Annotated in this window: 42 protein-coding genes, 1 tRNA gene and 1 rRNA gene (1 of these 44 only partly in view); 28 read left to right on the top strand and 16 right to left on the bottom strand. The window is 71.7% G+C overall.

What is annotated here, in order from left to right:
- The 3 genes from rrf to IE252_RS24750 form a co-directional block, all read left to right on the top strand.
- Positions 1–100 (top strand): 5S ribosomal RNA (gene rrf / locus IE252_RS24760); the annotation flags it as partial.
- A gap of 98 nt (positions 101–198) precedes the next feature.
- Complete coding sequence (locus IE252_RS24755; RefSeq protein WP_190091671.1) at positions 199–876, top strand: DegT/DnrJ/EryC1/StrS family aminotransferase; 678 nt, start codon at positions 199–201, stop codon at positions 874–876.
- Between the two features lie 112 nt (positions 877–988).
- Positions 989–1,061 (top strand) — tRNA-Thr (locus IE252_RS24750).
- Between the two features lie 111 nt (positions 1,062–1,172).
- Here the strand turns inward: IE252_RS24750 and IE252_RS24745 are convergent.
- Positions 1,173–3,872, bottom strand: a complete 2,700-nt coding sequence (locus IE252_RS24745; RefSeq protein WP_190091670.1) for a SpoIIE family protein phosphatase — start codon at positions 3,870–3,872, stop codon at positions 1,173–1,175.
- Positions 3,873–4,173: 301 nt separating this feature from the next.
- Here IE252_RS24745 and IE252_RS44530 point away from each other — a divergent pair, with 301 nt between their 5' ends.
- The 10 genes from IE252_RS44530 (at position 4,174) to IE252_RS24695 (ending at position 18,944) form a co-directional block, all read left to right on the top strand.
- Complete coding sequence (locus IE252_RS44530; protein WP_190091669.1) at positions 4,174–9,636, top strand: HAMP domain-containing protein; 5,463 nt, start codon at positions 4,174–4,176, stop codon at positions 9,634–9,636.
- 244 nt (positions 9,637–9,880) lie between these two features.
- On the top strand, positions 9,881–10,561 hold the full coding sequence (locus IE252_RS24735; protein ID WP_190091668.1) for a response regulator: 681 nt from the start codon (positions 9,881–9,883) through the stop codon (positions 10,559–10,561).
- A 173-nt stretch (positions 10,562–10,734) separates the two neighbouring features.
- The gene (locus tag IE252_RS24730; RefSeq protein ID WP_190091667.1) at positions 10,735–13,566 is read left to right on the top strand and encodes a DNA translocase FtsK; all 2,832 of its coding nucleotides are present in this window, start codon (positions 10,735–10,737) and stop codon (positions 13,564–13,566) included.
- Positions 13,567–13,822: 256 nt separating this feature from the next.
- Positions 13,823–14,686: a helix-turn-helix domain-containing protein gene (locus tag IE252_RS24725; RefSeq protein ID WP_190091666.1), complete on the top strand. Its 864-nt coding sequence runs from the start codon at positions 13,823–13,825 to the stop codon at positions 14,684–14,686.
- A 94-nt stretch (positions 14,687–14,780) separates the two neighbouring features.
- Entirely contained in the window at positions 14,781–16,256 is a 1,476-nt protein-coding gene (rimO, locus tag IE252_RS24720) for a 30S ribosomal protein S12 methylthiotransferase RimO (RefSeq protein ID WP_190091665.1), read from the top strand.
- Positions 16,253–16,942, top strand: a complete 690-nt coding sequence (gene pgsA, locus IE252_RS24715) for a CDP-diacylglycerol--glycerol-3-phosphate 3-phosphatidyltransferase (protein ID WP_190091664.1) — start codon at positions 16,253–16,255, stop codon at positions 16,940–16,942. Before rimO ends, pgsA begins: the two co-directional genes overlap by 4 nt.
- Positions 16,939–17,448 (top strand): CinA family protein, encoded by a 510-nt coding sequence (locus IE252_RS24710; RefSeq protein ID WP_190091663.1) that lies wholly within the window; start codon positions 16,939–16,941, stop codon positions 17,446–17,448. Before pgsA ends, IE252_RS24710 begins: the two co-directional genes overlap by 4 nt.
- Positions 17,449–17,557: 109 nt before the next feature.
- Positions 17,558–17,941 carry a helix-turn-helix domain-containing protein gene (locus IE252_RS24705; protein WP_067165033.1) on the top strand — a complete coding sequence of 128 codons (384 nt, stop codon included), beginning with the start codon at positions 17,558–17,560 and terminating at the stop codon, positions 17,939–17,941.
- A gap of 162 nt (positions 17,942–18,103) precedes the next feature.
- Entirely contained in the window at positions 18,104–18,574 is a 471-nt protein-coding gene (locus IE252_RS24700; RefSeq protein ID WP_190091662.1) for a Dps family protein, read from the top strand.
- 154 nt (positions 18,575–18,728) lie between these two features.
- Positions 18,729–18,944: a hypothetical protein gene (locus IE252_RS24695; RefSeq protein WP_190091689.1), complete on the top strand. Its 216-nt coding sequence runs from the start codon at positions 18,729–18,731 to the stop codon at positions 18,942–18,944.
- Here IE252_RS24695 and IE252_RS24690 read toward each other — a convergent pair.
- From IE252_RS24690 to IE252_RS24680, 3 genes are all read right to left on the bottom strand, one after another.
- Complete coding sequence (locus IE252_RS24690) at positions 18,892–19,656, bottom strand: SDR family NAD(P)-dependent oxidoreductase (protein ID WP_190091661.1); 765 nt, start codon at positions 19,654–19,656, stop codon at positions 18,892–18,894. The genes IE252_RS24695 and IE252_RS24690 overlap by 53 nt on opposite strands.
- A 32-nt stretch (positions 19,657–19,688) precedes the next feature.
- Positions 19,689–20,483 carry an Fpg/Nei family DNA glycosylase gene (locus IE252_RS24685; protein ID WP_190091660.1) on the bottom strand — a complete coding sequence of 265 codons (795 nt, stop codon included), beginning with the start codon at positions 20,481–20,483 and terminating at the stop codon, positions 19,689–19,691.
- Between the two features lie 177 nt (positions 20,484–20,660).
- Positions 20,661–25,310 (bottom strand): ATP-dependent helicase, encoded by a 4,650-nt coding sequence (locus tag IE252_RS24680; protein WP_190091659.1) that lies wholly within the window; start codon positions 25,308–25,310, stop codon positions 20,661–20,663.
- A 56-nt stretch (positions 25,311–25,366) separates the two neighbouring features.
- Between IE252_RS24680 and IE252_RS24675 the strand changes: the two genes are divergently transcribed.
- The 3 genes from IE252_RS24675 to IE252_RS24665 are packed head-to-tail and all read left to right on the top strand — an operon-like array spanning position 25,367 to position 27,391.
- Positions 25,367–26,221 (top strand): AraC family transcriptional regulator, encoded by an 855-nt coding sequence (locus tag IE252_RS24675; protein ID WP_229848769.1) that lies wholly within the window; start codon positions 25,367–25,369, stop codon positions 26,219–26,221.
- A 10-nt stretch (positions 26,222–26,231) separates the two neighbouring features.
- Positions 26,232–27,086, top strand: a complete 855-nt coding sequence (locus IE252_RS24670; RefSeq protein ID WP_373298602.1) for an AzlC family ABC transporter permease — start codon at positions 26,232–26,234, stop codon at positions 27,084–27,086.
- Positions 27,083–27,391, top strand: a complete 309-nt coding sequence (locus IE252_RS24665) for an AzlD domain-containing protein (RefSeq protein ID WP_190091657.1) — start codon at positions 27,083–27,085, stop codon at positions 27,389–27,391. Before IE252_RS24670 ends, IE252_RS24665 begins: the two co-directional genes overlap by 4 nt.
- 72 nt (positions 27,392–27,463) lie before the next feature.
- On the opposite strand, the gene IE252_RS24660 is transcribed toward IE252_RS24665, so the two are convergent.
- Positions 27,464–28,405, bottom strand: a complete 942-nt coding sequence (locus tag IE252_RS24660; RefSeq protein WP_190091656.1) for a hypothetical protein — start codon at positions 28,403–28,405, stop codon at positions 27,464–27,466.
- 79 nt (positions 28,406–28,484) lie between these two features.
- Here IE252_RS24660 and IE252_RS24655 point away from each other — a divergent pair, with 79 nt between their 5' ends.
- The 6 genes from IE252_RS24655 to IE252_RS24630 all read left to right on the top strand — a co-directional run bounded on the left by IE252_RS24655 (position 28,485) and on the right by IE252_RS24630 (position 35,769).
- The gene (locus IE252_RS24655) at positions 28,485–28,679 is read left to right on the top strand and encodes a DUF3046 domain-containing protein (protein ID WP_190091655.1); all 195 of its coding nucleotides are present in this window, start codon (positions 28,485–28,487) and stop codon (positions 28,677–28,679) included.
- A gap of 331 nt (positions 28,680–29,010) precedes the next feature.
- The gene (locus IE252_RS24650) at positions 29,011–30,162 is read left to right on the top strand and encodes an AI-2E family transporter (RefSeq protein WP_190091687.1); all 1,152 of its coding nucleotides are present in this window, start codon (positions 29,011–29,013) and stop codon (positions 30,160–30,162) included.
- A 229-nt stretch (positions 30,163–30,391) separates the two neighbouring features.
- Complete coding sequence (recA, locus tag IE252_RS24645; protein ID WP_190091654.1) at positions 30,392–31,513, top strand: recombinase RecA; 1,122 nt, start codon at positions 30,392–30,394, stop codon at positions 31,511–31,513.
- 3 nt (positions 31,514–31,516) lie between these two features.
- Entirely contained in the window at positions 31,517–32,173 is a 657-nt protein-coding gene (gene recX, locus IE252_RS24640; protein ID WP_190091653.1) for a recombination regulator RecX, read from the top strand.
- Positions 32,174–32,494: 321 nt separating this feature from the next.
- Positions 32,495–33,181 carry an ArsR/SmtB family transcription factor gene (locus tag IE252_RS24635; RefSeq protein ID WP_190091652.1) on the top strand — a complete coding sequence of 229 codons (687 nt, stop codon included), beginning with the start codon at positions 32,495–32,497 and terminating at the stop codon, positions 33,179–33,181.
- Positions 33,178–35,769, top strand: coding sequence for an ABC transporter permease (locus IE252_RS24630; RefSeq protein WP_190091651.1), 2,592 nt, complete (start codon positions 33,178–33,180; stop codon positions 35,767–35,769). The genes IE252_RS24635 and IE252_RS24630 overlap by 4 nt, the downstream gene beginning before the upstream one ends.
- 177 nt (positions 35,770–35,946) lie before the next feature.
- Here the strand turns inward: IE252_RS24630 and IE252_RS24625 are convergent, their stop codons facing one another.
- The 8 genes from IE252_RS24625 to IE252_RS24595 all read right to left on the bottom strand — a co-directional run bounded on the left by IE252_RS24625 (position 35,947) and on the right by IE252_RS24595 (position 42,373).
- Positions 35,947–36,354 (bottom strand): rhodanese-like domain-containing protein, encoded by a 408-nt coding sequence (locus IE252_RS24625; protein WP_190091686.1) that lies wholly within the window; start codon positions 36,352–36,354, stop codon positions 35,947–35,949.
- A complete protein-coding gene (locus IE252_RS24620; RefSeq protein ID WP_373298601.1) occupies positions 36,345–36,908 on the bottom strand; it encodes a cupin domain-containing protein in 564 nt (187 codons plus the stop codon). The genes IE252_RS24625 and IE252_RS24620 overlap by 10 nt, the downstream gene beginning before the upstream one ends.
- Positions 36,909–36,987: 79 nt before the next feature.
- Positions 36,988–37,059: a putative leader peptide gene (locus tag IE252_RS44310; protein ID WP_309544753.1), complete on the bottom strand. Its 72-nt coding sequence runs from the start codon at positions 37,057–37,059 to the stop codon at positions 36,988–36,990.
- A gap of 47 nt (positions 37,060–37,106) precedes the next feature.
- A complete protein-coding gene (locus IE252_RS24615) occupies positions 37,107–38,711 on the bottom strand; it encodes an FAD-dependent monooxygenase (RefSeq protein WP_190091649.1) in 1,605 nt (534 codons plus the stop codon).
- Positions 38,712–38,854: 143 nt separating this feature from the next.
- Entirely contained in the window at positions 38,855–39,769 is a 915-nt protein-coding gene (locus IE252_RS24610; RefSeq protein ID WP_190091648.1) for an amino acid ABC transporter permease, read from the bottom strand.
- A complete protein-coding gene (locus IE252_RS24605) occupies positions 39,766–40,413 on the bottom strand; it encodes an amino acid ABC transporter permease (RefSeq protein WP_190091647.1) in 648 nt (215 codons plus the stop codon). Before IE252_RS24605 ends, IE252_RS24610 begins: the two co-directional genes overlap by 4 nt.
- Positions 40,414–40,556: 143 nt before the next feature.
- On the bottom strand, positions 40,557–41,477 hold the full coding sequence (locus tag IE252_RS24600) for a glutamate ABC transporter substrate-binding protein (protein ID WP_190091646.1): 921 nt from the start codon (positions 41,475–41,477) through the stop codon (positions 40,557–40,559).
- A gap of 110 nt (positions 41,478–41,587) precedes the next feature.
- Positions 41,588–42,373 (bottom strand): amino acid ABC transporter ATP-binding protein, encoded by a 786-nt coding sequence (locus IE252_RS24595; RefSeq protein ID WP_190091645.1) that lies wholly within the window; start codon positions 42,371–42,373, stop codon positions 41,588–41,590.
- 252 nt (positions 42,374–42,625) lie between these two features.
- Here IE252_RS24595 and IE252_RS24590 point away from each other — a divergent pair, with 252 nt between their 5' ends.
- Positions 42,626–43,330 (top strand): response regulator transcription factor, encoded by a 705-nt coding sequence (locus tag IE252_RS24590; RefSeq protein ID WP_190091644.1) that lies wholly within the window; start codon positions 42,626–42,628, stop codon positions 43,328–43,330.
- Between the two features lie 15 nt (positions 43,331–43,345).
- Positions 43,346–44,746: a sensor histidine kinase gene (locus IE252_RS24585; protein ID WP_190091643.1), complete on the top strand. Its 1,401-nt coding sequence runs from the start codon at positions 43,346–43,348 to the stop codon at positions 44,744–44,746.
- Between the two features lie 27 nt (positions 44,747–44,773).
- Here IE252_RS24585 and IE252_RS24580 read toward each other — a convergent pair whose 3' ends face one another.
- A complete protein-coding gene (locus tag IE252_RS24580; protein WP_190091642.1) occupies positions 44,774–45,769 on the bottom strand; it encodes a TAXI family TRAP transporter solute-binding subunit in 996 nt (331 codons plus the stop codon).
- A gap of 98 nt (positions 45,770–45,867) precedes the next feature.
- Between IE252_RS24580 and miaB the strand changes: the two genes are divergently transcribed.
- The gene (gene miaB / locus IE252_RS24575) at positions 45,868–47,364 is read left to right on the top strand and encodes a tRNA (N6-isopentenyl adenosine(37)-C2)-methylthiotransferase MiaB (protein WP_190091641.1); all 1,497 of its coding nucleotides are present in this window, start codon (positions 45,868–45,870) and stop codon (positions 47,362–47,364) included.
- Between the two features lie 195 nt (positions 47,365–47,559).
- Positions 47,560–48,282 (top strand): class III extradiol dioxygenase subunit B-like domain-containing protein, encoded by a 723-nt coding sequence (locus tag IE252_RS24570; protein ID WP_190091640.1) that lies wholly within the window; start codon positions 47,560–47,562, stop codon positions 48,280–48,282.
- A 118-nt stretch (positions 48,283–48,400) separates the two neighbouring features.
- Here the strand turns inward: IE252_RS24570 and IE252_RS24565 are convergent, their stop codons facing one another.
- Both IE252_RS24565 and IE252_RS24560 read right to left on the bottom strand, forming a co-directional pair.
- Positions 48,401–48,640 carry an antitoxin gene (locus tag IE252_RS24565; protein ID WP_190091639.1) on the bottom strand — a complete coding sequence of 80 codons (240 nt, stop codon included), beginning with the start codon at positions 48,638–48,640 and terminating at the stop codon, positions 48,401–48,403.
- An 82-nt stretch (positions 48,641–48,722) separates the two neighbouring features.
- Positions 48,723–48,986, bottom strand: coding sequence for a hypothetical protein (locus IE252_RS24560; protein ID WP_190091638.1), 264 nt, complete (start codon positions 48,984–48,986; stop codon positions 48,723–48,725).
- A gap of 183 nt (positions 48,987–49,169) precedes the next feature.
- Here IE252_RS24560 and miaA point away from each other — a divergent pair, with 183 nt between their 5' ends.
- Together miaA and IE252_RS24550 are read left to right on the top strand one after the other, a co-directional pair.
- On the top strand, positions 49,170–50,108 hold the full coding sequence (gene miaA, locus IE252_RS24555) for a tRNA (adenosine(37)-N6)-dimethylallyltransferase MiaA (RefSeq protein WP_190091637.1): 939 nt from the start codon (positions 49,170–49,172) through the stop codon (positions 50,106–50,108).
- A 106-nt stretch (positions 50,109–50,214) separates the two neighbouring features.
- On the top strand, positions 50,215–50,237 hold the 5' portion of the coding sequence (locus tag IE252_RS24550) for a hypothetical protein (protein ID WP_373298598.1). 562 nt of this gene lie beyond the right edge of the window; only the first 23 of its 585 coding nucleotides appear in the window; the start codon lies at positions 50,215–50,217; its stop codon lies beyond the right edge, outside the window.

The following is a 50,237-nucleotide window of genomic DNA, read 5'->3' as shown; positions in this document are numbered from 1 at the left end:
TAGGGAAACGCCCGGTTACATTCCGAACCCGGAAGCTAAGCCTTTCAGCGCCGATGGTACTGCAGGGGGGACCCTGTGGGAGAGTAGGACACCGCCGAACAAATATTCAACGCGGGTTCCCGAGCTTCGGCTCGGGGACCCGCGTTTTTTTATGCCCGATCACCTGTTGTTCACGTCGTGCGAGCACCATGCCCAGCTATGGGGATCATCGGAAAGCTGGAGTCGGCCGGCTTCGCGGCCGGGGACGAAGTGATCGTGCCGGCGTACGACGACGGTGCGGTGGCCCGGGCCGTCGCCGCGGCCGGAGCCCTGCCGGTGTTCGCCGACATAGACCCGGACACGTACTGCCTGGGGGTCGGGAGCATCGAGGCCGTCGTGACCTCGCGGACCGTGGGGCTCGTCCTCGTCCACCGCTTCGGGCACCCGGCCGACGCCGGGCAGTTCAGGCAACTCGCCGACCGGCTCGGGCTGTTGCTGGTGGAGAAGGACGAGGACGACGGCGCGGGCGGCGACGTCGTGCAACGCCGGGAGCGGGCCGGGTACTTGGACCGGCGGCTCGTCGGCGTACGGACACCCGTACCGGCCGCCGGGCACGGGTACCAGCGCTATGTCGTACGGGTGCCCGGGAACGGGCGGCCCGACCGGGACGCGTTCGCGCGGCTGCTGCGGCGGCGCGGGGTCGAGTGCGAGGTGCCCGTGGTCACGCCCGTACACCGGACTCGGGAGTTCAGGCGGGTCGGGTGTGTGCTGCCGCAGACCGAGCGGGCCGTGGACGAGACGCTCGCGCTGCCCCGCCTCGACGGGCTTTCCGACGCGGGCGTACGGAAGTTGGTCTCGGTCTGCAACGCGCTCGGGGGGCTGCTTCAGCCCGCGTGACGGGGGCACTGGGAAGGGCGCCGGAGGAACGGGCGAGCGTGGTTCGGACCACCGTCTGATTCAGGGTATGCTTTATCTCGTTGGTGAAGGGGAAACCCCGAAACAACAACCGGCCCCTATAGCTCAGTCGGTAGAGCGTCTCCATGGTAAGGAGAAGGTCTGCGGTTCGATTCCGCATGGGGGCTCAGAAGCAAGATGAAAGGCCCCGCCCAATTGGGCGGGGCCTTTCGCGTTTCTACGGCCACCGGGCTTCCGGTGGTCTTCGGCCCCGTCGGGGCCCCGGACGCCCGGCCCGCTTACCGCCGGGGCTGTTCCGGGATGCGCATCGACAGGATCGCCATGTCGTCGGACGCGGGCTCGGCGGCGAAGCGTTCCACCGCGCGCAGGACGCGGGCCGCAACGGCGCCGGCGGTCAGGCCCGTACACGTGGCGAGGACGTCGGTCAGACCGTCGTCTCCCAGCATCCGGGTACCCTCGCGGCGCTCGGTGATGCCATCGGTCACACAGAGCAGGACGTCGCCCGGGTCCAGGGTGATCGCCTGCTCGTACAGCTCAAGGTCCTCCATGACGCCGAGCAGCGGCTGGGGTTCGGCGGCGGGTTCGACCGTGCCGTCCTGGCGCAGGCGCAGCGGGAGCGGATGGCCCGCGCACACGACCTTCAGCACCGCGCTGCCGTCCTCCTGCGGCCACAACTCGCCGTACAGGAGCGTCAGGAAGCGGCTGCGGGCGCCCTCGTCGAGGATCGCGGCGTTGAGCCGCTCCAGGACCGCGGGGCCGCCGAAGCCCTCGCGGGCCAGGAGGCGCAGGGCGTGGCGGGCCAGGCCGGTGACGGCCGCCGCCTCGGGGCCGGTGCCGCAGACGTCGCCGATGGCGAAGCCGTACGCGCCGTCGCGGATCGGGAAGAGGTCGTAGAAGTCGCCGCCGACCTCGTTGCCCTCGCCGGCCGCGCGGTAGATGACCTCGACCTCGACGCCGGGGATCTGCGGCAGGCCCGGCGGCAGGAGGCTGCGCTGGAGGGAGCGACTGATGGCCATGCGCTCCGAGTAGAGGCGGGCGTTGTCGAGGGCGAGCGCGGCCCGGCGCGAGAGGTCTTCGGCCAGCTCCAGGATCTCCTGGCGGAAGTGGTCGTCGGAGGGCTTGCCGAGGGTCAGCATGCCGATGACGCGGTTGCGGGCGACCAGGGGCAGGACGACCGTTTCGCCGCCGACCGCGGCGGCCGTGGACAAGGTGGTGCCGAGGCCGCTGCCCAGGTACGGGCTGGTGCCGCGGCCGAGGTCGCGCATGGAGGTGCGCAGCGCGGCCTGGTGGGCCGCCTCGCCGGGGGCGGTCCAGACGCGGGCGCCCGGGGTGGGGACCGGCTCCGGCGGGTCGATCTTGGAGAGGAGCGCCTTGAGGCCGTCGATGCGCTCCTCGTCCTCGTGGAGGACGTAGGACAGGTACGGATCCGAGGCCTGGTCCGCGATCGTGTAGACGGCGCACCAGGTGGCGAGGGTGGGGACGGTCATCTGTGCCATCAGGGCCAACGTCTGGTCCCGGTCCAGGGTTCCCGCGAGCAGGTCCGAGGCTTCCACGAGGAAGCTCAGCGATCCTCGGCGCAGCCGTTCGAGCTCGCCCAGGCGGGCCGACTCGACGGCGAGCGCGATGCGGTCGGCGGCGAACTGGAGGCGCAACGCTTCTTCGTTGGAGTAGCGCCCGGCCGATTCGGCGGCGACGCCGAGGGAGCCGGTGAGACGGCCCTCGACCTTGAGCGGGACGGTGACGACCGAGCGCATGCCGGAGCCGCCGAGGATCGGGACGGCGCCGGGGAGGGCCGCGACGTCCTCGTGGACGGCGGGCATCCTGGCCGAGCCGTAGCGGCCGGTGCCCGCTTCGACGGGCACGCGCGCGAAGCGCTGGCGGGCGGAGGGGAGGCCGGTGGTGGCCCGGACCTCCAGTTCGGTCTCGTCGTCGGTGGCCAGCAGCAGGAACGCGGCGTCGCCGTCGAGCATGTCGCGGGCGCGCTCCACGGTCCGCTGGAGCAGTCCGTCCAGGTCGTCGGGGGCGGGGGAGCCGATGAAGACCTCGAAGGGGTCGACGTTGCGGCTCTCGCCCATGGACGCCGGGTCGGCGGGGGCCCGCACGGGGGTCTGCAGGACGGCCCGCTCGTCGTCGCGGACCAGCAGGCAGACGGTGGACGGCTCGCCATTGGTGTCGCGTACCCGAAGATGTGACGCGTACACGGGCAGGACGCGGCCGTCGGCGCCGCGGATGCCGTAGCTGCCCTCCCAGCGCGAGAGTTGCAGGGCCTCGACGATTCCGGTGGAGGTGCCGGGGGTGTGCGGCCAGGCCGCGAAGTCGGTGAGCGGCTTGCCGGTGACCTTCTCGGCCGGGTAGCCGAACAGCTCCTCGGCGTCCTCGTTCCAGGCGCGGACGGCGCCGGTGCGGTCGATCTGGATGACCGCGACGCGGACCCGGCCGTCGGTGACGGGCAGCAGCTCCACGGGCAGGGCCGGTCCGGCCGAGCGGGTGCCCACCCGGCGGGCGGGGAGGTCGAGTTGGAACCAGACGTGCTTGCGGGTCGGGGTGTACTCGACGCCCCAGCGGGAGGCGATGGCGGCGCACAGCAGCAGGCCGCGGCCGTTCTCGCGGTCGGGGCTCGCGACCTCGGCGGGGGAGGCGTGGAGCGGAACCTCCCGTTCGGGGTAGTGGTCGGCGACCTCGACGCGGACACCGTCCTCGGAGCGCAGGCACAGTACGTCCGCGGCGGTGCCCGCGTGGACGACCGCGTTGGTGACGAGCTCACTGGTGAGGACGACGGCGTCGTCGACGACGTCCGCGTACCCCCAGCCCTGGAGGGTGTCGCGGACGAAGGCGCGGGCGGTCGCCACGGACCGCCCGACGGGTTCGAAGCTGGCTTCCGCCCGCGCGGTGATCACAGAACTCCTCGTACGCGTCTCGACGCCCGGTTTCCCCTGCCGGGGACCGGGAAGGTGCCCCCCGGGAATCAACACTCCCATGTGTGGCCCGCCCCCTCCGGTGTCCCGTGGTCGTCCTTGTGGCGCCCGCTGCACCCCGGGCTCAAGAGGAGCAGGGGGCGCTCCCGCCTTCGGACGGACCGGGGCGGTTGGACAGCCGGAAGCCAGGTTACTTACCTTCACTGTCCTAGCGGATGCCGGTCACCAGTGTTTCCGTCCTCCGAGGGCGGGGACGGTATGCGAAGCTGCCGAACTGTTATGGCCGGGTTCGGCCATGGTGAAACACTGGGAAGGCTTCGAAGAAAGCCCGACGAGGGCGGTCGACCCCTGCGGGAGGGACACGGTGGAGTCTGGCGTGGCGGCGCGTGGCAAGAGCACGCGCGCGAAGGGCGGACGGTCCCGCGGCAAGGGGACGACGGAGGTGGACACCGCTGCGCTGCAGCGGCTGCTCGCCGCACTGGCCTCGATGCGGGACGGCAACTTCCGCAAGCGGCTGACCGTCTCCGGGGACGGGGTGATGGCCGAGATCGCCGCCGTGTTCAACGAGGTCGCCGACCGCAATCTCCATCTGACCGGTGAGATCGCCCGGGTACGGCGGATGGTGGGGCGCGAGGGGAAGCTGACCGAGCGGCTGGAGAACGGGGCCTGTGAGGGCTCCTGGGCGGCCGCCATCGACGCCTCCAACGCCCTGGTGGACGATCTGGCCAGGCCGGTCTCCGAGGTCAGCAGGGTGCTGTCGGCGGTCGCCGAGGGCGATCTGGAACAGCGCATGGACCTGCGCTCGCACGGGGTGGACAACGCCGAGCGGCCGCTGCGCGGCGAGTTCCTCAAGGTGGGGCGGACCGTCAACAACCTGGTCGACCAGCTGTCGGCGTTCACCGACGAGGTGACGAGGGTCGCACTGGAGGTCGGTACCGAGGGCAAGCTCGGCGGCCAGGCACAGGTGCGTGGAATGTCCGGTTCGTGGAAGGACCTCACGGATTCGGTGAACACCATGGCGTACCGGCTGACCGCCCAGGTACGTGACATCGCTCTCGTGACGACGGCGGTCGCCAAGGGCGATCTGTCGCGCAAGGTGACCGTGCACGTCGCCGGCGAGATGCTCCAGCTGAAGAACACCGTCAACACGATGGTCGACCAGCTCTCCTCGTTCTCCTCCGAGGTGACGAGGGTCGCGCGCGAGGTGGGCACCGAGGGCGAGCTGGGCGGTCAGGCGCAGGTGCCCGGTGTGGCGGGTGTGTGGAAGGACCTGACGGATTCCGTCAATCTGATGGCGGGCAACCTCACCGCCCAGGTGCGCGGGATCGCCCAGGTGACGACGGCGGTCGCCAACGGCGACCTGTCGCAGAAGGTGACCGTCAACGCGCGCGGAGAGGTCGCCCAGCTCGCCGAGACCATCAACCAGATGACCGAGACGCTGCGGACGTTCGCCGACGAGGTGACCCGGGTCGCCAACGAGGTCGGCGCCGAGGGCCTGCTGGGCGGGCAGGCGCAGGTGCCGGGAGCGGCGGGCACGTGGAAGGACCTGACCGACTCGGTCAACACGGTCTTCCGCAATCTGACCACGCAGGTACGCGACATCGCGCAGGTGACCACGGCGGTCGCCAACGGCGACATGACCCAGAAGGTCACGGTCGACGTCGCGGGCGAGATGCTGGAGCTGAAGAACACCGTCAACACGATGGTGGACCAGCTCCAGTCGTTCGGTTCCGAGGTGACCCGGGTGGCCCGGGAGGTCGGTGTCGAGGGGCGCCTGGGCGGGCAGGCCGAGGTGCCGGGCGCGGCCGGCACCTGGAAGGACCTGACGGACTCCGTCAACAACGCGTTCCGCAACCTCACCGGTCAGGTGCGCAACATCGCTCAGGTGACGACGGCGGTCGCCAACGGCGACCTGTCGCAGAAGGTCACGGTGGACGTCTCCGGCGAGATGCTGGAGCTGAAGAACACCGTCAACACGATGGTCGATCAGCTGGCGTCGTTCTCCGCCCAGTTGACGCGGATGGCGCAGGACGTGGGCACGGAGGGCCGGCTCGGCGGCCAGGCGCGGGTGGACGGCGTCCTGGGCACCTGGAAGGAACTCACGGACTCCGTCAACTTCATGGCGGGCAACCTCACCTCGCAGGTGCGCCAGATCGCCCAGGTGACCACGGCGGTGGCGCGCGGCGACCTGTCGCAGAAGATCGACGTGGACGCGCGCGGCGAGATCCTGGAGCTGAAGAACACCATCAACAACATGGTCGACCAGCTGTCCGGCTTCGCCGAGCAGGTCACCAGGGTCGCGCGCGAGGTGGGCACCGACGGCCGCCTCGGCGGTCAGGCGCAGGTGCCGGGCGTGGCCGGGGTGTGGCGCGATCTGACCGACTCGGTGAACGGCATGGCCGGCAACCTCACCGCCCAGGTCCGCAACATCGCCCAGGTCGCCACGGCGGTGGCGCGCGGCGACCTGTCGCAGAAGATCGACGTGGACGCGCGCGGCGAGATCCAGGAGCTCAAGAACGTCCTGAACACGATGGTCGACCAGCTCTCGAACTTCGCGGAGCAGGTGACCCGGGTGGCCCGCGAGGTGGGCACCGAGGGCATCCTGGGCGGCCAGGCCGAGGTGCAGGGCGTCTCGGGCACCTGGAAGGACCTCACCCAGTCCGTCAACTTCATGGCCAACAACCTGACGTTCCAGGTGCGCAACATCGCCGAGGTGACGACGGCGGTCGCCAAGGGCGACCTCTCGAAGAAGATCACCGTCGACGCCAAGGGCGAGATCCTGGAGCTGGTGACGACCGTCAACACGATGGTCGACCAGCTCTCCAACTTCGCCGACGAGGTGACCCGGGTCGCGCGCGAGGTGGGCACCGAGGGCATCCTCGGCGGCCAGGCCCGGGTGCGCGGGGTCACCGGCATCTGGAAGGACCTCAGCGACAACGTCAACCTGATGGCCGCGAACCTCACCTACCAGGTGCGCAACATCGCCCGGGTCTCCACGGCCGTCGCCAACGGCGACCTCACCAAGAAGGTGACCGTCGAGGCGCGCGGCGAGGTCGCGGACCTCGCCGACACCGTCAACACCATGGTGACGACCCTGTCGTCCTTCGCCGACCAGGTCACCCGGGTCGCGCGCGAGGTGGGCACCGACGGCATCCTCGGCGGCCAGGCCCGCGTCCCCGGCGTCTCCGGTACGTGGAAGGACCTCACCGAGTCGGTGAACTCCATGGCCGACAACCTCACCGGCCAGGTGCGCCAGATCGCCACCGTCACCACCGCCATCGCCAAGGGCGACCTCACCAAGAAGATCGACATCGATGCGCGCGGCGAGATCCAGGAGCTGAAGAACACCATCAACACGATGGTCGACCAGCTCTCCTCGTTCGCCGTGGAGGTCACCCGGGTCGCCCGCGAGGTGGGCACCGAGGGCCAGCTCGGCGGCCACGCGCGCGTACGCGACGTCGACGGCACCTGGCGCGACCTCACCGAGTCCGTGAACGAGATGGCCGGGAACCTGACCCGGCAGGTGCGCGCCATCGCGGCCGTCGCCACCGCGGTGACCCGCGGCGACCTCAACCTGAAGATCGACGTGGACGCGGCGGGCGAGATCCAGGCCCTCCAGGACAACATCAACACGATGATCGCCAACCTGCGCGACACCACGGTCGCCAACAAGGAGCAGGACTGGCTCAAGGGCAACCTCGCCCGCATCTCCGGCCTGATGCAGGGCCGCCGCGACCTGGACGACGTCGCCTCCCTGATCATGACCGAGCTGACACCGGTGGTCTCGGCCCAGCACGGCGCGTTCTTCCTCGCGCTGCCGACCGGCGGCTCCACCGAGGTCGGCGGGGACGAGGACAGCCCGTACGAGCTGAAGATGCGCGGGAGTTACGGGTACTCGGCGGGCTCGATGCCCACCTCGTTCCGGCCCGGCGAGACGCTGATCGGCACGGCGGCGGAGGAGAAGCGCACGATCCTGGTGGAGAACGTGCCGCCGGGCTATCTGAAGATCTCCTCCGGTCTCGGGGAGGCGCCGCCCGCGCACGTGATCGTGCTGCCGGTGCTCTTCGAGGGCAAGGTCCTCGGGGTGATCGAGCTGGCGTCGTTCCAGCCGTTCACCCACATCCAGAAGGACTTCCTCAACCAGATCGCGGAGATGATCGCGACCAGCGTCAACACGATCAGCGTCAACTCCAAGACCGAGGTGCTGCTCAAGCAGTCGCAGGAGCTCACCGAGCAGCTGCGCGAGCGGTCGGCGGAGCTGGAGAACCGGCAGAAGGCCCTGCAGGAGTCCAACGCGGAGCTGGAGGAGAAGGCCGAGCTGCTCGCCCAGCAGAACCGTGACATCGAGGTGAAGAACACCGAGATCGAGGAGGCCCGCCAGGTCCTGGAGGAGCGCGCCGAACAGCTCGCGGTCTCCATGCGCTACAAGTCCGAGTTCCTGGCGAACATGTCGCACGAGCTGCGCACGCCCCTCAACTCGCTGCTGATCCTCGCCAAGTTGCTCGCCGACAACGCGGAGGGCAACCTCTCGCCGAAGCAGGTCGAGTTCGCCGAAACGATCCATGGTGCGGGTTCGGACCTGCTCCAGCTCATCAACGACATCCTCGACCTGTCCAAGGTCGAGGCGGGCAAGATGGACGTCAGCCCGACCCGGATCGCCCTGGTGCAGCTCGTCGACTACGTGGAGGCGACGTTCCGCCCGCTCACCGCGGAGAAGGGGCTCGACTTCTCCGTACGGGTCTCGCCGGAGCTTCCGGCGACGCTGCACACCGATGAGCAGCGGCTGCTCCAGGTGCTGCGCAACCTGCTGTCGAACGCGGTGAAGTTCACCGACAGCGGCGCCGTCGAACTGGTCATCAGGCCCGCCCACGCCGACGTCCCGCACGCGATCCGCGAACAGCTCCTGGAGGCGGGCTCGCTGCGCGACGCGGACGCCGATCTGATCGCGTTCTCGGTCACCGACACCGGCATCGGCATCGCGGCCAGCAAGATGCGGGTCATCTTCGAGGCGTTCAAGCAGGCCGACGGCACGACCAGCCGCAAGTACGGCGGCACGGGCCTGGGCCTGTCCATCAGCCGCGAGATCGCCCGGCTGCTCGGCGGCGAGATCCACGCGGCGAGCGAGCCCGGCCGCGGCTCCACCTTCACGCTGTATCTGCCGCTGCACCCCAGCGAGTTGCCGCCGCAGGGCTACCCGCAGCTGCCGCCCGGCGGCGACGCGGCCGCCGAGGGGGCCCCGGCCGACGGCGCCCGGCAGGACCTCGTCCCGCACGAGACGGCGGCGCTCGCGCCGGGCGAGAGCCAGCCGGGAGCGGCCGGGCTGTTCCGGCGCCGCCGCAAGGCGCTCTCCGCGGAGCCCGCGCCGACGCTGCCCGGGCAGCCGGGGGAGGCGCAGCAGGAGTCCTGGGCCGCCCAGGAGCCGGAGCGCGCGCCCTCGCGCACCTTCCACTTCGGGGGCGAGAAGGTCCTGATCGTCGACGACGACGTACGGAACGTCTTCGCGCTCACCAGCGTCCTGGAGCAGCACGGCCTGTCGGTGCTGTACGCGGAGAACGGCCGCGAGGGGATCGAGGTCCTGGAACAGCACGAGGACACGGCCGTCGTGCTGATGGACATCATGATGCCGGAGATGGACGGGTACGCCACGACGTCGGCGATCCGCCGGATGCCGCAGTTCGCGGGGCTGCCCATCATCGCGCTCACCGCCAAGGCGATGAAGGGCGACCGGGAGAAGGCCATCGAGTCCGGCGCGTCCGACTACGTCACCAAGCCGGTCGATCCCGACCATCTGCTCTCGGTGATGGAGCAGTGGATGCGCGGGAAGTGATCGACGGGCGTGCGGTTCACCGCGAGTTGCTGACTGACTGTGGCCGAAGGCGTGTGAGACGGCGGTATTCGGGGAACCTTCTGGTCTCCCACTACGTTTCTGCTACGTGCACAGTGACATCGCGGTGACAGGGTGTGGCGACAGGCGGGGTGCGGCTACCATGACCGGCACAAGGACGGGCGGCGCAAGGGAGTCGTCCCCTGGGGCGGCGCCCGGTGCACTGCCGGGGCGAGGAGGACGGGCCATGGTGCAGAAGGCCAAGATCCTCCTGGTCGATGACCGGCCGGAGAATCTGCTGGCGCTGGAGGCCATCCTCTCTGCGCTCGATCAGACACTGGTGCGGGCATCGTCAGGGGAGGAAGCGCTCAAAGCACTGCTGACGGACGATTTCGCAGTCATCCTGCTGGACGTCCAGATGCCGGGCATGGACGGTTTCGAGACCGCCGCGCACATCAAGCGGCGGGAGCGGACCCGGGACATCCCGATCATCTTCCTCACGGCCATCAACCACGGCCCGCACCACACCTTCCGGGGGTACGCGGCGGGGGCCGTCGACTACATCTCGAAGCCCTTCGACCCCTGGGTGCTGCGCGCCAAGGTGTCGGTGTTCGTCGAGCTCTACATGAAGAACTGTCAGCTGCGCGAGCAGGCGGCGCTGCTGCGGCTCCAGCTGGAGGGCGGCGGTCAGACGGCCGGCGACCCCAAGGAGCCGGCGGGCCTGCTCGCCGAACTCTCCGCGCGGCTCGCGGCGGTCGAGGAACAGGCCGAGGCGCTCTCCAAACAGCTCGACGACGAGTCGGCGGACGCGGCCGCGGTGGCCACCGCCGCCCATCTGGAGCGCAAACTCACCGGTCTGCGGCGGGCTCTTGACGCCCTGGAGCCGGGCGCGGGCAGCGGCACGGCGCCTCTGCCCTCGCAGAACTGAGCGGCACTCACCGGCCACTGGGCGGCGCGGAACCGAGCGGCCCGGAGGGGCCTGGCGCTGATGACGCGTCAGCCCTCTTTGTGCGTACGTGAGTATCGTCTTTCGGTACGACACGAACGGGTGAAGCACCGGCCGTCGTGTCGACCGCCGCCCGCCCCGGTAACCTCAGCACCATGGCCTCACGTACGTCCGGCAAGGGTTCCCAGGGCACGGCGGGCACCGCGAAGCGCACCGGCCGTACCGCGGCTCCCGCCAAGAAGGCGGCCGCGCCCGCCAAGAAGGCGCCCGCGAAGAAGGCTGCCGCGCCCGCGAAGAAAGCTCCCGCCAAAAAGGCCCCCGCCAAAAAGGCCCCCGCCAAGAAGGCGGCGGCCGCCAAGCCCGCGCCCAAGCCGGCGCCTTCGCCCACCGGGGGCGTGTACCGGCTCGCGCGCGCCGTCTGGCTCGGCGCGGCCCACGGCGTCGGGGCGATGTTCCGCGGCATAGGGCGCGGTGCCAAGGGCCTGGACCCGGCCCACCGCAAGGACGGGCTCGCCCTGCTGCTGCTCGGTGTCGCACTGATCGTCGCCGCGGGCACCTGGTCGAATCTGCGCGGCCCGGTCGGCGACCTCGTCGAGATGCTGGTGACCGGCGCGTTCGGTCGGCTCGACCTGCTGGTGCCTTTGCTGCTCGGCGCGATCGCCATCCGCCTCATCCTCTACCCGGAGAAGCCCGAGGCCAACGGCCGGATCGTGATCGGCCTCTCCGCCCTGGTGCTCGGCGTGCTCGGCCAGGTCCACATCGCCTGCGGCTCGCCGGGCCGCGACGACGGCACCAGCGCGATGCAGGACGCGGGCGGCCTGATCGGCTGGGGCGCCTCCAAGCCGCTCGAATTCCTGATGGGCGACGTCCTGGCGGTGCCGATGCTGGTGCTGCTGACCGTCTTCGGGCTGCTCGTGGTCACCGCGACGCCCGTCAACGCCATCCCGCAGCGGCTGCGGGCTCTGGGCGCGCGCCTGGGCATCGTCGAGCCGCTGCCGGGGGAGCCGGGCGAGGACGAGTTCTACGACGACGACTGGCGCGATGAGGAGCCCGTGCCGCGCGCCCGGCGCACGCCGGGGCGCCGCGTCGTCCCGGTCGACGAGTACGCCCCGGACGAGGCCGAGCAGGCGGAGCTCTCGCAGCGCCGCAAGCCCCGGCGCGCTTCGGTGCAACCGGCGTTCGACCTGCCGATGGACCCGGTCGACGTGGCCGCCGCCGCGGCCGCCGCACTCGACGGCGCCGTACTGAACGGCCTGCCGCCGTCCCCGATCGTCGCCGACCTCACGCAGGGCGTCTCCGTCGAGCGCGAGCGCGGGAGCGGGAACACCACCCCGGTCCCCACGGCCCGCGGCGAGGCGGCGGCCAAGGCCGAGGCGCAGCCCGCCAAGGCCGACCTCGCCAAGCCGGCGCCCAAGGCGACCCCGGGCGCCCCCGCCGTCGTACCGGACCTCACCAAGGCGGCGCCGGAGCACTCCGAGATGCCCACGCGCGCCGAGCAGCTCCAGCTCGCGGGTGACATCACCTACGCGCTGCCCTCGCTCGACCTGCTGGAGCGGGGCGGCCCGGGCAAGACGCGCAGCGCCGCCAACGACGCCATAGTGGCCTCGCTGCAGAACGTCTTCACGGAGTTCAAGGTCGACGCGGCCGTCACCGGCTTCACCCGGGGCCCGACGGTCACCCGGTACGAGGTGGAGCTGGGCCCGGCCGTCAAGGTCGAGCGGATCACCGCGCTGACCAAGAACATCGCGTACGCGGTGGCCAGCCCGGACGTGCGGATCATCTCGCCGATCCCCGGCAAGTCGGCGGTCGGCATCGAGATCCCCAACACCGACCGCGAGATGGTCAACCTCGGCGACGTGCTGCGCCTGGCGGACGCGGCCGAGGACGACCATCCGATGCTCGTCGCGCTCGGCAAGGACGTCGAGGGCGGCTATGTGATGGCCAACCTGGCGAAGATGCCGCACGTCCTGGTGGCCGGTGCGACCGGCTCCGGCAAGTCGTCCTGCATCAACTGCCTGATCACCTCGGTCATGGTGCGGGCGACGCCGGAGGACGTACGGATGGTGCTCGTCGACCCCAAGCGGGTCGAACTCACCGCGTACGAGGGCATTCCGCATCTGATCACGCCGATCATCACCAACCCCAAGCGAGCCGCCGAGGCGCTCCAGTGGGTCGTGCGCGAGATGGACCTGCGCTACGACGACCTGGCGGCGTTCGGTTTCCGCCATATCGACGACTTCAACGAGGCGATCCGCAACGGCAAGGTCAAGCTGCCCGAGGGCAGCGAGCGGGAGCTCACCCCGTACCCGTATCTGCTGGTGATCGTCGACGAGCTCGCGGACCTGATGATGGTCGCGCCGCGTGACGTCGAGGACGCCATCGTGCGCATCACCCAGCTCGCCCGCGCCGCCGGCATCCATCTGGTGCTCGCCACCCAGCGGCCGTCCGTCGACGTCGTGACCGGTCTGATCAAGGCGAACGTGCCGTCCAGGCTCGCCTTCGCGACCTCCTCGCTCGCCGACAGCCGCGTCATCCTCGACCAGCCCGGCGCCGAGAAGCTCATCGGAAAGGGTGACGGACTGTTCCTGCCGATGGGCGCGAACAAGCCGACCCGCCTCCAGGGCGCGTTCGTCACCGAGGACGAGATCGGCGCGATCGTCCAGCACTGCAAGGACCAGATGGCGCCGGTCTTCCGCGAGGACGTCACCGTCGGCCAGAAGCAGAAGAAGGAGATCGACGAGGAGATCGGCGACGACCTCGACCTGCTCTGCCAGGCCGCCGAGCTGGTCGTCTCCACCCAGTTCGGCTCGACGTCCATGCTTCAGCGCAAGCTGCGGGTCGGCTTCGCCAAGGCGGGCCGGCTGATGGACCTGATGGAGTCGCGCGGGATCGTGGGCCCCAGCGAGGGCTCCAAGGCGCGTGACGTCCTGGTCAAGCCGGACGAACTCGACGGTGTGCTGGCGGTGATCCGCGGGGAGGCTCCCTGAAGGCCCGGGGCGGGCCCCAGGGGGTCGCTCCCGCGGCTGAATGGAGCACAGGGGCAGGGGCGTGGGGCAACCGTTTTCCCCGGCTGTACGTCCAGTTGAGGGAAGACCAGGAACATGTCCCCCTCCTGACCCGTTAGGAGGAAGGGAGGAGGCCATTCCGATGGCGTACAAACTCCACCCTCCCGGTTGCCCCACCCTTTCGTACCCCCCCTAGACTGAACACCCAGCAGGTGGCTCACGCTCGAAAGGCGCCCCCGTGTCCATCGGCAACTCCCCCGAAGACGACCGGCCTTCCCTCGGCGACGACGACCGGCCCTCCTTTGCTGACGACGACCGGCCGACGATCGGCCACGCCCTCAAGCAGGCCCGTATCGCGGCAGGACTGACCGTCGACGAGGTCAGTTCGATCACGCGGGTGCGCATCCCGATCGTGCACGGCCTGGAGGAGGACGACTTCTCCAAGTGCGGCGGCGATGTGTACGCGCGCGGGCACATCCGCACGGTCGCGCGTGCCGTGCGCCTCGATCCCGAACCGCTGGTGGCGCAGTACGACGCGGACCACGGCGGCCGCCCCGCGCCCACACCCGCCGCGCCCATGTTCGAGGCCGAGCGGATCAGGCCCGAGCGGCGCCGCCCGAACTGGACCGCGGCCATGGTCGCCGCGATCGTGGTGGTCGTCGGCTTCGTCGGCTTCACCATGTTCAGCGGCAGCGGCGACTCCAAGGGCAAGAGCGCCCAGGTCGCCGAGGGCCCGACCCAGACGCAGCAGCAGAGTCCCAGCCCCAAGCCTGCCCCGAGCCTGCCCGCCGCGCCCAAGCCGCCCGCCCCCTCCGACAGCGCCATCGCCGCGGCCCCGCAGGACAAGGTCACCGTCAAGCTCAGCGCCATCTCCGACAAGAGCTGGATCTCCGCCAAGGCGCACAACGGCCAGGTGCTCTACGACGGCCTCCTGGAGAAGGGCGAGTCCAAGACCTTCGTCGACGGCGAGAAGATCGATCTGATCCTCGGCAACGCCGGGGCGATCGAGCTCTACGTCAACGGCAAGAAGGTCGAGGACCAGTTCGGTGACGGCCAGGTCGAGCGGCTGACCTACACCAAGGGCGACCCGGTCGTCGGCTGACCGGCACCGCCCCGTCCCGGCCGCGCGAGGCCCCCGGTTCCTTGATCAACCCTCGGGGCGGGGACGCGGGCCGGGACAAAGTAGTCTTGAGTCCATGCCCGAACGCCGTACCGTCGCCCTTGTCACTCTCGGCTGCGCCCGTAACGAGGTGGACTCGGAGGAGCTTGCAGGCCGCTTGGCAGCGGACGGCTGGGAGCTCGTCGAGGACGCCACGGACGCCGATGTCGCCGTCGTCAACACCTGTGGGTTCGTCGAAGCCGCCAAGAAGGACTCCGTCGACGCCCTCCTCGAAGCCAACGATCTCAAGGACCACGGCCGCACCCAGGCCGTGGTCGCCGTCGGCTGCATGGCCGAGCGGTACGGCAAGGAGCTCGCCGACGCGCTCCCCGAGGCCGACGGCGTGCTCGGCTTCGACGACTACGCCGACATCTCCAACCGCCTCCAGACCATCCTCAACGGTGGCAGCGTGGAGGCGCACACCCCGCGCGACCGGCGCAAGCTGCTGCCGCTGAGCCCCGTCGAGCGCCAGGGCGCCGACGTGGCGCTGCCCGGCCACGCCCAGGAGGCGCCGGAGAGCGCCCCCGAGGACCTGCCCGAGGGCGTCGCGCCCGCCTCCGGCCCGCGCGCCCCGCTCCGCCGCCGTCTGGACACCAGCCCGGTCGCCTCGGTGAAGCTGGCCTCCGGCTGCGACCGCCGCTGCTCGTTCTGCGCCATCCCGTCCTTCCGCGGCTCCTTCATCTCGCGCCGCCCCTCGGACGTCCTGGGCGAGACGCGCTGGCTGGCCGAGCAGGGCGTCAAGGAGGTCATGCTGGTCTCCGAGAACAACACCTCGTACGGCAAGGACCTCGGCGACATCCGCCTCCTGGAGACGCTGCTGCCGGAGCTCGCGGCCGTCGACGGCATCGAGCGCGTACGCGTCAGCTACCTCCAGCCCGCCGAGATGCGGCCGGGCCTGATCGACGTGCTGACCTCGACCGACAAGGTCGTCCCGTACTTCGACCTGTCCTTCCAGCACTCCGCCCCCGGCGTGCTGCGGGCCATGCGGCGCTTCGGCGACACCGAGCGGTTCCTTGAGCTCCTGGAGACGATCCGCGCCAAGGCCCCGCTGGCCGGTGTGCGCTCCAACTTCATCGTCGGCTTCCCCGGTGAGACCGAGGCCGACTTCCAGGAGCTGGAACGCTTCCTCACCAGCGCCCGGCTCGACGCCATCGGCGTCTTCGGCTACTCCGACGAGGAGGGCACCGAGGCCGTCACGTACGAGAACAAGCTGGACGCCGAGGTGATCGCGGAGCGCCTGGAGCACCTGTCGCGGCTCGCCGAGGAGCTGACCGCCCAGCGCGCCGAGGAGCGCGTCGGCGACACCGTCCGGGTGCTGGTCGAGTCGGTCGACGACGAGGACGGCGTGCTGGGCCGCGCCGAGCACCAGGCGCCCGAGACCGATGGCCAAGTGCGGTTCACGGAGGGCGCCGGACTGACCCCGGGCCGTATCGTCGAGGCGAAGGTCGTCGCCGCCGAGGGCGTCGACCTGGTGGTGACCAGTCTCGACGTCCTTGAGGAGGCGGCCAGATGACCGGAGTCCCGGCATCCGCGGCGGGCGGTACCGGCCGGACGCCGGCGCCCGGCGGCAAGCTGGGCGCGGCGGCCGTCAACCAGGCCAGCCTCTGGAACATCGCCAACATCCTCACCATGGTCCGGCTCGTCCTCGTGCCGGGCTTCGTGGCGCTGATGCTGCAGGACGGCGGGTACGACCCGGCCTGGCGGGCCTGGGCGTGGGCGGCGTTCGCCGTCGCCATGATCACGGACATCTTCGACGGACATCTGGCCCGGACGTACAACCTGGTCACGGACTTCGGGAAGATCGCGGACCCGATCGCCGACAAGGCGATCATGGGCGCCGCGCTGGTCTGCCTCTCCTCGCTCGGCGATCTGCCGTGGTGGGTGACCGGGGTGATCCTCTTCCGGGAACTCGGGATCACGCTCATGCGTTTCTGGGTCATCAGGCACGGGGTGATTCCCGCCAGCAGGGGCGGGAAGCTGAAGACCCTGGCGCAGGGCACGGCAACGGGGATGTACGTGCTGGCGCTCACGGGTCCGCTGGCGACCCTGCGCTTCTGGGTGATGGCGGTCGCCGTGGTGCTGACGGTCGTCACCGGACTCGACTATGTGCGACAGGCGGTCGTACTGAGGCGCCAGGGGCTCGCCGCGCAGCGCGCCGAGCGCGCCGCCGAGGCCGCCGTGGAGGGACCGGGCCGGTGAGCGGGGCGGCCCGGATCGTCCGTCTGCTCACGGAGCGTGAGCAGACGCTTGCGGTGGCGGAGTCGCTGACCGGCGGTCTGGTGGCCGCCGAGGTGACGTCCGTGGCGGGCGCCTCACGCGTCTTCCGCGGCTCCGTGACGGCGTACGCGACGGAGCTGAAGCGGGACGTGCTGGGCGTGGAAGCGACCCTTCTGGCCGAGCGCGGAGCGGTCGATCCCGAGGTAGCGCGGCAGATGGCGGCGGGTGTACGGAAGGTTCTGGGCGCCGACTGGGGCATCGCCACCACCGGCGTCGCGGGGCCCGCGGCCCAGGACGGCCAACCCGTCGGGACGGTCTATGTCGCCGTCGAGGGACCGGACGGGAACGGGAAAACCGCCGCTTTGAGGTTGAACGGCGACAGGGCGGAAATCCGTAGAGAGAGTGTACGGAGCGTGCTCGAACTGCTCTCCGGTGAACTCGGCGAAGATGCGCGGGCACAGGATACGGAACAGAACGGGGGGAATTGATGTTTGCAGCCCTGAGTGAACACGACATCGCTCCCCGCACGGCCGCAGCGCGAGGCGGTACGGTGGGGCGTGAAGGATGCGGCTACGCGGTCCGAGGAGGGAGCCACCGATGATTCTGCTCCGTCGCCTGCTGGGTGACGTGCTGCGTCGGCAGCGCCAGCGCCAGGGCCGTACTCTGCGCGAAGTCTCCTCGTCCGCCCGAGTCTCACTCGGCTATCTCTCCGAGGTGGAGCGGGGGCAGAAGGAGGCTTCCTCCGAGCTGCTCTCCGCGATCTGCGACGCGCTTGACGTACGGATGTCCGAGCTCATGCGGGAAGTGAGCGACGAGCTGGCACTTGCCGAGCTCGCTGCCTCGGCGGCGGCGAGCGACCCGGTGCCTGCACCGGTGCGTCCGATGCTCAATTCGATCTCCGTGACGTCGGTGACCGGTGTCCCGACCGAGCGAGTGACGATCAAGGCGCCCGCGGAAGCGGTGGACGTCGTCGCGGCCTGACCCTGTCGGGCTCTGTCTGTGAGTGGCCCTGGCCGGTCTGTTGACCGACCGGGGCTTCTCTTTTCCCCGTAATGCCCCATTTATGGCTTCTGTGTAAAGGTGGGGGAGTGCGAGCGGGGAGATTCCGCGCGCACGAAGGCGTACACGGAACGGAGTGCATGCATGTCTGTCGTGAAGAGCTCGCTGTCCGAGGCCGACCTGAAGGTGGTGGGCGACGCGCTGCAGGGCGCGCTCGTCGACCTCGTGGACCTGTCGCTGGTCGCCAAGCAGGTGCACTGGAACGTCGTCGGGCCGCGCTTCAGGTCCGTCCACCTCCAGCTCGACGAGGTGGTCGACACGGCCAGGCTGCACTCCGACACGGTGGCCGAGCGGGCCGCGGCGCTCGGCGTCACCCCGGACGGCCGGGCGGCGACCGTGGCGTCGACGAGCGCGATCGGCAAGGTGCCCACCGGCTGGATCAAGGACGGTGACGCGGTACGGATCCTGGTCGACGCACTGGGCGCGGTGATCGCCGGGATGCGCGAGCGGATCGAGGCGACCGGCGACCCGGACCCGATCAGCCAGGACGTGCTCATCGGGCTGACGGGGGACCTGGAGAAGCACGCGTGGATGTTCCAGGCGGAGACGGCCTGAGGGTCTGGGGCCTGGGGTCTGAGGGCTTCCCGGTGTGAGGCGGGGGTGCGAGGTGGGGCGTGTGGGGTTGTGTGCGCGCCCGGACTGCATCCGGTGCGCCCTCCCGGTGAACGAGAGGGCGGTCTAGCGTCGGCCCGAGGAGGCGGCCATGGCAGTGGCGGTGCGTTGGGTGCCGGCGCTCGTGGTGGGGGCGCTGTGGTGGTGGGCGGTGCTGCGCCTGCTGACGGCACCCGACGAGGCCGGAGTCATCGAGGGCGCGGTGGCCGCGGGCGGCTGGGGTCTGAGTCTGCTGCCGGTGCACGTCGCGAGCCCCGCGGTCACCACGGCATCGCGACGCCGCCGTTCGGACGCAGGATCTGGCCCGTCGTGAACGACGACGCGTCCGAGGCGAGGTAGAGCACGGTGTGAGCGATGTCCTCGGGCTCGCCGACCCGTCCGAGCGGGGAGAGCCGGACCATCGTCGACTCGATCTGCCGCTGGTGCTCGGCCGAGTGCCGCTCGGTCATCGGCGTGCGGACCCACCCGGGGGCGACGGCGTTGACGCGGATGGAGTGCGGGCCGAGCTCGGTCGCGAGGGTCTTGGTGAGCTGGACGACGGCCGCCTTCGAGACGCTGTAGCAGAACAGGCCCGGCCCGGCGGAGTCGACGGCTCCGGACGCCATGGTGATGATGCTGCCCGCCGTGCCGTTCTCGATCATCACGTGGGCCGCCTCCTGGCAGGAGTGCAGCACGCCCTTGAAGTTGACCGCGAGCACGCGGTCGAGGTCGGCGTCGTCGGTGTCGAGCACCGCGCTGGAGTGCATGATCCCGGCGACGGCGGCCAGGACGTCGACCCGGCCCGCGCCGCGCACGGCCGCGCGCAGCGCCGTGCGATCGGTCACATCCAGCACATGGGTGTACGCGGTGCCCCCGGCCTTGGCGATCAGCTCGCGGGTGCCCTGGAGACCCTGCTCGTCGAGGTCCGCACAGTGCACGACCGCGCCCGCCTCCGCGAGCAGCGCGGCACTGGCCCGCCCGATACCGCCGGCGGCGCCGGTCACGAAGGCGGTGCGATCGGTGAGGTCGTACGCCGAGAGGGGCATGCGGGGACGGTACGGCGAGATCTGACGGATCGTCAACTACCGTGACCTTGAGAGTGGTTGCCCGCTGCCGGGTTGGGCTGGCACCGGGGGCACCAGTAGGTGGGGCGCTCGCTGCCGGCGGGGTCGCGCAGGGTGGTGGCGCGCAGCGCCGTACCGCAGCGGGGGCAGGGCTGCCCGCCGCGCCCGTACACGTACACCTTCCGGGACGTGCGCTCCCGGTTCGCCTCCAGGATCTTCTTGGCGGCGACGACGACCCGCGCGGGGTCGGTGAGCTCGCCCACCGGCAGCCACGGCACGGCCCGGACGGCGAAGCAGATCTCCGACTTGTAGATGTTGCCGACGCCCGCCAGATTGCGCTGGTCGAGCAGCGCCTCGCCGAGCGGCCGGGCCGGGTCCCGGAGCAGGTTGCGCAGGGCAAGGTCGGGATCCCAGTCCGGGCCGAGCAGATCGGGGCCGAGGTGGCCGACGACGCGGTGCTCGTCGCGGGTGCGGAGCAGTTCGAGCACGGCCAGCCGGTACCCGACGGCCGTCCGGTCCGCCGTGCCCAGGATCGCCCGGATCTGGTCGCTCCGGCCGCCCCGCCAGCGCTCGCCGGGCGCGAAGATCCGCCAGGACCCTTCCATCCGTAGATGCGAGTGGAGGGTGAGACCGCCCTCGATCCGGGTGAGCAGATGCTTTCCGCGCGGGGTGACGTCCAGCACGGTCCGCCCGGTCAGATCGGCGGTCGCGAGCCGGGGCACGCGCAGATCGGACCGGATCAGCTCACGTCCACCGAGCGCGTCATCGAGCCGCCGGGCGGCTTGCCAAACGGTGTCACCTTCGGGCATGGGGTCATTGTGCAGGGGTGGGGGCGTGGGTGCGTGTGGGAGAAATTCAGCCCTTCGGCGTTTGAGGAGCGGGGTGCAGGGGCGCAGCCCCGCTGGGGGTCCGGGGGCGAAGCCCCCGGGAAACCCACCCACCCCGGCCGCCCGCAGGGCTTTCGGGAAGGGGCGGGGTGGGGAAAATCAAGGCCGCAGCCGCAACCCCCTCGGCGTCGGAACGAACCCCGCCCCCTCCAGCGCCCGAGCCAACGGCGCCGTGAGCGCGGCCTCCCCATTGACCCGCTCCACGGTCACCGTGCCAAGCCGCCCCGCCCGCGCCGCCCCCGCCAGCGCCTCCACCGCCGCCAGCAGCGCCGGATCCTCGGGCTCGGCGGGCCAGACCAGCAGGGACTTGCCGCCGCGCTCCATGTAGAGCGCGAGCTCACCGTCGACCAGGACGACCATCGACCCGGCCTTGCGGCCCGGCTTGTGCCCGGCCCCGGCCGGCGGCTCGGGCCAGGCGAGCGCCGCCCCGTACGCGTTGGCGGGATCGGCGGCCGCCAGCACCACACCACGGGGCGCGGGCCGCGCCTCCGCACGGTCGCGCGCGGTGGCCGCCGCCCGCAGCCGGTCCACCGCCCCGTCCATCGCGAACTGCGCCGCGCCCAGCCCCTCGACGACATAGCCGCGCCGCGCCTGGCCGCTGTCCTCGAACGCCGCCAGGATCCGGTACGTAGCCGAGAAGCCGCCCTCCACCCCCTCGGCCGCGACCGCGCCCCGGGTGACCACCCCGTGGCGGTCGAGGAGCGTCCGGGCCAGGGCGTGCGCCCGGTGCGTGGGGTCCGGCTCGCGGGCGGGCAGCAGCGACCAGCGCCCCGACACCGTCGGCGGCCCGGTGCGCGACGCGGGCCGCGCCGCCGCCGTCAGCGTCCCGTAACGCCCGCGTGGAACGGTCCGCTTGGCGCGGTGCGCCGTGGACCCAGCGGTGCGGCCCGACCCCAGCAGCGCCCGCAGCGGCGCGAGCGTGTCGTTGGTGAGCCGCCCCGACCACGCCAGGTCCCATACGGCGTCGGCCAGTTGGGGGTCGGTCACCTCCGGGTGCGTGGTGGCGCGGACCTGGTCGGCGATCTGGCGGAAGAACAGCCCGTATCCGGGGGCGAGCGCCGTCAGCACCGACTCGTGCAGCGCGGTGAGCTCCAGCGGGTGCGGCGGTGGCAGCAGCAGGGGCGCCGCGTCCGCGAGGAACAGCGAGACCCAGCCGTCCTTGCCCGGCAGCGCGCCCGCCCCCGCCCACAGCACCTCGCCGGTGGTGGTGAGATCGTCGAGCATCCCCGGCCCGTAGTCGGAGACCCGGGACGGCAGGACCAGCTTCTCCAGGGCGGACGCGGGCACGGCGGCGCCCTGCAACTGCTCGACGGCCCGGGCCAGCCCGTCGATGCCGCGCAGGCTGTTGCTCCCCAGATGCTGCCACTGTGGCAGGAAGGTGGCGAGCGCCGCGGGCGCCACCGGCTCCAGCTCGTGGCGCAGCGCGGCCAGGGAGCGGCGGCGCAGCCTGCGCAGCACCGTCGCGTCGCACCACTCCTGCCCGAGCCCCGCCGGATGGAACTCGCCCAGCACCACCCGCCCGCTCGCCGCGAGCCGCTGGAGCGCGCCGTCGGTGACGGCCGTGCCGAGGCCGAACCGGGCCGCCGCCGTGGCAGAGGTGAACGGCCCGTGCGTGCGCGCGTACCGCGACAGGAGGTCGCCGAGCGGGTCCTTGACCGGCTCCGTGAACGCCTCGGGCACGCCCACCGGCAGCGCCGTGCCCAGCGCGTCGCGCAGCCGCCCCGCGTCCTCGATCGCCGCCCAGTGCTCGGCGCCGCCGACCCGCACCCGGATGGCGCGGCGGGCGGCCGCCAGCTCCTGGGCCCACCCGGGGTCGGCGCCGCGCGCGACCAGCTCGTCGCCGGTCAGCGGCCCCAGCACCCGCAGCAGATCGGCGACGCCCTCCACGTCCTTGATCCGGCGGTCCTCGGTGAGCCACTGGAGCTCCTGCTCCAGCTCGGTCAGGACGTCCGCGTCCAGGAGCTCGCGCAGTTCGGCCTGGCCCAGCAGCTCGGCCAGGAGGCGGGAGTCGAGCGAGAGGGCCGCGGCCCGCCGCTCGGCCAGCGGCGAGTCGCCCTCGTAGAGGAACTGGGCGACATAGCCGAACAGCAGCGAGCGGGCGAAGGGCGACGGCTCGGGCGTGGTCACCTCGACCAGCCGGACCCGGCGCGCCTCCAGGTCACCCATCAGCTCGGTCAGCCCCGGTACGTCGAAGACGTCCTGGAGGCACTCGCGGACGGCCTCCAGGACGATCGGGAACGAGCCGAACTCGCTCGCCACCTGGAGCAGTTGGGCCGCACGCTGGCGCTGCTGCCACAGCGGGGTGCGCTTGCCGGGGTTGCGCCGGGGCAGCAGCAACGCGCGCGCGGCGCACTCCCGGAAGCGGGCGGCGAACAGCGCCGAGCCGCCCACCTGGTCGGTGACGATCTGCTCGATCTCGCCCTTGTCGAAGACCGCGTCCGCCGCGCCGACCGGGGCCTGCTCGCTGTCGTACGTCGAGTCCAGGTGCGCCGGGTCCTGGTCGAGGAGGTCGAGGCCCATCAGGTCGGCGTCCGGCAGCCGCAGCACGATGCCGTCGTCGGCGTGCATGACCTGGGCGTCCATCCCGTACCGCTCGGCCAGGCGGGCGCCGAGCGCCAGCGCCCACGGCGCGTGCACCTGGGCCCCGAAGGGGGAGTGGATGACGACCCGCCAGTCGCCCAGCTCGTCGCGGAACCGCTCGACGAGGATGGTGCGGTCGTCGGGTACATGGCCGCACGCGCGGCGCTGCTCGTCGAGGTAGGCCACGACGTTGTCGGCCGCCCAGGCGTCCAGGCCCGCGCTCAGCAGCCGCAGCCGCGCGTCCTCCGGGCTGAGCGAGCCGACCTCGCGCAGGAACGCCCCGAGGGCGCGGCCCAGTTCGAGCGGGCGGCCCAGCTGGTCGCCCTTCCAGAAGGGCAGCCGTCCCGGGACGCCGGGGGCGGGGGAGACCAGCACGCGGTCGCGGGTGATGTCCTCGATGCGCCAGGACGTGGTGCCCAGCGTGAACACATCGCCGACGCGCGACTCGTAGACCATCTCCTCGTCGAGCTCGCCGACCCGCCCGCCGCCCTTCTTGGGGTCGGAGCCCGCCAGGAAGACGCCGAACAGGCCGCGGTCCGGGATGGTGCCGCCGGACGTCACCGCGAGGCGCTGGGCGCCGGGGCGGCCCGTCACCGTACCGGCCACGCGGTCCCACACCACGCGCGGACGCAGCTCCGCGAAGGCGTCCGACGGATAGCGGCCCGCCAGCATGTCCAGGACGGCCGTGAACGCCGACTCCGGCAGCGCCGCGAACGGCGCCGCCCGGCGCATCAGCGCCAGCAGGTCGTCCGCCTGCCAGCTGTCCAGCGCCGTCATGGCGACCAGCTGCTGCGCCAGCACGTCCAGCGGATTGGACGGGATCCGCAGCGACTCGATGGCTCCCGAGCGCATCCGCTCGGTGACCACCGCCGACTGGACCAGATCGCCCCGGTACTTCGGGAAGACCACACCCGTGGAGACCGCGCCCACCTGGTGACCGGCGCGACCCACCCGCTGCAGGCCCGAGGCGACCGAGGGCGGCGACTCGACCTGCACCACCAGGTCCACCGCGCCCATGTCGATGCCCAGTTCAAGACTGGAGGTGGCGACGACGGCGGGCAGGCGGCCCGCCTTCAAGTCCTCCTCGACCAGGGCGCGCTGCTCCTTGGAGACCGAGCCGTGATGGGCGCGCGCGAGGACGGGCGGCGCGCCCTTGGCCGCCCCCGACTGGGCCATGACCTCGGCCGGGGAGTGGGCCTCCGCCAGGGGCACGGCGCTCTCGCCCGCCTCCAGCGCGGCCGCCGCGGCACGCTCGTACGCGATCTCGTTGAGCCGGTTGCACAGCCGCTCGGCGAGCCGACGGGAGTTGGCGAAGACGATCGTCGAGCGGTGCGCCTGGACCAGGTCGACGATGCGCTCCTCGACGTGCGGCCAGATCGACGGCTTCTCCGCGCCCTCGGACGCGTCGGCCGCCGGCGAGCCCCCTAGCTCTCCCAGATCCTCCACCGGAACGACCACCGACAGGTCGAACTCCTTGGTGGAGCGCGGCTGGACGATCTCCACCTTGCGCTGCGGCGACAGGAAGCGCGCCACTTCGTCCACCGGACGCACCGTCGCCGACAGGCCGATCCGGCGGGCGGGCCTGGCCAGCAGCTCGTCCAACCGCTCCAGGGACAGGGCGAGATGGGCACCGCGCTTGGTGCCCGCCACCGCGTGCACCTCGTCCAGGATGACCGTCTCGACACCCGCCAGCGCCTCGCGCGCGGACGACGTGAGCATCAGGAACAGCGACTCGGGCGTGGTGATCAGAATGTCCGGCGGCCGGGTCGACATGGCACGCCGCTCGGCGGGTGGGGTGTCGCCGGACCGGATCCCGACCCGCACCTCCGGCTCCGGCAGCCCCAGACGCACCGACTCCTGGCGGATGCCGGTGAGCGGGGAGCGCAGATTGCGCTCGACGTCGACCGCCAGCGCCTTCAGCGGCGACACGTACAGCACCCGGCAGCGCTTCTTCGCCTCGGCGGGCGGCGGGGCGGCGGCCAGCCCGTCCAGAGCGGCCAGGAACGCGGCGAGGGTCTTGCCGGAGCCGGTCGGCGCGACCACCAGGACGTCCGAACCCTCGGAGATCGCCCGCCAGGCGCCCTCCTGCGCGGCGGTGGGCGCGGTGAAGGCCCCCGTGAACCAGCCCCTGGTCGCGGGAGAGAAGGAGTCCAGCGCTGTCCTTGCCATGGTCCCCATCGTGCACCCACCCACTGACAATGGCCCGGAGCTGCGAGAATGCGGATATGAACGCGGCCGAGGAGTGGGCACGGCACTGGCGGTACCCGGGGCTGCCGGGCCTCGAACTGCTCCACGCCCGCTACGTCAGCCACTCCTTCTCCCGGCACAGCCACGAGGGCTTCGTCTTCGGCGCGGTACGCGGCGGGATCGAGGACGTGGTCCTGCAGGGCGAGACGCTACGGGCGCGGCCCGGCACCGTCGTCATGATCAACCCCGAGGTGCCGCACGCCGCCCACGCCGGAGTCCCCGAGGGCTGGACGTACGCCACGCTCTACCCCTCCTCGCAGCTGATCGCCGACATCGCCACCGAGGTCACCACCCTGCGCGGCACCGCAGGGTTCGCCGAGACCATCGTCGAGGACCCGGACACCTCCCTGCTGATCCAGGAGGTGCACCGGGCCGCCGAGCAGGGCAACGCGCTCGCCGCCGACACCGTGTTCCGCGTCGCCGTCGCCCGGCTGCTGCGCCGCCACGGACAGTCCCTGCCCGCGCGCACCACCGGCTCGGCGGGCGCCCGCACGGCGGCCGCCGCACGTGCCCTCCTGGAGGAGCGGCTGGTGGACCCGCCGTCCCTGGAACGGCTCGCCCACGACCTCGGGACCAGCCCGTTCGCACTGTTGCGGGCCTTCAAGGGCGCGTACGGGCTGCCCCCGCACACCTGGCTCACCGGCGAGCGCGTCCGCCGGGCCCGACTGCTCCTGGAGGCCGGGACCGCGCCCGCGGAGGCCGCCGTGGCCGTCGGCTTCACCGACCAGCCGCACCTCAACCGCCACTTCACCCGCATTGTGGGAGTGACACCCGGCGTGTACCGCAGGGAGCGCGCAAGAACGTACAAGAACGCGGGAGCCCCGCCCACGTAACGTCCCGGACGTGGCAGCAGAACAGTCAGCACTCCCAGAAATACGCCCCGAGGGCGGAGCCGCGGCAAGCTCCCCCGTAAGCGGCGCTGAGCCGACCCCGGCCCTCCTGGACGATCGCAAGCCGGACTCCGCCGTCGTCAGGGACGCCCTCGGCGTCGGCGTGGCCGTCGGGCTCTCCGGCTTCGCCTTCGGAGTCACCTCGGCGGGATCGGGGCTCACGCTCCTCCAGACCTGCGCGCTCAGCCTCCTCGTGTTCACCGGCGCCTCGCAGTTCGCCCTGGTGGGCGCGCTCGCGGCGGGCGGCAACCCGTTCACGGCGGCGGCCGGAGCCTTCTTCCTGGGCGTACGCAACGCCTTCTACGGGCTACGCCTGTCGCAGCTGCTCGCACTCCCGCGCGCGGTGCGGCCGTTCGCCGCCCAGTGGGTGATCGACGAGACGACCGCCGTGACCCTCGCCCAGCCCACCCGACGGGCCGCGCGGATCGGCTTCACCGTCACCGGACTCACGCTCTACGTGCTGTGGAACCTGACGACCCTGGCCGGAGCCGCCGGCGCGGAGGCCATCGGCGACACCGACGCGTGGGGGCTGGACGCGGCGAGCCCCGCCGTCTTCCTGGCGCTGCTCGCGCCGATGCTCACCACCGCCACGGAACGGATCACCGCCGGGGTCGCGGTCCTGCTGGCCCTGGGCTTCCTGCCGGTGCTGCCGGCCGGAGCGCCCGTCCTGATGGCCGCGCTCGCCGCACCCCTCGTGCTGTTCCTCAAGGGACGCGCGGACGCCGCCAAGGGCCGCGAGAACACCATGAAGGGCCGGGCGGAGTCCGTACCGGCCGACGGGAACTCCGCGAAGGGAGCGGGGCGTTGAACGTCTGGATCGCCATCGCCGCCACCGCCCTCGGCTGCTACCTGGTCAAGCTCCTCGGCCTCCTGGTCCCCGCCGGGGCCCTGGAGCGGCCACTGGTGCGACGGCTCGCCGCGCTGCTGCCCGTCGCACTGCTGGCCGCCCTCACCGCCCAGCAGACCTTTAGCAGCGGCCAGCACCTGGTGCTCGACGCCCGAGGCGCGGGCCTCGCGGCGGCAGCCGTCGCCCTGATGCTGCGCGCCCCCTTCCTGGTGATCGTCGCCGCCGCCGTACTGGTGACGGCGGCAGTACGGGCCATGGGCGGCTGAGAGCCGCCCGGCAGCCCGTACGGAGGGCATCCGTACGGGCTGCCAGGCGCTCCGCCGTCGGCACGTCGGGCGTCAGTCGAGCGCGCGGCCGTACGCCCGCAGGGTCCGCAGCGCCTCGATTGTCACGATCGGCCGCCACTCCAGAGCGCTGCCCGGCGCCCACTCGCGCCAGTGGATGGGCCAGCCGCCGTCCTCCCGCTGCTCGGCCGCGAGGTGGTCCAGCGAACGCGCCATCTCCTCGTCCGTGAACCAGCGACGGGCCAGCGACTCCGGCCCGCGCGCGTAGTCGTGCGGGAAGTGGTGCTCGGACGGGGCGTAGCCAGGGGCGACCGGGAAGTCCTCCAGCCGGTCCGGATCGAGCACCGCGAGGCGCTGCTCGCGCACCAGCCGCCCGAGCCGGTCCGCCGCCGCCTCGGCCCGCGCGCGGTCCGGCACCCCGTCCAGGAAGGCGACCGCCGCCTCGATCTCGTACGGATGCGACTTCTCCAGCGCGTCGACCGCCGCCCAGCAGAAGTCCGTCGCCCGGAAGAGCCAGGCGTGCCACACCTGGTTGCGGTGGAGCAGCCCGACCACCGGCCCCGTCGCCAGCAGTTCGCTGGGCGGGTCGTCGACGATCTGCACGAACGGCGCCACGGGATAGCCGCGCGCCGACGGGTGCAGTGCGGGCAGGGCCCCGTCCCGCGTCGAGACAGCCGTCAGATAGCCGCAGATCCGCTCCGTCCGCCGACCGCCCACACGGCCGACGGAGTCCAAGACGCGCAGCGCGTGCGCGGTGTGCAGGGGCTGGCTGACGGGGCCGCGCAGATCGGGCTCCAGCGCGTGCCCGTAGCCCCCGTCGTCGTTCTGGTAGGCGGCGAGTGCGGTCTCCACTGGGTCGGCGCCGCCGCCGAGGAAGTGGTGCGCGAACCGCCGCTGCTCCAGCACGCGGGCCGTCAGCCAGACGAAGTGCTCGGCTCGGGCGAGCGGCGTGCGGGACGTGCGGACAGTCTCGGGTGATGTTCCGGATCCGGCCATGGTCCGACCGTAGGGCGCCGGGCGCCGCAGACAAGCCCCACGGCCCCGGCTGCACTCTCAGGGGCTGGATACTGGAGTCATGCGGTTGACGATTTTCTGGGAGCGGATGGCCGACCACTTCGGCGCCGGGTACGCGGACTCCTTCGCGCGCGACCACGTGATGGCCGAGCTGGGCGGACGTACCGTCCACGAGGCGCTCGACGCGGGCTGGGAGACCAAGGACGTCTGGCGCGCCGTGTGCACCGCCATGGACGTGCCCGCGCACAAGCGGTGACGATCCGGGGCTGAGGGCCCGCGCTGTCCGAGGCATGGGCGAGACTTGCTGCGTGGCACCGACTGACGAGAGCGACACCCAGACAGACCGCCGGGCCGACCGCCCGGCCGGAGACGACCGCAGACCCGAGGCCGAAGGCCGCTCCCAGGGCGAGCCGCGTGCCGAGGGCGACGGGCGCCTGCCCGAGAGCCGCCCGTCCACGACGGACAGCGACCACGCGCGCGTGGTTCCGCACGCGGCCGTGGGCGAGACCCCGGCCGCGCCCGGGGCGGCAGCGGGCGCCGGAACCGCCGGGCCGCCGCCCGTGCCCGGGACCGGCGGCGCCGTACGCATGCCCCGGTGGCTGCCGCGCGCCATGGTGCTCGCGCTCGCCCTCTACGCCTGCTTCCAGCTCGGCAGCTGGGCCTTCCACCAGCTCATCGGGCTGCTGATCAACATCCTGATCTCGTTCTTCCTCGCCCTCGCGGTGGAGCCCGCCGTCAGCCGGATGTCCGCCCGCGGTATGCGCCGGGGCCTGGCCACCTTCATCGTCTTCTTCGCGGTGATCATCGCCTCGGCCGGGTTCATCGTGCTGCTTGGCTCGATGCTGGCGGGCCAGATCGTCGACATGGTCGAGCACTTCCCCAAGTACCTCGACTCGGTGATCAGCTGGATCAACCAGTCGTTCCACACCGACCTCTCCCGCGTCGAGGTCCAGGACAGCCTGCTCCACTCGGACTGGCTCCAGAAGTACGTGCAGAACAGCGCGAGCGGTGTGCTCGACGTCTCCGCCACCGTCCTGGGCGGTCTCTTCCGCGTACTGACGATCTTCCTGTTCTCGTTCTACTTCGCGGCCGACGGGCCCCGGCTGCGGCGCACGGTCTGCTCCATGCTGCCGCCCGCCCGCCAGGCCGAGGTGCTGCGCGCCTGGGAGATCGCGGTCGACAAGACCGGCGGCTACCTCTACTCGCGCGGCCTGATGGCGCTCATCTCCGGCGTCGCGCACTACATCCTGCTGCAGATCCTGGGCGTGCCCTACGCCCCGGTGCTCGCCGTCTGGGTGGGCCTGGTCTCCCAGTTCATCCCCACCATCGGCACGTATCTGGCGGGCGCGCTGCCGATGCTGATCGCCTTCACCGTCGACCCCTGGTACGCGGTGTGGGTGCTCGGGTTCGTGGTGATCTACCAGCAGTTCGAGAACTACATGCTGCAGCCCAAGCTCACCGCCAAGACGGTCGACATCCACCCGGCGGTCGCCTTCGGCTCGGTCATCGCCGGCACCGCGCTGATGGGCGCGGTCGGCGCGCTGATCGCGATCCCCGCGGTGGCGACGCTCCAGGCGTTCCTGGGCGCCTACGTGAAGCGCTACGACGTGACGGACGACCCGCGCGTGCACGGCAGACGCGAGCGGGTCGGAGACTCCGCCCTGGTGCGCATACGCCGGGCGCTGAGCCGGGACCGGGCGGCGGAACCGGTCGCTCCGACGGGCGGCGACGGCGTCTGAGGCGACGGCCGGAGCCGCCCGGCCGCACCCTCGCCCGTGCCGCGTGGTGCGCTTGACACCAAAATCGAACATCCATTCAGATGGAAGCAGGGCCCTTTGTTCACTTGGGTTCCGCCGGGTTTCCGGTGGGGTTATCCACAGGCGGGAGGGACTCCGGGGCCCATTGTCAGTGGCAGGGGTTAGCGTCTTTGACGTGAAGCGATCGACTCAAGCAAACCGGGTGGAACCCATGGCAGGAACCGACCGCGAGAAGGCGCTGGACGCCGCGCTCGCACAGATTGAACGGCAATTCGGCAAGGGCGCGGTGATGCGCCTGGGCGAGCGGCCGAACGAGCCCATCGAGGTCATCCCCACCGGGTCGACCGCGCTCGACGTGGCGCTCGGCGTAGGCGGTCTGCCGCGCGGCCGCGTGGTGGAGGTCTACGGACCGGAGTCCTCCGGCAAGACGACCCTGACCCTGCACGCGGTGGCCAACGCCCAGAAGGCGGGCGGCCAGGTGGCCTTCGTGGACGCCGAGCACGCCCTGGACCCCGAGTACGCGAAGAAGCTCGGCGTCGACATCGACAACCTGATCCTGTCCCAGCCGGACAACGGCGAGCAGGCTCTGGAGATCGTCGACATGCTGGTCCGCTCGGGCGCCCTCGACCTGATCGTCATCGACTCCGTCGCCGCCCTGGTGCCGCGCGCGGAGATCGAGGGCGAGATGGGCGACTCGCACGTGGGCCTCCAGGCCCGCCTGATGAGCCAGGCGCTCCGGAAGATCACCAGCGCGCTCAACCAGTCCAAGACCACCGCGATCTTCATCAACCAGCTCCGCGAGAAGATCGGCGTGATGTTCGGCTCGCCGGAGACCACGACCGGTGGCCGCGCCCTGAAGTTCTACGCCTCGGTGCGCCTCGACATCCGCCGCATCGAGACCCTCAAGGACGGCACCGACGCGGTCGGCAACCGCACCCGCGTCAAGGTCGTCAAGAACAAGGTCGCGCCGCCCTTCAAGCAGGCCGAGTTCGACATCCTCTACGGCCAGGGCATCAGCCGCGAGGGCGGCCTGATCGACATGGGCGTCGAGCACGGCTTCGTCCGCAAGGCCGGCGCCTGGTACACGTACGAGGGCGACCAGCTCGGCCAGGGCAAGGAGAACGCCCGCAACTTCCTGAAGGACAACCCCGACCTCGCCAACGAGATCGAGAAGAAGATCAAGGAGAAGCTGGGCGTCGGCGTCCGGCCCGAGGAGCCCAAGGCCGAGCCCGGCCCGGACGCGGCCGGTGCGACCTCGGAGACGGAGGCGGCATCCGTGCCCGCCCCGGCCACCAAGGCCAAGACGGCCAAGGCCGCCGCTGCCAAGAGCTAGACCATGACACGCAGGACCGAATGGGCCGAGCCGGACGGGACGGGCCCCGACCGGGCCCGGTCCGGGCGGCCGGGCTCGAAGCGGGCCGGCTCACGACGGGCCGGCCCGGAGGGATTCGGTGACGGCGCCGACCCGTCGAGGGCCGAGAAGGAACCGGCACCGCAGGACCCGGCTGAGCGGGCGCGGGCGATCTGCCTGCGCCTGCTCACCGGGACCCCCCGGACCCGCAAGCAACTGGCCGACGCCCTCAAGAAGCGGGAGATCCCCGACGAAGTCGCCGAGGAAGTCCTCTCGCGCTTCGAAGAGGTCGGGCTGATCAACGACGCGGCGTTCGCGGGGGCCTGGGTCGAATCCCGCCACCACGGACGCGGCCTGGCCCGCCGGGCACTCGCCCGCGAGCTCCGCACCAAGGGCGTGGACTCGGCGGTCGTCGACGAGGCCGTCGGGCAGCTCGACTCCGACCAGGAGGAGGAGACCGCGCGGGAGCTGGTGGCCCGCAAGCTCCGCTCCACCCGAGGCCTGGACCGCGACCGCCGCATCCGCCGCCTCGCCGGAATGCTGGCCCGCAAGGGCTACCCGGAAGGCATGGCCCTCAGAGTCGTCCGCCAGGCCCTGGAAGCCGAGGGCGAAACCGCGGACGACTTGTACGAGACGTACTGAGCGGGGGGCGGGACGGGGGGCTGGGCGCTGCCTTGAGGCGTGGGCCCTGGGGTTGGGGCGGCCTGGGGCCAGCCTGTCAGTCCGAGGCTCGTCTCCGCCCGGGAGCCCGGGCAACTCGTGCCCCCATAGCCACACACGCCCCCGGTCACCCGGCCGGGGGCGTTGTCGTGCGTGGGTCCCGTGCCAACCCCTCCCGTGGTTACCAACCCCTGTGAGCTGCGGAAACCGTGCTTCCCCCGCACGGGATGGGGGATATCCCCACCCTCAGGACGCCGGGGCGCTCCAGTGCACAGGTATCTGTGCACGGGCGAATGTGTACGCATGGCACAGGAACCCGGCGGTACCGAGATCGCGGATCTCGCCGCGCTCAAGGCGCTGGCGCAGCCGCGGCGGCAGCAGATCCTTCAGCACCTCGCACTCCACGGCCCGGCCACGTCCGCGATCCTGGCGCGTGGCCTCGGCCTGAACACCGGCGCCACCAGCTACCACCTGCGCGAGCTCGCCCGGTACGGCTTCGTCGAGGAGACCGAAGGCGACAGCCAGCGTCGGCAACGCTGGTGGCGGGCTGTCCCCGGCGACCGGCGCTTCCCGCCCCGCAGCCGCCAGACCCCGGAGATGCGGCTCGTCATGGACGAGCTGAACCACCACGCCTACGCGGCCGACGTCGAGCTCTTCGAACGGCTTCAGCGCGAGAGCACCACCGACGACTTTGCCTACTCACGCAGCGAGATCAGGCTCACGGACGCCGAACTCCGCGAGTTCTTCGAGCAGTACATCGCCCTCCTCAACCGCTACAAGCGCACGGAGGGGGAGGCGCCGGTCGGGGCGCGTGTCGTGCACACCCGCCTGATGGCTTTCCCTACCCCCGCCCCCGCCCCCGCCCCCCTCCCCGCCCCCGCCTCCACCCCCAAAACTCCCGCGTCCACGCACGCACCCACGGACGCACCCACCCCCGCCTCCACACCCCAAGCTCACGCACCCACCCACACCCCCGAGGAATCCTCATGATGTTGCGCTACGCCTTGCAGACCATCCGGGACCGCAAGGGCGGGTTCCTCGGGGCGTTCACCGCCCTCATGTGCGCGGCCGCGCTGATCACCGCCTGCGGGACGCTTCTGGAGACCGGGCTGCGCGGAAAGATAGCCACCGAGCGCTATGCCGCCGCGCCCCTGATCGTCTCCGCCGACCAGAACGTCCACCAGACCACGGTCAAGGAGAAGAAGGGCAAGACCAAGGTCAAGCACAAGGCCAAACCCGTCGCCGAAAGAGCCTGGCTGCCCGAGCGGCTGCTCCCGACCGTACGGGCCGTGCCCGGCGTCAAGTCCGCCGTCCCCGAACTCACCTTTCTCGCCCAGCCGTTGGTGAAGGGCGGCACGGGTCAGGCAACGTACGGGCACAGCTGGGAGTCCGCTCCGCTCGCTCCTTTCTCGCTCGTTCAGGGCCGCGCCCCCAGAGCGGCCACTGATGTCGTCGTCGACCAGGGGCTCGCCACGCGCGCCCACCTCGCCCCCGGCGACCGGCTGACGGTGCAGTCGACCCAGTCCCCGCAGACGTACACCGTCACCGGGATAGCCGCGCCCTCATCCGGTCAGCTCAAGCGTCAGACCTCGCTCTTCTTCTCCGCCGCCGAAGCCGCTCGCCTCGCCGCCCGGCCCGGACAGCTCTCCGCCATCGGTGTCGCCCCCGAACCCGGAGTGGATGTCGGGAAATTGAAGGCGGACATCGGCAAGGCGCTCGCCGTCGCGGCGGGTGGCGGTCGGGGTGCCGCCGACGGGGACGCTCCTCGCGGCGCCGCCCGGATCTCCACCGGCGATGCCCGGGGCGCAGTCGAGTTCCTGGACGCGGCCGGGGCCCGTACCAAACTGGTCTCCATGGGCGGCGCCATCGGCGGCACCTCCCTGCTCGTCGCGGTCCTGGTCGTCGTCGGCACCTTCGCCCTTTCCATCCAGCAGCGCCACCGTGAACTCGCCCTGCTGCGCGCCATCGCCGCCACACCCCGGCAGGTGCGCAAGCTGATCGGCCGCGAGGCACTGCTCGTGGGCGCGGTCGCCGGGGCGCTCGGCTCCCTCGCCGGACTGCCGCTCGGAGCCTGGCTGCATGGCCGGTTCGTCTCGATGGGCGCCATCCCGGTCACCCTGGAGCGAGCCGTCAGCGTCTTCCCGATGTTCGCCGCCGTCGCCGCCACCCTGCTCGGTGCGTGGGGCGCCGCCCGTATCTCGGCGCGTCGGATCTCCCGGATCCGTCCTGCCGAGGCCATGGCCGAGTCCGCCGTGGAGCGTGCTCGTCCCGCCTGGGGTCGGATCGTCGCCGGACTGCTCCTCCTCGCCGGTGGCATCGTCCTCGTCGTCGTACTGAGCGGGCTGCGCACCGAACCCGCCTCAACTCCGGTCACCTTCCTCGCTGTTGTGGTCCTGGCGTCCTCTGTCTCCCTGCTCGGTCCGCTGCTGGTCAAGGGTGCGGCCGCGCTGCTCGCCGGGCCGCTGCGGCTTGCCGGTTCGGGTGGCCGGCTCGCCACCGCCAATCTGCGCGGGAACGCCGCTCGGATGGCCGCCGCCGTCACTCCACTCGCCCTGCTCATCGGTATGACCTGCACGGTCCTGTTCGTCCAGCCGACGCTCGGCGAAGCCGCCCGCGCCCAGGCCCGTGACGGTCTGCGCGCTGACTGGGTGCTCGTCGCGCAGGGTCCCGGTGTCCCGGCCCGTGCCGCCGAGAAGATCCGTGCGATCCATGGCGTCGCCGCCACCACCGAGATCGTCCGGACCACCGTCCGGGTCGGCCTCGACAAGTACGCCGCCCAGGGCGTCACTCCGGTCGGTCTCGCGCGCACCTGGGACCCGGATGTGACCCGTGGCAGCCTCGAACCGCTCACCCGCGACAAGAACGCCGTCGCCGTCAGCCAACTCGCCGCCGACCAGCTGGGACTGCGCCCCGGCAGCCCCCTCAAGCTCACGCTCGGCGACGGCACCCCCGCCACCCTGACCGTCGCGGCCGTATACGCCCGCGGGCTCGGCTTCGGTGACGTCGCCCTCCCGCACGATCTGCTCGCCCACCACATGGACAACCCCCTCGCATCCACCGTCCTGGTCTCCGCCGCCAGCACGGTTACGCAGAGTGAACTCGCCGCCGCGGTGAAGGAGTTCCCCGGCCTGTCCGTTGTCACCCGTTCGAGTGTCGACAGGATCCAGGCCGACCGGCAGCGAGCGGGTGCCGAGGTCAACAGCCTGGCCATGGGGCTGGTGCTCGCCTTCACCGCAATCGCCGTCGTCAACACGCTCGCCATGTCGGTGTCCGAGCGGTTCCGGGAGTTCGCGATGCTCCGGCTCGCGGGTGCCACGCGCCGACAGGTGCTGCGGATGCTCCGACTCGAAGCCGTTGCGGTGCTGTTGATCGCCGCGGTGCTCGGCTCGGGGATCTCGCTCGCCGTGCTCACCGCCTTCAGCGTGGGCATGACGGGCAGTGCCGCCCCGGCCGTCCTTCCGCTGGTGTACGTGACCGTCGTCGGCGTCGCCGGGCTGCTGGCCCTCGTCGCGACGGCCCTGCCCGGGCGGATGGCGCTCGCCGTACGCCCGGTCGAGGTGGCCACCAGCAAGCAGTAGCGCTCCTCGGCCGCCGCCCCCGGCGCTCGGCCGCCTCCTCCAACAGTCCAGGTCAGGGCTGCCGGTCAGCGGGTGAACGCCCGCCGACCGGCAGCCCTCACGTCTGTCTTCCGACCGGGCCCGTCACGCAAACGGACCTGTCATCTGCCAAGCCCGCCAGGCCCGTCCGCCCCCGCGTCACCCGGTGGGCCCCGTCACCGGCAGTCCGTCCGTGCGCCACGCCTGGAAGCCGCCGATCAGGTCCGTCGCCCGGTGCAGCCCCAACTGGCGCAGGGACGCGGCCGCTAGGGACGACGCGTAGCCCTCGTTGCAGATCACCACGACCCGTAGGTCGTGGCCGGTGGCCTCCGGGGCGCGGTGGCTGCCCTGCGGGTCGAGCCGCCACTCCAGCTCGTTGCGCTCGACGACCAGCGCTCCGGGGATCAGGCCGTCGCGCTCCCGCAGCGCCGCGTACCGGATGTCGACCAGGAGCGCCTCGCCCGCCCGCGCGGCGTCGTGCGCCTCCCGCGCCTCGATCCGGTCCAGGTCCTCGCGGACCCGGTCCAGCAACTCGTCGATTCCCACCGGGTGTTCGCTCACTGCCAGTCCTCCGGGCGCTCGACGTGCTCCAGCCGCAGCACCGCGCCCGTACGGCTGTAGCGCCGGATCAGGGGCAGCGGCGGGTAGTAGGCGTGGACCGAGATCGTGTGCTCGGTCGTCGACTCGTTGCGCACCTCGTGCACGTGGTGCGGCCCGAAAGCCCGGCCCTTTCCGGCCTCCACGCTCCGTGAACGGTCGAGGTCCTCGGTGAGTTCCAGCGTCTTCCACCCCTCGGTCGGTAGCCTGGCCGCCAGGGAGTCCTCCTTGAGCGTGCCAGCCGCCGTCGCGAACGCGCCGTGGGAGCCGCCGTGGTCGTGCCAGCCGGTGCCGGTGCCCGGCGGCCAGCCGATCAGCCAGGCCTCGCTGCCGCCGGGGCCGTCCAGCCGGATCCAGGTCCTGCCCTGCGGGTCGAGCGGCAGGGAGGCGACGAGCGAGGCGTCGGCGGCGGTGCGGCGGGCGAAGTCGAGCAGGTCCGCCTGGCTTGGCCCGGAGGGGGCGGCGGGCCCGGGCAGGGGGACGTGGGTGGAATCGGGCGTACGGGGGTGCGCGGAAGGTGACACGTGGGACCGTCCTGGGGAAGTTCGCGTGTGCGCGCGTACGCCGGACAACGGCACGGCGGCGCGACGGGGGAAAGGCGAATCAGCAGGACGGGCGACACACGCAGCCCGCATAGCGGACGAGGTCCATGTGGACCCTCCGCCACAGGCGCACATCGGTGTCGGTCACGTTCCGGAGTACACCATGTGCGCCCGTGTCGGTCAATTGATGTCCGCGGTGCGGTCCTCCACGCGCGCGTGGACGACGGCCCCGCCGCGGGCCGCGTCGGCGGCCGTATAGAGCTCGCCCGGCCACACCCCGGCGAACGCGGTGACCAGGTGTCCGTCGGGGCGTACGAGCAGCACGGTGTGGGCCGCCGCTCCCGGGTACTCCTCGGCCACCAGCAGCTCCGCCTCGGCGGGCAGGGAGCTCACCGCGGCCGCCAGGCGCGGCATCACTCCGGCAGTCAGCCAGTGCCGCCGGTCCCAGACGCCGGTGCCGGGTGCGATGAGGACCACCAGGAGCCGCCCTCGGCCCAGCCGGTCCCGCAGCGCCACCGTGGACCCGTCCGGCGCCGTGACGGGGACGTCCTCGACCGGGGCGCCCGCCTCCGTGCCGACGGGTGTGTGCGCCTCGGCGGGTGGGGGTGCGAGGGGGGAGTGCGGGTAGGAGGGGGGCGCGCCGAGCGGGCCGTGCCCCAGGTGGCCGTCGGCGAGCAGCGTGTCGTGGCCGCGCGCGGCGCCCGGGATGTACGAGCGCAGCCCTCCGCCGCCGCGCAGCACCGGCATCGCCTGGTCGGCGGCGCGCAGCCGGGCGGCGACACTCGCGCGGCGCTCCGTCTGGTAGCTGTCGAGCAGCACTTCGGAGGCGCCGTGGTGCCAGGCCTGCGCCAGCTTCCAGGCCAGGTTGGAGGCGTCCCGCAGCCCCTCGTCGAGGCCCTGGATGCCCACCGCGCCCAAGAGGTGGGCGGCGTCCCCGGCGAGGAAGGCGCGGCGCACCCGCCAGCGGCGGGCGAGGCGGTGGTGGAGCGTGTACACGCCGGTGTCCAGGAGCTCGTGCGCCGGGGTCGTGCCGCACCACCCGGCCAGCGTGTCGCGCAGCCGGCCCATCAGCGCGTCCGGGGTGACGAGTTCGGCGCGGGGCGGCAGCAGCCAGTCGATGCGCCAGGTCCCGTCGGCCAGCGGACGGGCCGTCACCTCGTCGCCGCCGGTGCGCCACGGGGGCAGCCGGTGCAGCAACGCCTCACCGGGCCAGGGCAGTTCGGTGCGCAGGGCGACGACGGCCTGGCGCTCCACCGCCGTACGCCCGGCGAAGCGGACGTCGAGGAGCTTGCGCACGGTGGAGCGGGCGCCGTCGCAGCCCACCAGATAGCTGCCGCGCCACCAGGTGGCGCCGGGGCCGGTGGTGTGGGCGGCGACGCCGTTGTCGTCCTGCTCCAGGGCGTCCAGACGGCTCCGGGGTGCCAGCTGGACGAGCCGGGAGGCGGCCGCCGCGTCCCGCAGACCGCGGGTCAGGGCGTGCTGGGGGAGATGGACCGGTGAGGGGATGCCGTCGAGACCGTCTCCGAAGGAGACCTGACGTTGCAGGGTGCCGCGCCGCATGGCCCGCCAGCCCGTCCAGCGGGCCCCCTCGTCGCGTACCGCGGCGCAGCCGAGCCGTTCCGCGAAGGCAGCCGTGTCGGGCCGCAGGACGGCCGTACGGACCGGGCGGGGCTCCTCGCCGCCGGATCCCTCGTCCAGGACGACGGAGGGCACCTTCTGGGCCGCGAGGGAGAGGGCGAGCGCGAGTCCGACCGGACCGGCGCCGACGACGATCACCGGGTCCACGACGTGGCTCCCTGGGCCCGGCGGGACGGCTGGCAGGTGGCGCTGAGGACCCGGTGCACGATCACAGAACGTATGCAACCCACTGCGGGTGCTTGCGTCAAGTGACGGAGGCAGTGACGCGAGCGCCACTGCCTCATACTCCGTCAGTTTGTCGTACCGTCCCGCCCGTCGGGCACTTCGGCACCGGCGCCCACGACCGTACCGACCGGGTCGGCGGCCGTGACCGGGGCCGCCACCGCGGCCATGGTGATGCCGGTCTTCGCGCGCCGGCCGCGCCGCTCGATCCAGGTGGCGAGCCCGGAGAGCGCCAGGCACATCGCCACGTAGATGCAGCCGATGACGACGATCGTCGACACGTACGGGTACTGGCCGTTGACCTGGGTGTTGCTCGCGATCAGACGGGCCGTCTGGAGCAGTTCGGGGTAGAGGATGATGAAGCCGAGCGAGGTGTCCTTGAGGGTCACCACCAGCTGGCTGATGATCGTCGGCAGCATCGCCCGGACCGCCTGCGGCATCAGCACGCTGGTCATGACCTGGGTCTTGCTCATGCCGAGGGCGTACGCCGCCTCGCGCTGGCCCTTGGGCACGGAGTTGACGCCCGCGCGCAGCACCTCGGCCTGGACGCAGCCGTTGTAGATCGACAGGCCGAGCGCCAGCGCCCACATCGAGTAGTCGGTCAGGAAACCGACCCAGACGGCGTAGATGGTGATCAGCAGCGGGATCGACCGGAAGAGCTCGATGAAGCCCGTGGCGGCCCAGCGGACCGGCTTGTGGTCGGAGAGCCGGGCGACCGCCAGGAGCACACCGAGGACCAGCGAGCCGACCGCCGCGAGGCCGAAGGCCTTCAGGGTGGCGACGACGCCGTCGGCGATGTTCTCCCGGATGCCCGAGTAGTTGAAGATGTCCCACATCTCGGGGGCGAGATGGCCCTTGTCCGACAGCCGCACGATGCTCACCGCGAGCAGCGCGAGGATGGCGAGCGAGCCCAGGACCGCGTAGATCCGGTTGCGTACGACGGCCTTGGGGCCCGGGGCGTCGTAGAGAACGCTGGCGCTCATCGGGCGACCTCCATGCGGCTCTCCAGCAGGCGGAAGGCGCCGCTGATGGCGAAGGTGACGACCAGGTAGCCCAGGGCGACCCAGACGAAGACGGGGACGATGTCGTAGCCCTGGTCGCTCATCAGCTTCTGCCAGCCGAAGAGTTCGGTGACGCTGAAGGCGCCGGCGATCGCCGAGTTCTTGGTGAGCGCGATGAAGATCGAGCTCAGCGGCGGGATGACGGTCCGGGTGGCCTGCGGCAGCACGATCAGGCGCAGGGTCTGCGTGAACGTCATCCCGATCGAGCGGGCGGCCTCGGCCTGGCCCAGCGGCACGGTGTTGATGCCGGACCTGACCGTCTCGCACACGAAGGAGGCGGTGTAGAAGCCGAGGGCGAGCGAGCCGAGCAGGAAGGAGCTCATCCCGGGGAAGAAGATCTCCGGGACGACGAAGTAGAAGACGAGGAACAGCAGGGTCAGCGGGGTGTTGCGCAGCAGCGTCACCCAGGCGGTGCCGAAGAAGCGCAGCGGCGGCACCGGCGATACCCGGAATCCGGCCAGCAGCAGCCCGAGGACCAGGGCGATGACCGAACTGACGGCGGTGATCTCCACGGTTCCTATGAAGCCGTCACGGAATTCCGAGAAGTTGTCGAGCAGTACGTTCATGAGGTCTCCGCGTCGGCGGGCGGCTGGGCGGGCAGGGCCGGGAGCGCCCTCCACGCGCGCGTGGAGGGCGGCTCGATCGGCCGGGTCGGCGGCGGCGCGGTCAACCGTGCCGTCTCGGTGACACCCGTACGGGTGTCACCGGATCAGTAGCGCTGGACGGCCGGCGGAGCGACGTACTTGGCGTCCGAAAGACCGAGGGTCGCCTCGTAGATCTTCTTGTAGGTGCCGTCCTGGACGTGCTTCTCGATCGAGGTGTTGACGAAGTCGCGCAGCGCCTTGTCGTCCTTGTTCATGCCGACGCCGTACGGCTCCTCGGTGAAGGGGTGGCCCGTCACCTTGAGCTTGCCGGGGTTGGCGGCCGCGTAGCCCTTGAGGATCGAGTCGTCGGTGGTGACCGCGTCGACCTGCTTGGTCAGCAGCTGCTGCACGCAGTCGGAGTACTTGGCGAGCTCGACGACCTTCGCGCCGTACTCCGGCTTCTTGATCTCCTGGAGCGGGGTGGAGCCGACGATCGAGCAGACCTTCTTGCCCTTGACCGTGCTCTTGTCGGTGATCGCGGTCTCGTCCTTGCGGACCAGCAGGTCGGCGCCGGCCTTGTAGTAGGGGCCCGCGAAGCCGACCAGCTTCTTGCGCTTGTCGTTGATCGTGTAGGTGCCTACGTAGTAGTCGACCTGGCCCTTGGAGATCGCGGTCTCACGGATGCCGGAGTCGACGGTCTTCCACTCGATCTGCTTGTCGGTGAAGCCCAGGTCGGCGGCGATCATCTTGGCGATCTCGACGTCGAAGCCGGAGCGCACCTTGGTCGACTGGTCCTCGAAGCCGAGGTAGGGCTGGTCGGCCTTGGAGCCGATGATCAGCTTGCCGCGGGCCTTGGCGGCCTTGAACGTGGGGGAGTCGACGGTGACGTCCTTGGCCACGGTGTACGTGGGCAGCTGCGGGGCGCCCGACTGGCCGGGCTTGGCGGCCTGCTTGTCGCCCGCGGAGCCGGACTTGCCGCCGCAGGCGGTGGCGGTCAGCGCGAGCACAGCGATCGCCGCGAAGGCGGCGGACTGGCGGAGCTTCATGTGAACATCCCTCGTATCGCTTGAATCGCTCAGATGTGGGGGCCGTCGGCCGGTGGCGCCGGTGGGGGAGGAGCCGCACTCGGGCAGCCGCTCCGGGTCCGCGGGGAGCCTCAGTGGTGAAGGATCTTCGACAGGAAGTCCTTGGCCCGGTCGCTGCGCGGGTTGCTGAAGAACTGGTCGGGCGTGGCCTCTTCGACGATCTTGCCGTCGGCCATGAAGACGACGCGGTTGGCGGCCGAGCGGGCGAAGCCCATCTCATGGGTGACGACGATCATCGTCATGCCGTCGCGCGCCAGCTGCTGCATGACTTCCAGGACCTCGTTGATCATCTCCGGGTCGAGCGCGGAGGTGGGCTCGTCGAAGAGCATGACCTTCGGGTCCATCGCCAACGCGCGCGCGATGGCGACGCGTTGCTGCTGTCCGCCGGACAGCTGCGCGGGGTACTTGTCGGCCTGGGTGCCCACGCCGACCCGGTCGAGCAGGGCGCGGGCCTTCGCCTCGGCCTGCTTCTTCTCCGTCCTGCGGACCTTGGTCTGGCCCAGCATGACGTTCTCCAGCACGGTCTTGTGCGCGAAGAGGTTGAACGACTGGAAGACCATGCCGACGTCGGCCCGGAGCCGGGCCAGTTCGCGGCCCTCCTGGGGCAGCGGCTTCCCGTCGATCGTTATCGCCCCGGAGTCGATCGTCTCCAGGCGGTTGATGGTGCGGCACAGCGTGGACTTCCCGGACCCCGACGGTCCGATCACGACCACGACCTCGCCGCGCGCGATCGTCAGGTCGATGTCCTGGAGCACGTGCAGCGCGCCGAAGTGCTTGTTGACGTTGCTCAGCACGACCAGGTCGCCCGACGCGGGTGCCGCGTCCTCGGCGTCCTTGGCCACTGATACTCCGCTCATCGGCTTACAGCTCCGCTCTTCCTCGGTTGGGGAGGAACGTAGTGCGCCGCTACGACCAGCGTCATTACATCTGAGCGGAAATTGAGCATCACGATCCGGTAGCGGGGTGGCACTCTCCGTGAAGGGGGCGCGCGGTGCAATACCGGCTGCGTAACGGATGCCGCGCTCCGGTGGATGCCCCCTTGACGCACACCCGCGGCATGGGCGTGGATGCGGGAGTACATGCCTGGCGACGACTACGGAGGGGGGACGATGAGACTGCTGCTCGTCGAGGACGACGACCGCGTCGCCGCGGCCCTGTCCGCCGTGCTCGCCAAGCACGGCTTCGCCGTGGTGCACGCGCGCAACGGCGAGGAGGCGCTGCGGGCGCTGCTGCCCGACGACCGCGCCCCCAAGGAGCCCTTCGGGGTCGTCCTGCTCGACCTCGGACTGCCCGACCAGGACGGCTACGAGGTCTGCGGGAAGATCCGCAAGCGCACCGCCATCCCGGTGATCATGGTCACCGCGCGCGCGGACGTACGCTCGCGCATCCACGGCCTGAACCTCGGCGCCGACGACTACGTAGTGAAGCCCTACGACACCGGCGAGCTGCTGGCGCGCATCCACGCGGTCAGCCGCCGCACCACCACGGGCGAGGACAGCGGCGCGATCCCGGCGGTCGCCCTGCGGCTGGGGCGCGTCCACATCGAGCTGCCCACCCGCCGGGTCAGCGTCGACGGCGAATGCGTCCAGCTCACCCGCAAGGAGTTCGACCTGCTCGCGCTGCTCGCCCAGCGGCCCGGGGTGGTCTTCCGGCGCGAGCAGATCATCAGCGAGGTGTGGCGCACCAGTTGGGAGGGCACGGGGCGCACCCTCGAAGTGCACGTCGCCTCCCTGCGCTCCAAGCTGCGGATGCCGGCCCTGATCGAGACCGTGCGCGGCGTCGGCTACCGGCTCGTCGCCCCGGCCGCGCTGTAAGGCCCGACGCCCCCGGTGCGTACGCGACTCCTGCCGCTGCTGATCTTTCTGCTCGCCCTCGTCCTGATGGCGCTGGGCTTCCCCCTCGCGATCAGCGTCGCCTCCGCCCAGCAGCAGAAGGTGGTCGTCGACCGGATCGACGACACCGCGCGCTTCGCGGCGCTCGCCCAGTTCGTCACCGCCGCCGACGACAAGGACACCAGCAGCAAGGAGCGGCTGGCCACCCTGGAGGAGGAACTCGCCCGCTACCACGAGCTGTACGGGATCCGCGCGGGCGTCTTCTTCCGCAACGGCATCGCCATGGCGAGCGCCCCCCGGGGCTGGGGCGTGCCGGACGACAGCAAGGGCGGAGACGCCTTCCAGGAGGCGCTGGCGGGCCGCAGGAGCCACGACCCGCCCCAGGTGTGGCCGTGGCAGCGCGGACGGCTCGTGGTGGCCTCCCCGGTGGTCCGCGAGGGCGATGTGATCGCCGTGGTGGTCACCGACTCGCCCACCGGGCACATGCGTTCGCGGGTGCTGCGCGGCTGGCTGCTGATCGCGGCGGGCGAGGTGGCGGCGATGCTGCTCGCGGTCGGCGCGGCCTTCCGGCTCACCAGCTGGGTGCTGCGGCCCGTACGCGTCCTGGACGCAGCCACCCACGACATCGCGACCGGGCGCATGAAGTCACGCGTCGCGGTCGCCGGCGGACCCCCGGAACTCAGAAGGCTGGCCCGGTCGTTCAACGAGATGGCGGACAACGTCGAGGACGTGCTGGACCAGCAGCGCGCCTTCGTCGCCGACGCCTCCCACCAGTTGCGCAACCCGCTCTCCGCCCTGCTGCTGCGCATCGAACTCCTCGCGCTCGAACTGCCCGAAGGGAACGAGGAGATCGCCTCGGTGCGCGCCGAGGGCAAGCGCCTCGCCCAGGTGCTCGACGACCTGCTGGGCCTGGCGCTGGCCGAGCACACCGAGGCGGACCTCCGGCTCACCGACATCGGCGCGCTGGCGGGCGAGCGGGTGGAAGCCTGGCGTCCGCTCGCCGAGGACAAGGGCGTGCGGCTCACCGAGCGGCGGGCCGCCGTCACCGCCTGGGCGGACCCGGTGGCGCTCTCCAGCGCCCTGGACGCCGTCATCGACAACGCACTGAAGTTCACTCCGGAGGGTGAGGAGGTCACGGTCGCCGTCGCCGCCGACGGCGACTACTCGAAGATCACCGTCACCGATCTCGGCCCCGGCCTGACCGACGACGAACTCAGCCGGATCGGGGACCGGTTCTGGCGCTCGGGCCGGCACCAGAACGTCAAGGGCTCGGGCCTGGGCCTGTCCATCTCGCGGACCCTGCTCGCGGCGGGCGACGGCACCATCACGTACGCCCACCACGAGCCGCACGGCCTGCGGGTGACGCTCAGGGTGCCGCGCACCTCGCCGACCGGCTGAGGGCGCCCGCCGGCAGGCCGCCGTGGGTCAGGGCTTGGTCGAGAGGTAGTAGCGGCGGGCGCCGTTGTGCAGCGGCAGCGGCTCCGTGTAGATCGCGGTGCGCAGGTCCACCAGCTGCGCGGCGTGCACCTCGCGGCCGATGGCGTCCCTGCTGCGGATCACCGTATGGGTGAACTCCTCGGTCAGACCCGGGTCCGTGCGGTCCGTGGTGACCAGCAGGTTCGCCACCGCGATCGTCGGTACGGCGACGCCCCGCTGCGCCTGCGGATAGGCGTCGGCGGGCATCGTCGCCGCGCGGTAGAAACCGGTGAGGCCGTCCTCGGCGTGCAGCTCGGTGACCAGGTCGCCCAGCGGCACCAGCCGGATCTGGTCCTGCTCGGACAGCCGCAGCACCGCGGTGGTGGGCAGCCCGCCCGACCAGAAGAACGCGTCGATCTTCCCGGTGCGCAGCAGCTCCGGCATGGTGTCGATGCCCGCCGACACCGGAGTGATGTCGTGCGCCGGATCCAGCTTGGCGGCCGTCATCAGCCGCTGCGCGAGCAGCCGCACCCCCGACCCGGGCTGGCCTATGCCGACCCGCTTGGAGCGCAGGTCCGCCGTCGAGTGCACGGGCGAGTCGCGGGGCACGACGAGCTGGACGTAGTCGTCGTACAGGCGCGCGCAGCCGCGCAGCCGGTCGGCCCCGGCGGAGTCGTCACGGAGGTATTTGGCCACCGCGTCGGCGGTCGCGATGGTGAAGTCGGCCTGCCCGGTGGCCACCCGCTTCAGGTTCTGCTGCGAGCCCTCGCTGGTCTGGAGCCGGACGTCCACCTCGGGCAGATCATCCGCCAGCGCCCGCTCAAGGAGCTCGCCGTACCGCTGGTAGACCCCGGTCCGCACGCCCGTACTGAACGTGATCGTTCCCGAGGGCCGCGCGGCCCCCAGTGACAGCAGCCACCACAGCAGGAGCCCGAACACCACCAGGGCCGCGACCGCCCCCTGAAGGGCACGGCGGCGGCTGACGCGGGGGAGGGCCTGGAGCATGGCGCGATCCTGCCAGCTCACTCCCCGTGATGGCCAGGCCCGGGGTCGGGGAAGGGCGGGGCGGCCTGTCGGTGGGACCTCGTACCCTGGTGTACGAGATGAGCGAGGTAGAGGGTTTGAAAACGTACGAGGTGCGCACCTACGGGTGCCAGATGAACGTGCACGACTCCGAGCGGCTGTCCGGCCTCCTGGAGGGCGCGGGCTACGTACGCGCGCCCGAGGGCAGCGACGGCGACGCCGACGTCGTCGTCTTCAACACCTGCGCGGTGCGCGAGAACGCCGACAACAAGCTGTACGGCAATCTCGGCCGGCTCGCCCCGATGAAGACGAAGCGGCCCGGGATGCAGATCGCCGTCGGCGGCTGCCTGGCCCAGAAGGACCGCGACACCATCGTCCAGCGGGCGCCCTGGGTGGACGTCGTCTTCGGCACGCACAACATCGGCAAGCTGCCGGTGCTCCTCGAGCGCGCCCGCATCCAGGACGAGGCGCAGGTCGAGATCGCCGAGTCGCTGGAGGCGTTCCCCTCGACGCTGCCGACCCGGCGCGAGTCCGCCTACGCGGCCTGGGTCTCCATCTCCGTCGGCTGCAACAACACCTGCACCTTCTGCATCGTCCCCGCGCTGCGCGGCAAGGAGAAGGACCGCCGCCCCGGCGACATCCTCGCCGAGGTCGAGGCGCTGGTCGCCGAGGGCGTCTCCGAGATCACCCTGCTCGGCCAGAACGTCAACGCGTACGGCTCGGACATCGGCGACCGCGAGGCCTTCTCCAAGCTGCTGCGCGCCTGCGGCAGGATCGAGGGCCTGGAGCGGGTCCGCTTCACCTCGCCGCACCCGCGCGACTTCACGGACGACGTGATCGCCGCGATGGCCGAGACCCCGAACGTGATGCCGCAGCTCCACATGCCGCTGCAGTCCGGCTCGGACACCATCCTGAAGGCGATGCGCCGCTCGTACCGGCAGGAGCGTTTCCTCGGGATCATCGAGAAGGTCCGCGCGGCCATTCCGCACGCGGCCATCTCCACCGACATCATCGTGGGCTTCCCCGGCGAGACCGAGGAGGACTTCGAGCAGACCATGCACGCGGTCCGCGAGGCCCGCTTCGCGAACGCCTTCACCTTCCAGTACTCCAAGCGCCCCGGCACCCCCGCGGCGACCATGGAGGGGCAGATCCCCAAGGAGGTCGTGCAGGCGCGGTACGAGCGCCTGGTGGCCCTCCAGGAGGAGATCTCCTGGGAGGAGAACAAGAAGCAGGTCGGCCGCACCCTGGAGGTCATGGTCGCCGAGGGCGAGGGCCGCAAGGACGGCAGCACGCACCGGCTCTCCGGCCGCGCCCCCGACAACCGCCTGGTGCACTTCACCAAGCCGGAGCAGGACGTGCGCCCCGGCGACGTGGTGACTGTCGAGATCACCTACGCCGCCCCGCACCACCTGCTGGCCGAGGGCCCGACCGGCGCCGTGCGCCGCACCCGCGCGGGCGACGCCTGGGAGAAGCGCAACGCGGCCCCGGCACAGCCCGCCGGAGTGCTGCTCGGCCTGCCGAAGATCGGCGTCCCCGAGCCGCTGCCGGCCGCGACGGGCGGATGCAGCGTCGTCTGAGCCGCACGTCGTCCGAGACTCCATCCACGCGCGCGTAGGCGCAGCCGCTCACGGGCGGCCCGCCTACGCGCGCGTGGCGTGTTTCCGACCCACGAGGCGGGTGAGGTGCCTGTACGGGCTCGGCTCACGCGCGCGTGGCCGGTTCGTGGCGCCCGTGCCGGGCCGAAGCCGGGCGCACCCACTACGCTGCGGATCATGCTCGTAGCCGCCGCCGTCTGCCCCTGTCCGCCGCTGCTGGTGCCCGCGGTCGCCTCCGGTGCCGCGCCGGAGCTCGATGCCGCGCGGAAGGCCTGCGCCGACGCCGTGGGGCTGCTGGCGGCCTCCCGGCCCGATCTGCTCGTCGTGGTCGGCCCGGCCGACCAGGCGGCGCGCGGCCCGCACCCCCAGGGCGCGCCCGGCTCCTTCGCGGGCTTCGGCGTGGACCTCCGCGTCACGCTCGGCCCGGCGCCGGCCGACGGCCACGCGCGCGAGGAGCGGGAGCTGCCGCCCTCGCTCGCGGTCGGCGCCTGGCTGCTGGAACGGTCCGACTGGTCGGACGCCCCGGTCGAGGGACTCGGAGTGGGCGAACCGCTGGAGGCCGCACGCTGCGCCGACGCGGGCCGCAGCCTGGGCGCCAGGGCCGACCGGGTCGCCCTCCTGGTGATGGGCGACGGCAGCGCCTGCCGCACCCTCAAGGCTCCCGGCTACCTCGACGAGCGGGCCACCGCCTTCGACGAGGGGGTGGCGAGCGCGCTGGGCGCCGCCGACACGCGCGCGTTGCTGGAACTGGACGCGGAGCTCGCGTACGAGCTGAAGGCGGCCGGACGGGCACCCTGGCAGGTGCTGGCGGGCGCCGCCGAGGGGGCGGGCCTGGGAGGCCGACTGCTGTACGAGGACGCGCCCTACGGCGTGGGGTACTTCGTGGCCGTCTGGTCCTGAGCGGTCGCCGTCCGGTCCTGAGCGACACCGGATCCCGGCCCGGCCGCCGGAAAGCGGCGAGCACGCCACACGGGGACGGCCGTGGAGCTGGTGCGCTCCACGGCCGTCCCCGAGGTGATCAGGCCGTCGGTGGCGGGGTGCCGCCGTCGTCCTTGTGCGAGATCCGGTCCAGGGCGTCCTTGGCCTTCCCCGTACCTGTGTGGATCTTGTCGCTGTACTTGCCCTTGGTCTTTTCGTCGACCGTCTTGGCGACCTTGTCCAGCCCCTGCCCGATCCTGTCCTCGTGCTGCTGCGCGAAGTCGGAGACCTTGTCCTTGGCGGGGGCCAGCTTGGCCTTCAGGTTCTCCAGGAAGCCCATGTGGTCACCTTCCCTCTGCCCTCATCTCGGGAGCCGTGCGCCCTCGACCAGGGGAACGTACGAAATGCATGCGTACGCCACGTTACTTCCGGGCGCTCTCGCCCGCCTCGTTGTCCGCCGCCTCCTCCGCCGACTGCTGCTTGGGAATCTCCACACCCTCCGCGGCGGCCGCTTCGGCGGGCTCCTCCGCCGCGGCCTCCGCGGCAGGCCCGGAATCCGTCTCGGCGGCAGCCTCCGGCTCGCCCTCCACGGTCTCCTCGGCCGTCAGGGTGGCCGCCTTCGCCTCCTCGGTTGACTCCGCTACAGCCTCATCGGCCTTGCGGCGAAACCTTGAAAAAACGCCCATATCTACTCCATAGCGTACTCGTGTGGGCGAAATCCCACCCCAACCGGAGCGCCTCATTGCGTCGCCCGGGGGCACCGGTTCGGCAAACCGGCGGTCGGAACCTCGCAACAGGCAACGAACCCGCATGCACCCCGTCACGTAGCTCGTTCGGGGACGGCGGCCGAGGTTTGCGAGACTGTGACCGTGAGAACTGCAGCTCCCGCACCGCGGGTCATCGCCGTCGTCGGCCCCACAGCGGCCGGAAAGTCCGATCTGGGTGTCTTCCTCGCCCAGCAGCTCGGCGGCGAGGTCGTCAACGCCGACTCGATGCAGCTCTACCGGGGGATGGACATCGGCACCGCCAAGCTGACGCTCGACGAGCGCGGCGGGGTGCCCCACCACCTCCTGGACATCTGGGACGTGACCGAGCCCGCCAGCGTCGCCGAGTACCAGAAGCTCGCCCGCGCCGAGATCGACCGGCTGCTCGCCGAGGGCCGCACGCCCGTCCTCGTCGGCGGCTCCGGCCTCTACGTGCGCGGCGCGATCGACGTGCTCGACTTCCCCGGCACCGACCCCGAGGTACGCGCGCGTCTGGAGCGCGAGCTGGAGCAGGACGGGCCCGGCGCGCTGCACCGGCTGCTGGCCGAGGCCGACCCGGATGCGGCGCGCGCGATCCTGCCCTCCAACGGCCGCCGGATCGTGCGGGCCCTGGAGGTCATCGAGATCACCGGCAAGCCGTTCACCGCCAACCTGCCCGGCCACGACTCCGTGTACGACACCGTGCAGATCGGCGTCGACGTCGGCCGCCCCGAGCTCGACGAGCGCATCGCCCTCCGGGTCGACCGGATGTGGGAGGCGGGCCTGGTGGACGAGGTGCGCGCGCTGGAGGCCCAGGGGCTGAGGGAGGGACGTACCGCATCGCGCGCGTTGGGCTACCAGCAGGTGCTCACGGCGCTGGCGGGGGAGTGCACCGAGGACGAGGCGCGCGCCGAGACCGTACGCGCCACCAAGCGCTTCGCGCGCCGCCAGGACTCCTGGTTCCGCCGGGACCCGCGCGTGCACTGGCTGAGCGGCGCCGTCGAGCACCGCGGGGAACTCCCGCAGCAGGCGCTGGCGTTGGTCGAACGAGCGGTCACAGCCTGATCACGTGATGGCATCGGGACGCACCACCGGTCATTAAGGCACCCGCGCGCGTGCCATCATCGACCTCGATCGACCAGTGGAGTCCGAGTTGGGAGGGCGCGTGGCGATGGAGGCCGGCCCTCGCGACAG

Source organism: Streptomyces melanogenes (assembly GCF_014649795.1).
Classification (GTDB): Bacteria; Actinomycetota; Actinomycetes; order Streptomycetales; family Streptomycetaceae; genus Streptomyces; species Streptomyces noboritoensis.
The sequence above is the reverse complement of the archived record's forward strand: the minus strand, read 5'-3'. Positions and strand labels throughout refer to the sequence as shown.

What these genes read in the sequence shown, in the direction of transcription:
- IE252_RS24755 (WP_190091671.1), top strand. Translation starts at nt 199, where the DNA reads ATGGGGATCATCGGAAAGCTGGAGTCGGCCGGCTTCGCGGCCGGGGAC.
- IE252_RS24745 (WP_190091670.1), bottom strand. Translation starts at nt 3,872, where the DNA reads ATGGGAGTGTTGATTCCCGGGGGGCACCTTCCCGGTCCCCGGCAGGGG.
- IE252_RS24735 (WP_190091668.1), top strand. Translation starts at nt 9,881, where the DNA reads ATGGTGCAGAAGGCCAAGATCCTCCTGGTCGATGACCGGCCGGAGAAT.
- IE252_RS24730 (WP_190091667.1), top strand. Translation starts at nt 10,735, where the DNA reads ATGGCCTCACGTACGTCCGGCAAGGGTTCCCAGGGCACGGCGGGCACC.
- rimO (WP_190091665.1), top strand. Translation starts at nt 14,781, where the DNA reads ATGCCCGAACGCCGTACCGTCGCCCTTGTCACTCTCGGCTGCGCCCGT.
- pgsA (WP_190091664.1), top strand. Translation starts at nt 16,253, where the DNA reads ATGACCGGAGTCCCGGCATCCGCGGCGGGCGGTACCGGCCGGACGCCG.
- IE252_RS24705 (WP_067165033.1), top strand. Translation starts at nt 17,558, where the DNA reads ATGATTCTGCTCCGTCGCCTGCTGGGTGACGTGCTGCGTCGGCAGCGC.
- IE252_RS24700 (WP_190091662.1), top strand. Translation starts at nt 18,104, where the DNA reads ATGTCTGTCGTGAAGAGCTCGCTGTCCGAGGCCGACCTGAAGGTGGTG.
- IE252_RS24690 (WP_190091661.1), bottom strand. Translation starts at nt 19,656, where the DNA reads ATGCCCCTCTCGGCGTACGACCTCACCGATCGCACCGCCTTCGTGACC.
- IE252_RS24685 (WP_190091660.1), bottom strand. Translation starts at nt 20,483, where the DNA reads ATGCCCGAAGGTGACACCGTTTGGCAAGCCGCCCGGCGGCTCGATGAC.
- IE252_RS24680 (WP_190091659.1), bottom strand. Translation starts at nt 25,310, where the DNA reads ATGGCAAGGACAGCGCTGGACTCCTTCTCTCCCGCGACCAGGGGCTGG.
- IE252_RS24675 (WP_229848769.1), top strand. Translation starts at nt 25,367, where the DNA reads ATGAACGCGGCCGAGGAGTGGGCACGGCACTGGCGGTACCCGGGGCTG.
- IE252_RS24660 (WP_190091656.1), bottom strand. Translation starts at nt 28,405, where the DNA reads ATGGCCGGATCCGGAACATCACCCGAGACTGTCCGCACGTCCCGCACG.
- IE252_RS24655 (WP_190091655.1), top strand. Translation starts at nt 28,485, where the DNA reads ATGCGGTTGACGATTTTCTGGGAGCGGATGGCCGACCACTTCGGCGCC.
- IE252_RS24650 (WP_190091687.1), top strand. Translation starts at nt 29,011, where the DNA reads ATGCCCCGGTGGCTGCCGCGCGCCATGGTGCTCGCGCTCGCCCTCTAC.
- recA (WP_190091654.1), top strand. Translation starts at nt 30,392, where the DNA reads ATGGCAGGAACCGACCGCGAGAAGGCGCTGGACGCCGCGCTCGCACAG.
- recX (WP_190091653.1), top strand. Translation starts at nt 31,517, where the DNA reads ATGACACGCAGGACCGAATGGGCCGAGCCGGACGGGACGGGCCCCGAC.
- IE252_RS24635 (WP_190091652.1), top strand. Translation starts at nt 32,495, where the DNA reads ATGGCACAGGAACCCGGCGGTACCGAGATCGCGGATCTCGCCGCGCTC.
- IE252_RS24630 (WP_190091651.1), top strand. Translation starts at nt 33,178, where the DNA reads ATGATGTTGCGCTACGCCTTGCAGACCATCCGGGACCGCAAGGGCGGG.
- IE252_RS24610 (WP_190091648.1), bottom strand. Translation starts at nt 39,769, where the DNA reads ATGAGCGCCAGCGTTCTCTACGACGCCCCGGGCCCCAAGGCCGTCGTA.
- IE252_RS24605 (WP_190091647.1), bottom strand. Translation starts at nt 40,413, where the DNA reads ATGAACGTACTGCTCGACAACTTCTCGGAATTCCGTGACGGCTTCATA.
- IE252_RS24600 (WP_190091646.1), bottom strand. Translation starts at nt 41,477, where the DNA reads ATGAAGCTCCGCCAGTCCGCCGCCTTCGCGGCGATCGCTGTGCTCGCG.
- IE252_RS24595 (WP_190091645.1), bottom strand. Translation starts at nt 42,373, where the DNA reads ATGAGCGGAGTATCAGTGGCCAAGGACGCCGAGGACGCGGCACCCGCG.
- IE252_RS24590 (WP_190091644.1), top strand. Translation starts at nt 42,626, where the DNA reads ATGAGACTGCTGCTCGTCGAGGACGACGACCGCGTCGCCGCGGCCCTG.
- IE252_RS24580 (WP_190091642.1), bottom strand. Translation starts at nt 45,769, where the DNA reads ATGCTCCAGGCCCTCCCCCGCGTCAGCCGCCGCCGTGCCCTTCAGGGG.
- miaB (WP_190091641.1), top strand. Translation starts at nt 45,868, where the DNA reads ATGAGCGAGGTAGAGGGTTTGAAAACGTACGAGGTGCGCACCTACGGG.
- IE252_RS24570 (WP_190091640.1), top strand. Translation starts at nt 47,560, where the DNA reads ATGCTCGTAGCCGCCGCCGTCTGCCCCTGTCCGCCGCTGCTGGTGCCC.
- IE252_RS24565 (WP_190091639.1), bottom strand. Translation starts at nt 48,640, where the DNA reads ATGGGCTTCCTGGAGAACCTGAAGGCCAAGCTGGCCCCCGCCAAGGAC.
- IE252_RS24560 (WP_190091638.1), bottom strand. Translation starts at nt 48,986, where the DNA reads ATGGGCGTTTTTTCAAGGTTTCGCCGCAAGGCCGATGAGGCTGTAGCG.